Here is a 57,671-nt window from a genome sequence, read left to right as displayed (position 1 = left end):
TGATGTTCCGAGCTGTGTAAATGATGTTCGCTCATGACATTGATCCCATAAGATAAACAATGGTGAATACGCCAATCCATACTACGTCAAGAAAGTGCCAGAACATGGATAGGCAGAATAAGCGGCGGCGGTTGGCGGTGGTAAGTCCGTGCTTCTTGAGTTGTACCAGCAGTGTGACCAACCAAATTATACCGAAGCTAACGTGCAGTCCGTGGGTGCCGACCAAGGTAAAGAATGATGATAAAAATGCGCTGCGCTGTGGGCCTGCGCCTTGGTGAATTAAGTGGTAGAACTCATATAGTTCTAAGCCTAGAAAGGCCGAGCCGAGCACGCCGGTAATGGCTAGCCAAATCATGGTTCCTTTTAGCTTTTTTTGTTGCATTTGCAACATTGCAAAGCCGTAGGTGATCGACGAGAAAAGTAAAAAGCTAGTGTTGATGGCGACTAGAGGAAGGTCGAATAAATCTGCCCCAGTTGGTCCGCCAGCAAAGTTTTGGCTTAACACACCGTAGGTGGCAAAAAGCGCCGCGAATACAAGGCAGTCGCTCATCAAGTACAGCCAGAAACCTAGCAGGGTGCCATTGGCGACGTGGTGTTCGCCGCGTTCTAAAAATTCAAATTTACTAGATTCGCCGGCGGCGGGTATTACTGCAGAATGTGACATCTCAGGCTAGTACCTCTGTGCGTTGGGCTTCAGTGCGAGCGACTTCTTCGACGGGAATATAGTAGTCGCGCTTGTAGTTAAAGGTATGAATGATGATGGCAATAATTAAGCCGGTAAAAGAAAGGCCGGCTAGTAGCCACATATGCCAAATCATCGCGAAGCCGAATACGGTGCTGATACCGGCAACAATAATTCCCGCCGCTGTATTTTTGGGCATATGGATGGCGAGGAAGTCGCTTGTTGGACGCACAAATCCATTTGCCTTCATGTGCCACCACGCGTCGTTGTCATACACCTTTGGTGTAAATGCGAAGTTGTATTTTGGTGGTGGTGAAGAGGTTGACCACTCCAGCGTGCGGCCATCCCAAGGGTCGCCGGTTTCGTCGCGCAGTGAGTCGCGCTTTTTGTAGCTGACGTAAAGCTGGATTAAGAAACAGGCGATACCCAAGCCAATTAATACCGCGCCGCCCAAGGCAATTTGGAACCAGATCTGCAATGACGGATCATCAAAATGACTCATACGTCGAGTCACGCCCATAAATCCGAGCATGTACAGCGGCATAAAGGCGAGATAGAAGCCGATGAACCAGCACCAGAATGATGCCTTACCCCAAAATGGATCTAGTTTGTAGCCGGTGACTTTGGGATACCAGTAAGTAATAGCGGCGAAGGTGCCAAATACCACACCACCAATGATGACATTGTGGAAATGAGCAATAAGGAACAAGCTGTTATGCAGTACAAAGTCAGCCGGTGGTACAGCTAATAACACTCCAGTCATGCCGCCAATAACGAAGGTAATCATAAAGCCAACCGTCCACAACATGGGGACATCAAATTTGATGCGACCACGGTACATAGTGAACAGCCAGTTAAATATTTTTGCACCCGTCGGTATCGAGATGATCATGGTGGTGATACCAAAGAAGCTGTTCACCGTTGCACCAGAACCCATCGTAAAGAAATGATGCAGCCATACCAAATACGACAATATGGTAATGACGAGTGTGGCGTAGACCATCGACGAGTAGCCAAAAAGACGCTTGCCACTGTAGGTAGACACTATTTCTGAGAACACGCCAAAAATAGGCAGAATTAGAATATAGACTTCTGGATGACCCCAAATCCAAATTAGGTTTACGTACATCATGGCGTTACCGCCAAGATCATTGGTGAAAAAATTCATACCTAAGTAGCGGTCGAGGGAAAGCAAGGTCATCACCGCGGTAAGCACAGGGAAGGCGGCGACAATCAAAATATTAGTACATAGCGCCGTCCATACAAATACCGGCATTTTCATCATATTCATGCCGGGTGCACGCATTTTTACAATGGTCACTACGAAGTTAATACCAGAAAGTAGCGTCCCTACCCCTGCTATTTGCAGGGACCAAATATAATAATCTACCCCGACCCCCGGACTTTGTAATATCCCCGTTAATGGCGGGTAAGCTAGCCAGCCAGATTTGGCAAATTCGCCTATAAATAGCGATGCCATAACGAGTGCTGCACCTGCTGCCGTCATCCAAAAACTTAAATTATTTAAGAAGGGGAAAGCGACGTCGCGGGCGCCAATTTGCAGCGGCACAATATAGTTCATTAGACCAACGACAAAGGGCATGGCCACAAAGAAAATCATGATGACGCCGTGGGCAGTAAATATTTGGTCGTAATGATGGGGAGGTAAATATCCGGTCGCATCGCCAAAGGCCATGGCTTGATGAATACGCATCATGATGGCATCGGCAAAGCCCCGCAAAAGCATGACTATACCCAAAATCATATACATCACGCCGATGCGCTTGTGGTCAATGCTGGTGATCCATTCCCGCCACAAATAGCCCCACACTTTGTAATAGGTGAGTGCGCCAACAATTGCGCCACCACCTAATAGCACCATGACAAAAGTCGCCAAAATAATTGGGTCGTGAAGTGGGATGGATTCCCAACTGAGTCGGCCGAATATTAGCTTGCTTAGTTCGAACTGTTCAGACATACGAATTACCCGCGCCCGCAAGGCTTAGTCAGTGAAAGGGAAGAGCGCGAGGCGCTTGCTATAGATACATCAAATGATTTAGTGGGCATGGTGGCTCTCACTTGGCGCATTCGACTTTTCTGCGGCCTTATCATCACGATGGTGGTGGGACATTAAATCCTTCATGCAAATGCTACCTGGGTCGACGCAGCGATTGAGAATGGCGTCGTAAAGTCCTGGCTCTACTTTGCTGTAGTAGTGAACAGGGTTGTATTCGCTAGGAACTTCTAGCTCTTTGTAGGCTTTGCGGCTGAGGTCATCGCCGTCGCTTTTCACCTTGGCCACCCATTGCTCAAAATTACTTTCAGACATACCAAGAAATTTAAAACGCATACCGTTAAAACCGGCGCCAGAATAGTTTGCAGAAAAGCCGTCGTAACTGCCGGCTTCGTTGATGACTGCATGTAGCTGGGTTTCCATACCGCCCATAGCGTAGATTTGTCCCGCTAGGGCTGGAATATAAAACGAGTTCATCATTGTGGTGGCGGTGATCTTGAATTTAATGGGGCGATCTACCGGGGCCGCAAGCTGATTAACTACCGCAATACCTTGCTCGGGATAGAAGAACAGCCACTTCCAATCCATTGCTACGACTTCAACGATTAGTGGTTCTACGCCCTCGGGAACAGGCTGGCCTTCACTGATACGATCCAGTGGGCGATAAGGGTCTAGCTGGTGAGTGCTAACCCAAGTTAAGGCGCCTAGGGCAATAATAATGGCGAGCGGTGCAGCCCAAATGACCAGTTCTAAGCTAGTGGAATGATCCCAGTCCGGTGCATAGGTCGCGTTCTTATTGCTGGAACGATAGCGCCATGCAAATAGCAGGGTGAGAACAATGACCGGTATAACCACAATCAACATCAATACCGTCGCCCATATAATCAAGCTCGCCTGCTGCGCGGCGATATCACCTGAAGGAGACATGACCACCGTGTCGCAGCCCGCTAATAGTGCGAAACCAAGGGCCGCAATAGATGTTTTGTGCAGAGTTCTGAGAATCGACATCGCCACTCGCAAGTCCAGATGTTAGGAGAGGGTGCAAACTCTAAGCTAATTGCTTGGGGGAAAGAATTGGACAATTTGTCCTATGGCTGGCTCGCCGCAATAAGAGTAGTCTTTCGATATTCACAAATTTTGGAAGTAAGCCGCGCCATGGCCAGTACCACAAATAGCTCCTCCACACATGATATGCAAACGCCAGCGGGGCACTCCTCCGTTGCTCCTAGCGAAATAGCCATAGGGGTCGTTATTGGGCGCGCCTCTGAACACTTTGACTTCTTCGTGTTTGGCATTGCCTGCGTACTGGTATTCCCCGGCGTGTTCTTTCCCTTCGCCAGTAGCTTAGAAGGCATGTTATACGGATTTGCCATTTTCTCTATGGCATTTATTGCCAGACCTTTCGGCACCGCCTTGTTTATGAATATTCAGCGCCGCTGGGGCCGCAGCGTAAAACTTACCACTTCCTTGTTTTTACTAGGTACAGCCACGGCCGGTATCGCCTTCTTGCCGGGTTACGGCACCTTGGGTGGGGCCTCCATTTTCTTGTTGGCCATGTTCCGTATTTTACAAGGCTTTGCTCTTGGCGGTTCTTGGGATGGCTTGCCGTCGCTATTAGTATTAAACGCTCCGCGAGCCAAGCGCAGCTGGTATGCGATGATGGGGCAGCTCGGCGCGCCAATCGGTTTTTTAATTGCTAATTTATTATTCTTCTATTTGATTCACAGCGTAAGTAGCGAAGATTTTCAAGCATGGGCCTGGCGCTATCCTTTCTTTGTTGCCTTTGCAATTAACGTAGTAGCTCTGTTTGCTCGCCTGCGCTTGGTACTCACAGAAGAGTACACAATGGCCTTAGAAGAAAGCGAGTTAGAGCCAATCAGCACCCGCGAAATGCTAGATAAGCAAGGCCCAAACATATTCCTTGGCGCCTTTGCTGCTTTGGCAAGCTACGCACTTTTTCATATTGTGACTATCTTTCCGCTGTCGTGGATATTGCTTGGTGAATCGCAGCTCATTGGCAATGTATTAATTGTTCAAGTGTTTGGTGCGTGCATCGGGATTGTCGCAACCATTCTGTCTGGAGTGATTGCTGACCGTATAGGCAAACGCACCACCGTATCTTTAATGGCGGTACTGATCGCAATATTTGCATTATTTGCGCCGCTACTAATGAGCGGAACACCCGTGATGCAAGACGCTTTTATTCTTATCGGATTCGCCTTGCTAGGTATCTCCTATGGGCAGGCCTCAGGAACGGTAACCGCAAACTTTGAGCGCCGTTTCCGCTACGCCGGTGCAGCTTTAACGTCGGACTTTGCGTGGTTGTTTGGGGCGGCCTTTGCGCCCCTTATTGCGCTGGGCCTATCAGTACATTTAGGCTTGGTGGCGGTGAGCTTATATTTGATTTCTGGTGCGGTGTGTACACTACTAGCCTTGCGCATTAACAAACATTTGGAGGCTGTAGATTAATTCGTTCTATTTTGGGTTTGCATAAATACAAAGGACGTAGCCACCCTAAGGTCGGATTTTCTAGAAACGACATTTCTTAGCGGGCTGCGAACGCAGGGCTTATAGAATCTTCTGTGATGTCCTGCGTAAAAAATCTAGCTCTTTCTTTAGGCTTTCAATTTTTTCATCAATACTAATTTTGCGTGCTGAGTCGCTAAGTATGCGACGCTTCAATTCTGTGAATTCTTGCGCACTTAAGGTGGTTTCGGTATATAAACTGCCTCGCTTGGCATCACCGACAAAATTTGCCTTTTTATCATGCATTGTTTGTTTCTCTCGAATCCAATACTCAATACCTAAGACTTGCGGTGCTGTGCTAACGCGTCATCTCGGCCCGTACGTGTATAGGAATTAATTAAATCGAGATCAAAAGCATGAAGCTAGCGTCAGTGTGTTAATTCGCACTGAATTTTGATTTAAGACAAATTTGCATTGGCGGCATGTAGCTGCAGCCGCTCCGTATATAGGTGTACGGGGCGGCTGCTAAAGTTAAACAGAGTTTAAGAGAGCATGAGCAGGTTGAGATGTTGGCTGTTGTTTCAGGGTAGTAAGTACATCAATGTAAATATAACTATCCACAGCAGATCAACCATATGCCAGTAAATCGCGGCGGTTTCAAAATAGAATACTTTGCCGGGAGTCATTGGCTTATTTTTTAAAATATAGGCGTAACAGGCCAGTAATCCGGTGCCGACCACTACGTGGGTGAAATGCAGCCCCGTGAGTGTGTAGTACAAGGTATAAAAATCATTAGTCAGAAAATGGATGCCGGCCTCGGCCTTTTGCGCAAACTCCCAAGCTTTAAGTGCCGTGAATGCGAGGCCGCAAGCGAGGGCGCCAAGGACAAAATTTGCCGCTTGTTTGTGCCGTCCCTGACGAACACAGCTCAGGGCTAATACCATCAGCCAAGAGCTAAATAGCATAATGAGTGAGTTGCTTGCACCTATGGGAATGCTAAGTGTCTCTTGCGATTGCCTAAACAGGGCAAGGTCGGCATTGCGCAAATAACCATAGTAGGCAAAGCCAATCATAAAATTGGTCATATCGCCCAGAATCATTACCCAAATGATGGCGTCGCCGGTAATTCGTTTTGGTTTGCTCATGCTGCTGATGCCGGTATTCAATTGAACACTCCTACATTTGCGCTAGTCACCAATAAAAATACAGCTAGTAACCAAAGATTGCAGCTGACCTTTAACTCGTTGTTGGCGTGCCGCACCTCCATAAAATACTGCATGATTAAACTGACTTTGAAAAAGGCGAGTGTCAGTAAAATGATAACGGCGGCGGAACTGTCGGATTCAAGCGAGCTGCGTTGGCTGCCGAGTACCCAGTTGCTAATGGATACCACCATCAGAATTAGCCATACCGCTGTTTCCCGCGTTTTTAAGAGGGCGCTCATGTGGGTCTCGTTTAATTGTTGTGTTCAAATTTATAGATTGTTAATGAGAAAAAATAATAGCAGTTCAAGATAACAAGAAAATCGTCGGAATCGACGAGATAGGTTTGCGCCTTGACTGCAGGTATTGCGGGATACGGAGGAGAGGGTATTTAGTCTAGCTCGCTTAAATCAACTAGACTAAGGTCGGATGCGCGACTTGTGTCGCGACTTCTATAAATGGTGGGCCCACCAGGACTTGAACCTGGGACCTGCCGATTATGAGTCGGATGCTCTAACCAACTGAGCTATGGGCCCTAATTTCTGCTGCCGTCGAAAAACGTGCGCGCATTATAGTGCGCGGTGGCTGGGTTGGCCAGTGCTTGACGATATTCGCTGCACAGAAATAGGCATTGAGCGCATTAGATGCTCGAAATCTGATAATCTCATTTAGAATTTTTCAGGGGGGACGGTGCTTGAGTAATCGCGATCGTATATTCAGGGCGTATTTGGATGATCAGCGCCAGTCTTTGCAGGCGCCCTTGGCGTCGGTGCAGGCGTTTACCGAGTCTTTGTTGGAGCAGGATGCTATTTCGCAGTCGTCTGAATTAAAGGCCGATGTGAAAAAAATTGCGAAGGCCGCGGTGACGATGACGGAAATGTTGGCGTCTATATCTGGTTTTGCGCAAGATTCTCAAACCGAGCTTTCTCGTTTACGTCACGATTTACGCAATGCCATTGGTCTTGTCGATGGTTACGGCGATATGTTGCTTGAGGATTGTGATGACGAGGTGGCTGGCGACTATATTAGGCAGATTCGCCACCAGTCGCGTTTGTTTCAGGGGCGTTTAGAGCAATTTAACCTGGGTGATGACGGCAAGGTCGCATCAGACCCAATTGCGGCAATTTTCAAGAGTTTTAAGCGCGGTATTATCCGCGATGATCGCGAGCATATGGCCGCCAGCATTTTGGTGGTTGACGACAATGACAGTAGCCGTGATTTATTGGCCCATCAGTTGCAACGTCAAAATTATATGGTAATTGAGGCCGCCAGCGGCGCACGGTGTTTGGAGATTATGCGCAGCGCCGAGCCAGATTTGGTATTGCTGGATTTGGTGATGCCGGATATGAACGGCTATGAGGTATTACAGGTTATTCGCGCTGACGAGGCTCTACGCCGTATTCCGGTAGTGGTGGTCAGTGGAATGCAGGACGAGGAGGGCGCGGTGCGGTGCATTGACGCGGGCGCCAGCGATTACCTGCTTAAGCCCGTAAACGGCACATTGCTGCGAGCAAGGATTGGCGCCTCGTTAGAAGCGAAACGCTGGCGAGACCGCGAGCGGGAGTATCTTGCTGAGCTGGAAAAAAGTCAGCGCTTTATACGTAAGATTTTCGGGCGCTACCTGTCTGACGAGATCGTCCAGCGTTTGCTCGATGACAATGACGGCTTGCAATTGGGGGGCGAGCTGCGCCAAGTCACCATCTTAATGGCGGATATTCGTGGATTTTCTGCACTGAGCCAGCAGCTTGCCCCTGAGCAATGCGTGCAGTTATTAAATAACTATTTTGCGGCCATGACGGAGGTAATTCAGCGTTTTAGAGGAACGGTGGATGAGTTTGTTGGCGACGGAATACTCGTCATTTTTGGCGCGCCGTTAAGTGATAGCGACGATTGTGACCGCGCATTAGCTTGTGCTGTGGCAATGCAGTTGGCGGTTGAAACGGTAAATGAGCGCAACCGTGCCGATAATTTACCGGAAATTACGATTGGTATCGGCTTAAATACCGGCGATGTGGTGGCGGGCAATATTGGCTCTGAGCTGCGTTCTAAGTACGGTGTTGTTGGTCACAATGTGAATCTGACGGGACGAATCGAGTCCTGTACGGTGGGTGGGCAGATATTGGCGGCGCCAGCGACCATTGCCGCGTCAACGGTTCAGGTCTTGGCTGGACGCCGAATCAGCGTGTCACTGAAGGGCATGGGCGATGCAGTGATGTTGACTGAGGTGCTTGGCGTGGGGATACCCTATGACCTACTGCTGGAATCAGCGCCTGAAGAATGGCAGTCCTATAAGGAAAATATCAGCTTGACGCTTAGTGTTATGGCGGGAAAGAAAAATGGGGCAAAGCAGTTTAAGGTTGAGGTATGTGCCCGTGCCGGTGAGAGCCTGCGTGTTGTTAGCGCCGAGGTCTTGCCGGTGTTGGCCGATGTCAGTATTGAGGGATTTGAGGTGGCTTGTTACGCCAAAATTACCGAGCAGCTCTCGGGCAGGGAGTATGTTTTAACGCTGACCTCCGCAAATACGCAGCTGCGAAGCCTGCTGCAAATGAATAGTTCACGGGGGCGCTAATGCAAACAATATTGCTGGTCGAAGACAATGAGATGAACCGCGATATGCTTAGTCGCCGTTTAAAGCGCAAGGGTTACGAGGTGGTGCTAGCAGTGGACGGCCAACAGGGCATAGATATGTGTTTACAGAACCCGCCCGCATTAATGCTGTTAGATATGAGCTTACCGGTTAAAGATGGATGGCAGGTCGCAAGAGAAATGAAGGCGACCCCCGCTTTGCAGCATATTCCGATTATTGCCCTGACCGCCCATGCAATGGCTGATGACCGCCAGCGCGCCTTGTTGGCGGGCTGCGATGATTACGATACCAAGCCCGTTGATCTGCCAAGATTGCTCGGAAAAATTGCGCATTTGCTAGGTGCTGCTGAATGAGTTTTACCCGCCGCCTGACCTTATCTTTTGTCGCAATTTTGGTGTTGTCACTGGGAAGTGTGTTAATTCAAATATGGGGTAATGACACCCGTAGGCGCAATGTGTGGTTGCTTCAGCACGTGATACGAACGCAATCTGAGCTTAATGATTTTAGTCAGCGTATGTATAGCGCGCATCGCAAAATATTGGTGGTAGATGCACTGGCGGAGTCGGGTGCTCAAAACGGTGTGACAGCAGAAGAGCGCAGTGAATTGTTGGGTGGCATAGAAGCCCTTGCAGCATTAGAAGAAGAGTTGAGTGGCGATTTACAGGAGTACTTAGAAGAGGGCGGCTATGAGCCTTTGGAAGCCTCGCTTTTGCTTGAATATTGGCAGCAATTTCTACTTGGCAATGGCAGCCCTACAGGGGAGGAATTGCAGCGTGAATATGACGCGCTGAGTTCGCGTATTAGCGCGAATGAATGGTATTTATTGGCGCGCTCTGACGAAATCAATATGGGCTTGCGAGAGGTGGTGAGCAGAACCAATAAGGTCGCCTTAGGGGTGTTTTTATTGGCGCTTATTACGACGTTTGTGTTGGGTTACTACATGACCCGCTATACCCGCCGAGCAATTCGCCAACTACAGAAGGGCACTTCTGAGTGGGGTGGCGGGAATTTTGATTACAGCATAGGTGATATGGGGCATGACGAGTTTGGCCAATTGGCGAACTCCTTCAATGATATGGCCGCCAGTCTTCGTCAGGCGATGGGTCGGGTGCGGGAGGCGAGCCGTCGCGCAGATGCCGCTAATCAGGCCAAGAGTGGTTTTTTGGCAAATATGAGCCATGAGTTGCGCACGCCGATGAATGCCATTATCGGCTATTCCGAAATGCTGCTAGAAGAAATAGCCGAGGAAGAGCAGCTCTCAGTGAATGACTTGCAGCCCGACCTCGAAAAAATTCAATTGGCAGGCAAGCACCTGCTCACCTTGATTAATGATGTCTTGGATATCTCGAAAATAGAGTCCGGCCGCATGGCGGTTTATTGGGAAGATGTTGCCCTAGAGACAGTGCTGCGGGATGTGGAAATTACCGTGGCACCGCTGATGGAAAAAAATGGCAATACCTTGCGCTGTGAATTCAATTTGCAGAATGCACGTATTCGCACCGATGTCACCCGCCTACGGCAAATATTGCTCAATCTGCTCAGTAATGCCGCCAAATTTACCCGCGCTGGCGACGTGCATTTAACGGTGTCTGAGTTGGCCGAGGGGGGGCGAAATTATTTACTCGCAGAGGTGAAAGATACCGGTATTGGCATGAGCGAAGAACAGCTTGGACGGGTATTTGATGCTTTTGTGCAAGCTGATTTATCAACCACCAAACAATACGGCGGCTCTGGCTTGGGCTTAACGATTTCGCGAAAGTTTGCGGAATTATTGGGGGGTACTATTACCGCCAGTAGCGAGTTGGGGCTGGGTTCACGTTTTGAACTAAGACTGCCGATAGATGTGAGTGACAGCAAATTCGCTAATTTAGAGAAAAACGCCAGTGGCGACATTTTGGTGATCGATGACGATTTGGCGGCGCTAGATTTGAGCCACAGGGCGTTGAGTCGCGAAGGCTACCGCGTGCGCACGGCCTCATCCGGCGCAGAGGGTTTGGCAATGGCCAAGGAGCATCGCCCAGATCTGGTGGTGTTGGATGTCATGATGCCAGGCCTAGATGGTTGGCAGGTTTTACATAGTTTGCGTGGCGACGCGGTGTTGGGCAGTGTGCCGGTGTTAATGCTGTCGATGTTAAATGAGCATGATCTGGGCTTGTTACTAGGCGCAAGTGGCTATTTGGTTAAACCCGTAGAGAGTGCTGAATTAACAGCGGTGGTGAGGGACTTACTGCCGGCGACGGCGGTTGGAAATATGCTGTTGATTGAAGAGGGAGATATTCTCGCTCAGGTTATTGAGCAGTTGCCAGGGGCGGAACATTGGAAAATTTATCACACCGGCGATTTGGCGAGGGTGGCTGAATTGCTCACTGAACTTCCGTGGCAGTTGATTGTGATGGGGCCGCATAATGACAGCAGTCAAATAAGTCGTTTAGTTGCACATTTACGGACCGAACATTGGCGCACAGTACCGGTGTTAATGGCGCAGACCGAAGAGGAAATTCAAAGTCTGCGCGAACAGCTTGGGGCGTATTTGAATCGCGGTGCGTGAGCCGCAAGTAAATTTAATGCAGTGTGAGGCGTCGTAATTTTTCGATTGCGCGTTGCAGGGCAATGGTTTCGTTTATGAGCTTTTGCTCTCTCGCTTCTGTTTTTTCACGCAGATCAATTTCTTGGTTCAGCTTTAGCCTTTGGTCAAAACACATATTTAAGCTTAGCAGTAGCATATTTATGCTCGGTCTGTTTTGAGGCCAGCGCATGATGTGCTGGTATAGCCGGTCCATTGTTGCGGTAGCCAGCGGCAGACTAAAAAGTGGGCTGTCGTCGTATAAATAAACCAGTGTCAGACCCGCTAAAGCCTGTTGAATAGCGGCTTGATCTGAGCTAGCGCTAAGTATTGATTGGAAGTCAGCTTCAGCGGCCACAAATTGCCGTGACTCAAGTTGTTGCAGAGCTTGGCTAAGACTGGTGGTTTGGATGCTGGTATTGAATGTTGGCGGTGCGGGGCTGTCAGTGTTTGGCGGAGCAGATTGGCAGCCGCCAAGAAGGGCTGCTAATACAAGTGAAATGCTAGCGGTGCGTAGCAGTTGTGGAGCTTTAGCTAGCATCGTAATAATTCCATTGTCTAAGTGAGCTCCGAGCTTGCCTGCCAGTGTGTACTGGCGGGCAAGCTCGGTTTGTGGTGCTGTCGTTATTCGTCTAGGAAGCTGCGCAGATGATCTGAGCGGGTAGGATGGCGCAATTTGCGCAATGCCTTGGCTTCGATTTGACGAATACGTTCGCGGGTTACGTCGAACTGCTTGCCAACCTCTTCTAGCGTGTGGTCGGTGTTCATATCGATACCGAAACGCATACGCAGTACTTTCGCTTCGCGGGCAGTCAGTCCAGCCAACACGTCTTTGGTTGCTTCGCGCAGGCCTTCGCCGGTAGCAGACTCAATGGGTGACGAGATGGTGCTGTCTTCAATAAAGTCGCCCAAATGCGAATCTTCGTCGTCACCGATGGGGGTTTCCATCGAAATCGGCTCTTTGGCGATTTTCAGCACTTTGCGAACTTTGTCTTCTGGCATTTCCATGCGCTCGCCGAGTTCTTCTGGCGTGGGTTCGCGACCCATTTCCTGAAGCATTTGACGAGAGATACGATTCAGTTTGTTAATCGTTTCAATCATGTGTACCGGAATACGAATCGTGCGGGCTTGGTCCGCAATAGAGCGGGTAATGGCCTGACGTATCCACCATGTCGCATAAGTAGAGAACTTGTAACCGCGACGGTATTCAAACTTATCTACTGCTTTCATCAAACCGATATTGCCTTCCTGAATCAGATCGAGGAACTGCAAACCACGGTTGGTATATTTTTTCGCAATCGAGATAACCAGACGCAGGTTGGCCTCGACCATTTCTTTCTTGGCGCGACGGGCGCGGGCTTCACCGATAGACACGCGACGGTTGATTTCCTTTATGTCAGAAATCGTGAGGTCTTGGCGCTCTTCTATATAGGCAATTTTGTTTTGAATACGACGGATAATATCGCTGTAGTCGGCGAGCTTGGGGTGTTTCTTTAATAGCTCGTCAGCCCACTTCAAGTTCGCTTCATTGCCTTGGAAGCTGCGAATAAACTCTTTGCGATCGATCCCGACGTTTTTCACGCACACGGTCATGATCTCGCGCTCCATTGCGCGGATCGAGCTCAGCGTCGTGCGAACTTCTTCAATCAATGGGTCGAACATGCTCGGGGTAAGTTTGAAGTATTTGAACAACTCACCTAGGGCATTTAATTCTTTTGCGGTTTGTTTGCTATAGCGGCCGTGTTCGGCAATCGACTTTTCTACTTTGTCTGATTGCTTTTTCAGGGCGGCGAAGCGGATTTTTGCTTCTTCTGGATCTGGGCCAGAAACGGCTTCTTCATCGTCGTCGCTGGCTTCGGCAGCGGCGGCGGCCTGCGCCTGAGGTGACGGCACATTGTCGGCGGGATCTAAATAGCCGCTCATGATGTCGCCAAGGCGGCGCTCTTCAGTGGCAACTTTGTCGTACTCGGCTAATACGCCAGTAACAACACCGGGGTAGTAGGCCAGTGCGGCCATAACTTCGCGAATACCTTCTTCGATTCGCTTGGCAATGACAATCTCGCCTTCACGGGTCAGTAGCTCGACCGTGCCCATTTCGCGCATATACATACGCACTGGGTCGGTGGTGCGGCCAGTTTCCGTCTCTACTGCTGCAAGTGCTGCTGCAGCTTCGGCGGCGGCGATATCGTCTGGCGAATCGCTGCCAGCCATGATCAGGGTATCTTCATCAGGTGCGTGTTCAAACACCTGAATACCCATGTCATTGATCATTTGGATGATTTCTTCGACCTGATCCGGATCAGAAATGTCTTCCGGTAAGTGGTCGTTGACCTCAGAGTACGTTAGATAACCCTGCTCCTTGCCTTTGGCAATGAGTTGTTTGAGGCGCGATTGATGCTTTGAGTCACTCATTCTTTCAAATTACTCGTTAGGTGCAGGTTAAAAAATAGCCGCGAATTATACTCTATTTACCCCCCGTACGACCAGTAAATTCCGGACTTGTTCAGGGGCGCTTAGCTAATTCGTCTGTGGCCGGTGTGTCTGCGTGCTGCGATAAATTGTTGATACCACTGTTGTGGTGGCGGATCGCTGGTTTTACAAGCGATGCTTTTGCTTTAAAAGCTGCTGAATCGCTAATAATTGCTGTTTATCCGTCTCACTTAGTTCAGCGTAGTTCGCGCTGGCGGTTTTGTCGACTTCATTACCTTCCCTTAATTTATCTACGTGTTCGCGCAGGATTTGGGTCGATTTTTGCGCTTCTAAATACGCTAAGGTGTCGGCGAAGGCGGTTTCGGCCTTCTCGTCGCTTAATTCCGTGCCGAGCAGCTCAATGGTTTTGAGCGCTTCGGTCATCACCTCATATTCTGGCTGCCCATACCAGTGGCCGAGCAGCATGGCGGTACTGGATTCTGGGCGTTTTTTAAGTAGGGTGATGGTGTTGCTGAGAAGTGCGGCCGCTGGCGACGCCTCTACATCACCGACATTAGCGGTGCTGGTGGCGGCTGCGCGGGGGTTGTATAGCAACATCGCCAAGGCAAAAAGCAGCGGGTCGCGACGGGTTCCGGGTAGTTTTGCCGTCAGTTTCTGGGCGGTGTTGCGACGTTGCTCTGGCGCTGCTGGCTTTACTGCTTGATCTTCCACTGGAGCGGCTTCAGTGTCGTTTAGCAGTTGGTCGATAGATTGGCGGCTAAGTCCAGTACGTTCGGCTAGGGAGTCCAGCATAAGCTGGCGAAACACGCCGTCGGGTAAGAGCTTTAGTCGGGGCAGGGCTAATTTACTGAGTCGCGCTTTACCCTCCAGGGTGTCTGGATCGGTTTGTTCATGCAGAGATTCAAAAAAATAGCGCTCTAGTGGCGCAGCGCCAGCCAAAAGTTTTTGAAAGCCGGCGGCGCCGTCGCGGTTAACCACGCTATCTGGGTCATCGCCTTCGGGTAAAAATAAAAATCGGATTCGGCGGCCATCTTCCATTACCGGCAAGGCATTTTCTAATGCGCGCTCGGCGGCTTTGCGGCCGGCGGCGTCGCCGTCGAAACAGAATATAAGTTCGCTGGCATAGCGGAATGCGGTGCGTAAATGCTCGGTATTGCTGGCGGTGCCGAGGGTGGCGATGCCTGTCATGATGCCGTGCTGGGCCAGTGCGACGACATCCATATAGCCTTCAACCACCAGTAGTTGTTCTAGGTGGCGGTTGTTTTGGCGAGCTTGATACAGGCCGTAGAGTTCTTTGCCTTTGTGAAATATATCGGTTTCTGGCGAGTTTAAATATTTGGGTTTGTCGTCACCTAATACTCGACCACCAAAAGCGATCACGCGTCCGCGGTTGTCGCGGATGGGGAACATAATTCGGTCGCGAAAACGGTCGTAGAGTTTGCCGTCTTCTTTTTCGATAAGCATGCCAGCGTCGATCAGCTGTTGTTTGTGCTCGTCGGTGTCGCCAAAGGTTTTTAGCAAATTGTCCCAGCCGGGGGGCGCAAAACCGATATTGAAATCCCGAGCGATACGTCCGCTGAGGCCGCGCCGTTTTAAATAGTCGATGGCGCGCTGGGATTGTGGATCTACGCGGAGCTGCTTTTGGTAATAGGTCGAGACCTGCTCCATAAGATCGTAAATAGTTTTGCGGCGTTCTTGCTTTACCTGTTGCTGCGGGCTGAGTTCTTCGCGGGGAACCTCTAGTCCGGCGATGTGGGCAAGATTGTCTACTGCGCTTGGAAAATCTTGGCGCTCGTAGTCCATGATAAAGCCGACGGCATTGCCGCCTGCGCCGCATCCGAAGCAGTAGTAGAACTGTTTGTCTGGGTTAACGCTGAAAGAGGGCGTTTTTTCTTCGTGAAAGGGGCAGCGCGCACTGTAATTCTTGCCGGTTTTTTTGAGGGGAACGCGGCGATTTATAACATCAACAATATCGACTCGGGAGAGCAGCTCGTCGATAAAATATTGGGGGATACGTCCTTTTGCGGCCACGTTAGTGTTTCCGGAGCAGAAGTTGAGTGAGCGTATCAGCTGATGTTAGTCCTAGCAATTGCCTTGGCAGTGCTAAGCCAGTAGTGCCTTAATTTTTTGACTCACGGCGCCCATGTCGGCACGGCCCTGAACCTTGGGCTTGAGTACGGCGACTACTTTGCCCATATCTTTTACCGCTTCAGCGCCGCTGCTGGCAATGGCTTCTTTAATGAGGCCTTCCAGTTCGTCGTCGCTCAAGGGGGTGGGCATATAAGATTGGATAACGCTCATTTCAAAGCGTTCTTGCTCGGCCAGCTCTTCACGGCCAGCATTTTCATACTGGCTGATCGAATCGCGGCGTTGCTTGCACATTTTGTCGAGTATGGCGAGCACGCGTGCATCGTCTAATTCGATGCGCTCGTCGACTTCTATGCGTTTTATCTCGGCGAGTATGAGTCGCACGGCATTCAATGTCGCTTTCTCTTTGGCTCGCATCGCGGTTTTCATCGCGTCTGTGAGTGTTTGTTTCAGCGTTTGATCTGCCATGGCTCGCAGAGATTCCTATATAAGGAGGGTGTAGCTAAAGCGCAAAGTGCTGCTAAGAACTCGCTAATTCGAGATCTTAGTAAAGGCGCTGCTGCTTTTTGTTGTCGCGTGATACTTTTTTAGCGTGACGCTTAACAGCGGCTGCTGCTTGGCGCTTACGAACAGAAGTTGGCTTTTCGTAGAATTCACGACGACGAACTTCCGCTAATACGCCTGCTTTCTCGCAAGAACGCTTAAAACGGCGTAGGGCGATATCAAATGGTTCGTTTTCTTTGAGTTTGACTGAAGGCATTCGTTAAACCTGTCCTAATCAATGTGCAAAATTTGCTGTTTGCACCGCAAAATTGAAAGCGGCACTCCAAGGGCGCTGAATTCTATACTCTGTTGTGGCAAAAAGCAAAGCCATTAAGGCGATAACTGGTGTGAATCCTGTTGAGCCAGTATCATGCGCGCTCAATTAGTGTGGGATGTCGGAAAGTGCGTGTTTTAGGACTGGAAACCTCCTGTGACGAAACAGGTGTGGCGATATACGATTCTGAGCAAGGTTTGCTTGCTGAAGCTTTATATAGCCAGATTGCGCTGCATGCAGAGTTTGGTGGTGTAGTGCCCGAATTGGCGTCGCGAGACCATGTGCGCAAACTGCTGCCCTTGGTGCGCGAAGTCTTAGACAAGGCTGGAATGCGTGGCGAGCAATTAGATGGCGTAGCCTTTACCAATGGCCCCGGTTTGGCGGGGGCCTTAATGGTGGGCGCTTGCGCCGGTCGGGCAATGGCCTACGGTTGGGGGATTCCCGCAGTGGCGGTGCACCATATGGAGGGGCATTTACTGGCGCCGATGCTGGAAGAGAATGCACCGAGCTTTCCCTTTGTCGCCCTGCTGGTGTCCGGGGGGCATACCCAGCTTGTGCGTGTTGATGGTATTGGTCAGTATCAAATTTTAGGTGAGTCACTGGATGACGCAGCCGGCGAGGCATTTGATAAAGCCGCAAAAATGCTCGATTTAGGCTATCCCGGTGGGCCGCAGGTCGCTAAGGCCGCAGAGCGAGGAACAGTCGGCAAATACACTTTTCCTAGGCCGATGGTGAATCGCCCGGGTTTGGATTTTAGTTTTAGCGGTTTGAAAACCTTTACCCTAAATACCGTGGCCGCAAGCCGTGAGGCGGGCACCTATAATGCTCAGGATCAGGCAGATATTGCCGCCGCCTTTCAAGAGGCGGTGGTCGATACGCTGGTCATTAAATGTACCCGAGCGCTTATACAAGAGAATTTAAGCACCTTGGTTATGGCGGGGGGAGTCAGTGCGAATAAGGTTTTGCGTGAACGCTTGGCGCAAAAATTAGCCAAAACCGGCGGCAAGGTGTTTTATCCGCGGCCAGAATTTTGCACAGATAATGGGGCGATGATCGCCTATGCGGGGCACTGTCGTTTGCTGGCAGGGCAGCACGAGGATCTTGGTGTTGCAATACGGCCCCGTTGGCCGATGACTGAATTAAGCTCAGTCTGATTTACTAATCGTCGGGCAAAGGGCCGTTTATGGATATTGTGTATATACGTGGTTTGCGGGTCGATACAGTCATCGGCATTTACGACTTTGAGCGTGCGCATCGCCAGAGCTTGGTGCTGGATTTGGAATTGGGCACCGATATTCGTCCTGCGGCGGCGGGGGATGATATTAGTCTCACCTTAAATTATAAGGCTGTTACCGAAACGGTTGAGCGCTTTGTAAAAGACAGCGATTTTGCCTTGGTTGAAACACTGGCGCAGCGCTGTGCAGAAATGATTATGAGCGAATTCAATGTGCCGTGGTTGCGGCTGAGTTTGAGCAAGCCGGGGGCGATGCGCCAGGCTAGCGACGTAGGTATTATTATTGAGCGTGGTCAGCGCTGATTATGGCCGAGGTTTTTTTGAGCTTAGGCAGTAATACCGCCCGCTATAAACACATGACTATTGCGCTCGATACCCTCACTCAATTATACGGTTCATTGAGTCTGTCGCGGGTGTATGAAAGCGAGTCGGTGGGGTTTCGCGGCACCTTGTTTTTAAATATGGCGGTGAGTTTTTCCACTGATCTTCCCTTGGCTGATTTAGCTGCCCAGTTGCGGGACATTGAATTAAGCAATGGCCGCTTGGCGGATGCGCCTAAATTTAGCCCCCGTACCCTCGATATTGATATTTTAAGTTATGGTGAGCTTACGGGCTGCCACGCCGGAATAGAATTGCCGCGGGATGAGGTCCTATACAATGCCTTTGTATTATTGCCGCTCAGTGAAATAGCACCGGATCATCGCCACCCCATCGCTGGTCGCAGCTATCGCGATTTATGGCAGGCTTATGAGTCGGATCAGAAGTTGTGGCCGGTGCCGTTTCGGTGGCAGGGCCGTGATATTTCTCAGTGCTAGCGATTATTCGCCGCACTCCATTTCTTTTAATCGTTTTAGACGCTCCGTGCGCATCGCCTGACCTAGGGCTGGGCCTTTAAATCCCTGTGCTATTAAATCGGCAGCTTGAACTTCTCGTAGTTCCGCAGCGGCGTTTTGCAAAAGCCCTAGGCGTTTTTCATTCGGTAAAAGCAATGTTGCGGCCGTGACGAAGGCGTCGAGTAATGGCGGGCGTCGTGTGTAATCAAACTGTTCGAGCAAACTTAGCCATTCCTCGGCCTTGCTTAGCGGCGGCAGGGGAATATTCGCTGCGCAGCGCTCAGCAAGCCATGCAGCGCTATTGCTGGCGCGCAATTCGTTACACAGGGTTTTGCATTGCTCTATATTTAAGTCGCTGCAGCTGATGGCAAAGCGGACGTCGGCATCGGCACCTGCTTTAGCGGCGTTGTTTAAACTGTCTAAAACAGTGTTATTCAGCGCCCTAGGCCAGAGTGGAAACAGCGCGTGTAAGGCGCGGCAGTCGAGTAAAACACTAAAAAAAACAGCGGGAGATTTTTCGTTTAAGGCCTTGGATAATTCCACCCAAATACGCTCGGCGGCGATGGTAGCCAGCTCGCCGTTGTCACTCATCTTGCGCATTAATTCTTGGGTTTCGTCGGCGACCTTAAAGCCTAGGTGGGCGTAGCGCGCGGCGAAACGCGCCACTCGCAAAATTCGCAGCGGGTCTTCGCTAAAGGCCGGTGACACATGACGAAGTAGGCGACTATTGAGATCTTGCATGCCGCCGTAGGGATCGATGATATCGCCCTTGGTATCCTCCGCCATCGCGTTGATAGTTAGGTCGCGACGACTTAGGTCTTCTTCTAAAGTGATGTCTGGGCTGAAGTCACAGATAAAACCGTGATAGCCGGCACCGGATTTTCGCTCAGTGCGCGCAAGGGCGTATTCTTCCTTGGTCTTGGGGTGTAAAAAAACCGGGAAATCTTTACCAACCTGCTGAAAACCCTGCTCGAGTAAATCCTTAGGGCGTGCACCCACCACCACCCAGTCCCGCTCATGAAAGGGATAGCCTAATAATTTGTCGCGCACGGCGCCGCCGACGAGGTAGGTTTTCATGGTGCAGGGTTCGGTGTTGGGAAATTTCAGGGAGTATAGCAAAAAGAGCGAGTCGGGCGTCGGGTGTCGGAAGTCTGGCGAAAAGTCAAAAGCGGTTAGGAGCGAGTTTTAGATGAGTGCAGCGAATGCTTTTACGTCCTACATCAGGCTTTTAGCGAAATCCTGCGTCGGATGCCGAAGAGCGAGTCGGGTGTCGGGTGTCGGAAGTCTGACGAAACGTCAAAAGCAGTTAGGTGCGAGTTTTTTTACGTCCGACCCCCGACGTCTGACGTCCGACTAGCAATAGCACCTATGCAACTCCCCACTATCCATATCCAGCATCGTCATATGCCGTCCCCAAACGCAGCCGCTGTCTAGCGCAATAATATCGCTGCGATCTGTTTTACATTCCAGCGCGGCCCAGTGGCCGAAGATGAGGGTTTCTTCGCGGCTGCCTTCGGTTTGCCATTCGAACCAGGGCCGATACGGTGCGGGGATGTCTGCGGCGAAGCCTTTGAAGCTTAGTTGCAGTTGACCGTCGGCGTCGCAGATTCGCATACGGGTTAGATGATTGGTAATGGCGCGCAGGCGATCATAGCCGCTAAGGCTGTCGTCCCATGTTCGTGGTTCATCACCGTACATATTGCGGAAGAAGTCATTGGCGTCGGGGCTTTGTAATACGGTTTCTACTTCGCGGCTAAGCGCCAGCGCTTGCTCGCTTGTCCACGCGCTGGGGATACCTGCGTGGCTCATTAGGTAGCGGCCATCCTCAGACTTTAATATTAAAGCCTGTTGGCGCAGCCAGTGCATGAGTTCGTCGCAGTCTGGCGCGTTTAGAAGTGCCTCAAGGCTGGGGTGGCGCCCGCGGTCGGTGGTGCCGAGGGCTAAGGCTATGCAGTGCAGATCGTGGTTGCCCAGGGTAATTCGCAGGCTGTCTTTGATGTTGTATAGGTAGCGCAGAGTGTCGAGGGAGTCGGGGCCGCGGTTAACGAGGTCACCCACCAGCCAGAGTTGGTCGTGTTCGGGCTTGAAGTTGACGAGTTCTAGCAGGCATTGCAGGGGTTTTAAGCAGCCCTGCAAATCACCTACGGCGTAACGACTCACGGGATCCTCTCAGTGCAATGCCGAGGGGCGAGCGAGGGAGAAAATACCAATCGGTGCAATAAATGGCCGGCCAGAGGCGCTAATCATTTCGTAGCTGCCTTCCATCGTGCCAACAGCGGTGTCGATGACGGCGCCGGAGGTGTAGCTAAAAGACTCGCCGGGGCCAATTAGGGGCTGTTTGCCAATAACGCCTTCGCCTTGTACTTCTTGTACTTGGTTGTCGCCGTCGGTAATGATCCAGTGGCGATTGAGTAAGCGCACGGCTTCGTCGCCGGTATTGCGAATGGTGATGGTGTAGGCAAAGGCAAAGCGTTGTTGTGCGGGCTCTGATTGGTCGGGTAGAAATTGGCTTTCTACTTGAATTTCTACTGGTGCTGATTCTGGCATGATGTGCTCCGCAAATTACTCGCTGTTGCTGTCGACCGCGTTGGCGATGGCGACATATTCCGCTAAGCCCAGCTGCTCGGGTCGAAGGCCTGAGTCGATTCCCAAGCTTTCTATCGCCTCGCTATCGATAATCCCTTTTAGGGTGTTGCGCAAGGTTTTTCGGCGCTGGTTGAATGCGCTGCGCAGGACCGTTTGCAAAGTGTCGACGTTGTTCGCTGGGCACGGTGGTGTTTCGTAGGGTGTAAGTCTAACGATGGCGGATTGTACCTTGGGACGAGGGGTAAAAGCTTCCGGTGGAACGTCAAATAACGATTCTACTTCGCAATAGTACTGGGCCATGATGCCAAGGCGCCCGTAAGTTTTGCTGCCGGGCTGCGCAGCCAGCCGGTCGACTACTTCTTTTTGCAGCATAAAATGCATGTCAGTAATGCAGTTATGGGCGGTCAGAAGGTGAAAAATGAGCGGCGTTGAGATGTTGTAGGGAAGGTTGCCGACTACGCGCAACTTTTCGCCTGCAGCTAGGGCGGTGATGTCAAATTTAAGAGCGTCGCCTTGATGGATGCGAAAATTCGCTTCGCCACCGAATTTGGTTTCCAGAATGGGAATGAGGTCGCGGTCTAGCTCTATAACGTCGAGTTGACAGCCCGAGGCAAGAATGGATTCGGTAATGGCGCCTTGGCCCGGGCCGATTTCCAGCACCCGCTGATGTCCTAAGGGTGCAACCGAGCGCACGATGCGGCGAATAATACCTTGGTCATTTAAGAAGTTTTGGCCAAACCGTTTTCGTGCTTGATGAAGCGGTGGAGACTGCATTAATGATGATTCCTGCTGCTGTTCTCCGCCATCGAAATGGCGGTGGTGAGCGCGGCGTAGAAGCTGCCGCTGTCGGCGCGACCGCTGCCGGCTAAATCTAATGCGGTGCCGTGGTCGACGGAGGTGCGAACAATCGGCAAACCGAGGGTGATGTTGACGGCTCTGCCAAAGCCCTGATACTTGAGTACCGGAAGGCCTTGGTCGTGATACATGGCTAATACCGCATCACACTTATCTAAGTGCCGTGGCGTAAATGCTGTGTCTGCGGGTAGTGGGCCTTCGAGCTGCCAACCGCGCTGGCGCAGCTGCTCAAGGCAGGGAATAATTGTATCGATTTCTTCTCTGCCCATATGACCGCCTTCGCCGGCGTGGGGGTTTAGGCCCAAGACCAGAATACGCGGATTTTGACAGCCAAACTGCCGCAGCAATGAGGCGTGCAGAATTTCGGTCACGCGCTGCAGATTGTCGCCAGTAATGGCGGCTGGCACGGCACTTAGGGGGAGATGGGTGGTGACTAGGGCGACGCGTAGTTGCTCGCTGGCCAGCATCATGACGACTTTGTCGACTTCGCAACGCTCGGCCAGAAATTCGGTGTGGCCGCTAAACGGAATACCTGCATCGTTAATAATAGATTTCTGCACCGGCCCAGTGACCAAGCCTTGGCAGTCGCCACTTTTGCAGGCATCAGTCGCGCGGCTCAGGGTCTCTAAAACATATTTCGCATTATTGACGTTGAGGCTGCCCGCCTCGACAGGGCTGTGGCAGGAAATGCTCGCCACTTTTAAATGGCCGCTGCGATGCGCCTGTGCAGGCGCAGCAAAGTCGACTTCGCTGAGTTCCAGCGGTAGGCCAATATCGGCGGCGCGCTGCAACAACAAGCTGGGGTCTGCGAAGGCAATCAGTTCTGCGTCAAAGTCGTGCTGGGCGAGCTTCACCAGAAGTTCTGGTCCAACCCCGGCTGGTTCGCCGGGGGTGATGGCAATACGTAGGGGCATTAAATTTTAATGTCGACAAAGGCTTCGCTGCGGATTTTGCGTAGCCAGATATCAAGTTCGTCGGCGTATTTGCGCTCATGAAGTGCATTGCGAGCTATTTGCTTGCGCATATCTTCGGTGACGTCTTTAGTGCGACGGTCGATAACTTTAATCACATGCCAGCCGAATTGACTTGCAACGGGAACATGAATTTCACCGGGGGTGGTTTCGTCCATCGCCTTTTGGAATTCCGGTACTAGCTGGCCTGGGCTAGTCCAGCCGAGGTCGCCGCCTTCCTGTGCGGAGCCGATATCTTCAGAATACTCTTTGGCTAACTCGCGGAAATCCTCGCCATTTAGCGCGCGTTGGCGCAGCTGTTTGGCTAGGGCGATGGTCTGCGCTTCGTCGCGGATTGCTGAAGGCTTTAGCAGGATGTGGCTAGCGCGGGTTTGTTTAACAAGTTGTTTTACGCCGCGGCTTTCCAGCAGTTTGATGATATGGAAACCACTGGCACTTTGCAGCGGTTCAGACACATCGCCATCAGTCATTTTTGAAGCGACACCTTTAAAGAGTGCTGGTAATTCAGTGCCTTTGCGCCAGCCTAGGTCGCTAATGCTAATGTCGTCATTGGCGTTGTCGATGTCTTTGCCGGCCCGCAGTTGCGCGCTCAGTGACTTGGCTTTGTTCTCAGCTTGCGCGCGTTCGGCGACGGTTGCCTCTGAGGGAACGGGAATAAGCACGTGGGCGAAATGGAACTCAGGTGAGGTAACTTCTTTACCTTCTGATGATTGCAGGTAGTTTTGAATTTCCTGCTCGGTCACTTGAATTCGCTGGTTCACATTACCCATTTGCACGCGCTGCAAAATCATTTCGCGGGCGATCTGTTCGCGTATGGCAAGGTAGGAGGCGCCGCTGGCGACCAGTGTTTGTTGGAATTCAGACAGCGTCATATTGTTGTTAGCCGCAATCCGAGCCACCGCACCATTGAGCTCTTCATCGTCGATGCGCACACCGTAGCGATTCGCCATTTGCATTTGAATGTTTTCAAGCACGAGCAGGTCGAGTATCTCTTTACGCAACTCGTCATCCGGCGGTGCCTGCTTTCCGGTGCGGGCAATATTGGCTTTTATGGTATCAAAGCGCTCGTCAAGTTCGCTGGCGAGAATAATGTCGTCATCGACGATGGCCACCACTTTGTCTAGCCATTTAGTTTCAGCTTGGGTGAGCGGCGCGAGTGCTATCAGGAGCACAGCGGAGAAAACTTTAAATAAACGCATATTATTCATCAGATAAGTAGCCAAAAATACTGTCCTTTAAAACACTGGTAACTGCGGTGCCGAGGCCCCCCAGTCCTTTTAACTGAAATTCTATCAACACTGCGGAATTGTTTTGAGTTCCGGTATTGCCGATGCCACTGATGTTAGACCCATTGTCGTCGTCGGGTTCCAGCGCCCGCTGATAAACAATACGGGTGAGCCAGCAGCAGTTTTGATACTCCGCACCAATAAGGTTTTCAACGGGGCGGTCGTCTTCAAAATCATATTGGGTCTTGGCGAATAATTTCCACTGGTCGTTGATCGGTAGGCTCAGTGAGATATCGCCCTGCTTAACATCGTTTTCTAAACCGCCGAGATTATTACCTTCGCGGCGGAAGGTGTAGCCGGCATTTAACAGTGTGCCGTTATCGCTGCGCTGATGGTAGCTCAGATTGGTCTGATTAAGCACCCCTTGGCGGGCATCATACAGAATATCGGCACTTACCCAGCTATTGTCGTTGGGTAAAATGCGAATTTGTCCCGCTAAGTCTGAATTGCTGCTTTTGCGCTCTGGGTCGCCGGGCAGTTGTACGCGACCTTCGTCAAAGTAGTGCAGTTGGCCAATGCTGGTGGTTAATATTTCGCGACCGGCGTCGTTATTAATAAAGCGACTGCTGATGCCCACGGCGACTTGGTTGGCGTCGTCTAGCCGGTCGTGGCCGGTAAAGCGGGTGTCGCGGAAGAGTTGCTGATAGGTAAAAGTAAGTGCAGAGCTATCAAAATCGGGATGGTCGCTTTGATTTTCATATTCGGAGTAGCGATAGAAAAGCCGTGGCTCCAGGGTTTGGGTCCAATCTTGGTCGGCTACCGCTAAGTCGCGTTCAAAATAAAGGCCGCTGTCTATGCTGATTTGGCCGCTATTGGCATTGGGGCTGCCATCGACGCCGGCAAGATTGGCGTCTTCCAGCTCGTAACTTACGTGACGGGTTTTAAAGGCGGGTTCAATAAAGCCCCAGCGCCAGCGCATTGGCAGGCTCGCACCGGCGGTGCCGAATAGGCGGCGGCCGGTAATTTTGCTGCCGCCATCGCGGAGTTTGTCGCGGTGATCAAATTGGGTGTATTCAAACTCCATGCTGGGTTCTAGCTGGAAGTTTTTAGCAGGGGATTGATAATTTAGCCGCAGTTGGGGCAGCTTTTGATAGGGGTCTTCAACGGCGGCGATGGTTTGGTAGCGCTGCACTTCTATCCGGCCGGTCCAGTCGTCGGAGCTGTAATTGACGGCGGCTTGTTGATTGAGGTGGGTGCTGCGTTTTACTGCTAAATTTGCCAAACCTAGGTCGCTGAAATAATCGTCGTCACTGACTTTGGTGAAGTCAATTTCGGTGCCCCAGTGCTCATTCATATAGCCTTCTTCGCTCACCCCCAGCAGCCAGCGATCGGTTTCGCTTTTATTGTCGTTGGCTAGGTAGCTGGTGTTGACTGCCCACTCGCTGTACTTGTTTAAATAGCGCAGCTTGGTTTCCAGAGCCTCGCCGCGCTGCTCAATAAAGCGTGGGGTAATAATGGCGTCGTAGTTTGGCGCGAGGTTTAGATAGTAGGGAATCGAAATGTCTAAGCTGCTGTCGGCCACGCCAAATGATGGGAATAAAAACCCCGTGGCTCGGCGGTCATCAACCGGAAAATTCAAATAAGGGCTATAAAATACGGGAAAGTCATAGACTCTAATGCTCGTTCCCCGCGCGACACCGCGACCACTTTCGTAGTCGAGCTCGATACTGTCGGCGTGTAGCGACCAGGTCTCATTGTCTGGCGTACATTGGGTGTAGCTGGCGGTTTCTAGCTCAAAGCGAGTGTAGCCTGGGCGAGATATGCGTCCAGCGGTGCCGCGGGCGCCGGTGTCAAAGCTGAGAATTTCGGCCTGTTCTAATTCGCCAAACCCTTTGTTGGTGTCGATCTGCGCGTATTGGCCTCGCAGTAAAACCCCTGGCTGGCGTAAAACCACATTGTCGCGGAGCATGACGGTACTATTGCTGCGGTTGTATTGGGCATAGCCGGCATCTAGGCTGAGATCGCCCTTGCGAAGCTGCACATCGCCGGTCATGGTTGCTTTGCTGCCGACCGATTCGATGGTGTCGGCCGAGACATTTAATGGTGCGCGCACAGGGGCTTGGTTTGCGCCCTCCCAGTCCCGTAGCGGTTCGATAAATCGACCTTGGCAGCCTGGGGTTAATCCGCACTTTGATGCTTCGCTTAAATGTGAGTTGGGAACCCAGTGCCAATGCTGGTAATACGCTGGTAAATCCGAGGTGTCAGTATTAAGTGCCGATGCGTCGGTGCTGCCGCAATCTGCGGTGGTATCTACCTGCGCAATTGCCGAACCCGATAGGGCGGCGAGCAGTGATAAAAGAGATAGACGAAACACTGGCATCGGTTAGTGATTTTATTCTGATGATGGAGCCCGGATTGGCGAAGGTGGATAATAAAGCATTCTCTGCTAGGATGCCCGCCTGAGTGCATAAAAGGCTGAAAATCTCGTCTGCAGAGGTCTCATCAAGGTCGTTAACGGAACAAAATATGGATCAAATTTTAAGCGAACTGCACAGCTGGTGCCTTCAGCAGTTGTCTTTGTCTTCAGCAGATGCGGCGAATGCGTTAGAGGTTGTGTCGGGGGATGCCAGTTTTAGGCGCTATTACCGCTTGCCCTTAACGGCAGGTGGCAGCGTGATTGCCGTCCACGCGCCGCCAGAGAAAGAAGATAATTTGGCCTTCGCAACGGTTCAGGAATTACTGCATCGTCACGGTGCGCGGGTGCCAAAATTGCTGGCTTGGGATGAGCCCCGAGGTTTTTTATTGCAGGAGGATTTTGGCGACCAATTGCTGTGTCCGATGCTCGTGAACAGCGCTGCGGCAGACCATTATTATCGGCAAGCGTTTCGCACTCTGCTGGCCATGCAGGCCATTCCGGCAGAAGAGCACAGTTTGCCCCACTACGATAGCGGGCGCTTGCACACGGAAATGGCGCTGTTCCCCGAGTGGTTTGTGCAGGGTTTATTGGATTACACCCTCAGCGCCGATGAGCGAACCATGTTAAATGAGGCCTTTGAGCAGCTGAGCCAGCGCGCTTTGCAGCAAACTCAGGTAGTGGTGCATCGAGACTTCCATAGTCGCAACCTCATGGTATTGGCAGATGAGCGCCTTGGCATGATCGATTTCCAAGACGCGGTGCTCGGCCCTATCAGTTATGACCTTGTTTCACTGGTGCGAGATTGTTACATCAGTTGGGCGCCGGAGCAGGTAGACGACTGGATTGGCATTTACCGGCAAATGGCGATACGCGCCGGTGTTTTGACAAATGTAAGTGAAGCGGATTTTTTGCAGGACGTCGATTGGATGGGCGTGCAGCGGCACATAAAAGTGCTGGGAATATTTGCTCGCCTGCATCTGCGCGATGGCAAATCTGGCTATTTAGGTGATTTACCGCTGGTGATTGCTTACACCCTTAGCGTGGCTAGCCAGTATCCCGAGTTTGAAGATTTTTGTGCTTGGTTTGTCGAGAAGCTCATGCCCCGTATCGTCAAACAGCCTTGGTATAAGGACGTTGAGCTGTGAGGGCAATGATTCTTGCCGCTGGCTTGGGTACGCGGATGCGACCTTTGACCGACCACACGCCAAAGCCCCTGCTACGCGCAGGCGGCAAAGCCTTGATTGACTACCATATCGAAAAACTGGCGGCGGCCGGTATTTGCAATATTGTGGTCAACTGCTCGTGGCTGGCAGATCAGCTAGAAGAATACTTGGGTGACGGCAGTCGTTACGGTGTCCGCATCTTTGTTTCTCGGGAAGAGGAGCCCTTGGAAACCGGCGGCGGCATTGTGCAAGCCCTGCCCTTGCTGTGTGAGGATGGCGGTGATGATCCTTTTCTGGTCGTGAATGGCGATATTTGGACAGATTTCGATTTTGCGAGCCTGCGGGATATTCATCCGGTAGCCGGGCATTTGGTGATGATAAAAAACCCACCGCATAATCCGCAGGGTGATTTTGCATTGGGTGAGAATAATAGACTTGCGGAAAAATCAGGCGCCGGCGAGGACGCTTACACCTTCTCCGGGATTAGCGTTTGGCGGCCATCGGTATTTAGTGGCTTTGTCTGCGGTAAGCGCGCCTTAAAGCCCATCATGGATGCCGCCATCGCAAACAAGGCCTTAAGCGGACAGTTATACGAGGGGCATTGGTGGGACATTGGTACCCCCGAGCGTCTAGCGGCATTGGATGCATTTTTGGCGCTATAAGGCGATGGCTGAATCTCTTGGCAGATTGCCGTAAAATGCGCCGACGGCGTTTGTGGCCTGTGAACACCTACAATCAATTTATTAAGCGGAAACCAAGATGGCAGATTACTGGATAGCCCCTTCAATATTATCAGCAAATTTTGCCTGTTTGGGCGCGGAAGTTGACGCCGTGCTAGAGGCCGGTGCCGACATCGTCCACTTCGATGTAATGGATAATCACTACGTGCCAAACCTGACTATTGGTCCTATGGTGTGCAAGGCGCTGCGTAAACATGGTGTAAAAGCGCCGATTGACGTGCATTTAATGGTCGAGCCGGTGGATCGTATGATTGGCGATTTTGCCGAGGCAGGCGCGAGTATTATTACCTTTCATCCAGATGCCTCTACCCACGTTGACCGCTCTTTACAGATGATTCGCGATGCGGGTTGCAAAGCCGGCTTGGTTTTAAATCCCGCAGTCGGCCCAGAGGTTTTGAAGTATGTGATGGATAAACTCGACATGATTTTATTAATGTCGGTAAACCCTGGCTTTGGTGGCCAGAGTTTTATTCCGTCAACCATAGATAAAATAAAAGAAGTGCGGGCACTTATTGATGCCTCAGGTCGCGATATTCGCCTTGAAGTAGATGGTGGGATTTCTGCAAAAAATATTGCGGAAATTGCCGCAGCGGGGGCAGATACGTTTGTTGCCGGTTCTGCAATCTTTAACGGCGGCGACTATGCTGAGGTTATTGAAAAAATGCGAAGTGAATTGGCTGGCGTATGAAAAAACTGCAGGACTTGCTTGAAGGTCGAGAACTAAAAGCTATTTTATTCGATCTAGATGGCACTCTAATTGACAGTGTGCCGGATTTGGCTGCCGCGCTAGATGCAAGTTTAGAGCAGCTAAATTACACGCCGGCAGGTCTTGCGCGTACGCGATCTTGGGTTGGCAATGGCGCGCGAAAATTAGTACAGCGCGCATTGGCCCACGCCTTAGAAATTCCAGAAAAATCTGTTAGCTCCGCCTTAATAGATCAATTACTCACAGTGTTTTTTGGCTATTACGGTGAGCAAAGCTGTGAGCAAACGGTTCTGTACCCCGGCGTTAATAGCGCGCTGCTTAGTTGGCACGGACAGGGTGTTCGCATGGCTTGCGTGACAAATAAACCTGCTCGCTTTAGTCAGCCTATTTTGAAACACTTTGGTATGGATGTGTTCATGCCGGTGTTGATAGGGGGCGATACACTCAGCGTACGCAAACCAGACCCCGCGCCTTTGCTTTTAGCCTGCGAGCAACTAGGTGTTGATGTTGCTAATACGGTGATGGTGGGTGATTCTGTTAATGATGTAAGGGCCGCGCGGGCAGCGGGTATGCCGGTAGCCTGCGTGAGTTATGGCTACAATCACGGCGCGCCGGTGGCGGATGAAAATCCTGACTTATTAGTTGACCACTTTTCAGACTTGCTCGCTAACTAGTACTGCGTAAAATTTATTAAAGAACGTTCGCCCATTCTTAAATATCTTCTCGACTTAGGTCTTCTCTTTAGTTGCGATGCTATGCGCGTTAATACGTATATGGCATTCGATTATAGCAATAGTAAACGGCCGCCCTGCATTTTATAGTGGTATTTCTTAGTGGTGTCTCCGTAATTTACTATCAGACAAGGGCGTTGGAATGCAGGGCGAGTCTCGGGTGTTAGCCATAGGCGAGAAAGGCAGCATCGCACGACAAATACTCTTTCCCTTATTGCTGCTCATTGTCGTCAGCAATATTGTCGTTGTATCAATTATTATGCGTCAGTTAGATACGCAGCTATTGTCGGCGGCACAGCACAAGCTAAATCAAATATCTCAATTGCAGGCTGTAAAATTCACATCAAACATTAATGAGCTTATTAATGATGTGTTGATTGTCTCGCGCACGGCACCGGTAAGGGCAATAGCGAATGAAAGCGTTGGCAAGAACGCCAGTGTGAGCGGCGGTATATCTGTCGAGGCATGGAAGCACCAGCTAAGTATAATTTTTACTGAAATCCTCGGTTTCAAAGGTCGCTACGACCAGATTCGTTTAATACTCGCAGATGGAACAGAGTGGTTGCGGATAGATCGTCATGGTGATCAAAACGCAGTGCGCGTTGTCGATGATGAAAAACTACAAGACAAGTCCGCAACAAACTATTTTCAGGAGACCTTGAAGTTAAAATCTGGCGAAGTGTATTTGTCGGATATTGAATTGAATCGTGAGTTTGGAAAGGTCGCTCTGCCTGAAAGACCCGTAATTCGAGCGTCTACGCCGGTGTATGCTGATGATGGCACTATTTTTGGTATCTTAGTTTTTAATGAAAATTTACAGGATGATTTTGAGGGCCTGCGGAGCTTGGCAGGTGACGACACCAATGTGTTGCTGAGTAATAGCGTCGGAGAATATATCTTACATCCCGAGGCAAATAAGCGATTCCAGTTTGAATATAATCGCAGTTCAAGCATATTTGCTGATTATCCAGCGGCTAAAGAATTGTTGGCAGCTACGGGTGATAGCTTTGAGACTGGTATCGCGGGTAAGGGGGGTGAGCAGCAAGTATATTCTTTGCGGACTATTGTTTATGGTTCCGGCGGTCCTAGTAGCCGCTTAATTGTTGCCACAAGTTATGATTTATCTGCAGCGCTGCAAGTAAAATCCCATTTATTAAAGCAGATCTATTTTTTACTAATTCTGATAACAGTAATAGCGGTGTTGCTGTCTATTATTGTTGCTAGACGAATAGCTAAGCCAATTGTGCGGATGAGAAACGCCTTGACGGATCAGGGCCTCAATACGCAAAGCACAGAATTGCCGCTTACTTCCAGTGGCGAGGTTGGAGATCTTGCTCGCGTATTTGAGCAATTTATAACTGAGCTTTCGCGTCGCCAAAAAATACTGCATGCCGAAGTTCAGGAGCGAAAAAGCGCGCAAGCAGAGCTTGAAGAAAATAATAAGAAGCTAGTTTCCTTGAATCGAGAGATGGAGCAGTTCGCATATATTGCCTCCCACGATTTGCAGGAACCACTGCGTACAGTAGCTAGCTTTGTTGATTTGCTAGTAGAGCATAATGCTGAACAGCAGGATGAACAGGTGAAAGTGTTTCATGGCTTTATACTTGATTCGGTTCAGCGTATGCGTGATTTGGTGACGGCCTTGCTAGACTACAGTCGCTTGGGGGCTGATTCTGAGCGAGAAGAAGTTGATTGCCAGCAGTTATTAAATGACGTGTGCGAGGACTTGGGTGCAAGGATTGAAGATACCCAGGCTGAAATACACTATTCTGATTTGCCGTGTATTGCTGGCAAGCGCACCGAACTTAGAATGCTGTTTCAGAATATGATTAGCAATGGCATAAAATTCTCAAGGCAAGATGTTAGACCGTGTATACACATAAGTGCCGAGCGTGGAGAGGATGAATGGGTATTCCGCGTGCGGGATAATGGCATAGGTATTAGTTCAGCGCATTTTGATAAAATTTTTAATATTTTTCAGCGTCTGCATAATCGAGAAGACTTCGAAGGCGCTGGCATAGGTTTGGCGCACTGTAAAAAAATCGTTCAGATGCACAGTGGTAAAATTTGGTTGGAGTCGAGTCTCGGAGAGGGTTCCACGTTCTATTTTAGTTTGAGGGATATCGATAATGGATAAGTTGAAGAGTGTGGTGTTGATTGACGACTGCAAGGCAACGAATTACATCCACCGTTTAATCATAGAAAAATATGGCTTTGCGGAAGCGATAACGGAATTTATGAATGGCAAAGAGGCAATAGACTACCTCTCGACGGAGGTGGATGGCGAGTTTCCAACGCCAGAGCTAATTTTTCTCGATTTAAATATGCCGGTTATGAACGGTTGGGAGTTTCTAGAAAGCTACAAACACCTTCCCAGTAATCAGCAGGCCGGCGTTGTGGTAGTGATGTTAACAACCTCTTTAAACCCCGATGACGAAGCGCAGGCGGACAATATCGACGGGGTAAAGGCTTTTTCGAGCAAGCCACTAACAATTGAAAAATTAGACGGCGTGTTAGCAGAATTTTATCCTCGCAGTGTACGTGAGCTACCTTAATTATCGCTATTCTTGTTAATTTGAATTCTAATATGCCTACGAAATCGAATTAAATTAGTGATACTTAGTTATGAGTAGTATTTTTTGTCCGGCATTGTTCATAGCCGCACCATCTTCTGGTCAGGGAAAAACCACCATCACTGCGGCAATCTCCCGCTACCATCGCTTACAGGGACGTAAGGTTCGTATTTTTAAGATGGGGCCAGACTATCTCGACCCACAAATTTTAGAGCAGGCTTCGGGGCACCCCGTGGTGCAGTTAGATTTATGGATGGCGGGGGAGGAATACTGTCGTCATCAATTCTATAAGGCGGCTGAAACGGCTGATTTAATTTTAGTCGAAGGCGCAATGGGCATGTTTGACGGCGAGCCTTCAAGTGCAGATTTGGCCGCGACTTTTGGTATTCCAGTGGCATTGCTGATGGACGTTAAGGGCATGGCTCAGACCGCCGCAGCTCTAGCAACGGGGTTGGCAAATTATCGCGACGATGTGCGTGTGGTCGGCTTGATTGCGAATAACTGTGCCTCTGAACGGCACCGCCAATTAATAGCTGATGCCCTGCCTAGCGAGTTACCTTTGTTGGCAACAATCAGTCGAGATCCTGAAATCAGTTTGCCAGAGCGTCACTTGGGCTTGGTGCAGGCAAGTGAAGTGAGTGTTGAACTAGAGGCCTGCTTTAATAAAGCGGCGGAGATGATTGCCCAGGGGGAGCTTGCAAGTCTGCCTGAGCCCGTCGAATTCAAACAATGTAATCTGCCGGCAGTACCACGCACTCTAGAGGGTAAGCGTATTGCCATAGCGCGGGACGAAGCCTTTAGTTTTATCTACGCGGCTAATGTGCAATTGCTAGAGGATATGGGGGCGGAATTGCTGTATTTCTCTCCTATTCGCGACGAACAGTTGCCCACTGCTGATGCCCTGTGGCTACCCGGTGGCTATCCTGAATTGCACGCCAAGGCATTGGCAGAAAACCATCATTTAAAAGTGCAGATCCGCGATTTTTATTGCGCTGATAAGCCAATATTGGCTGAATGCGGTGGCTTTATGTACTGCCTAGAATCCTTGCGTGATCTAGAGGGGCAGCAATTTTCGATGCTAGGCTTATTAGACGGTGATGCGGCTATGCGTGAGCGCGGAGGTTGTCAGGGTATGCAATTCGCAGTTCTGCCGGAAGGGGAGTTGCGTGCTCATTCCCATCACCGTTCAGCAGCGGAGAATACGCCCGCGCCAATAAGTTATGGGCGTCGTCAGCGGCACCCCGCACCGGGAGAGGCAATTTTCCGAGCGAAAGGATTAACGGCATCGTATTTACATTTGTTTTTCCCGTCTAATCCCAGCGCGCTAACGGCGCTGTTTGCTGCCAAAGAAGCGTGATTTTTACTTTCTATTGAGTTAGAGTTGCGGCGCATTTTTAGGTTCTCTTGTTATTGAGATTAATAGGGAATTCGCTAGCAAGGCGGTAATACACCGCTTTTGCTTGAATCGAAGCTGTCCCCGCAACTGTATGCGTTTAGCATTAGCCGTAGCCACTGAGTTTTATTCCTTTTGTTTGGAAGGAATGCTTGGGAAGGAGGTTGGTGCATTAATAGATGATTGTGGCCCTGCCATAGCGCTGTTTGAAGACCTGAGCCAGTAGACCTGCCTGATATGCGATTACCTGATGGTCGGGGTGTGCAATCAGGAGTGAACGTCTACAAAACGGCCGCCGGTCGTTGCAGTGAGCGATCCCTTTTACTTTTCCCGACGCCATCAAGATTTTTATAATCGAGAGGCGATTCTTTTGAAAAAATTATTCTACATTATGATGGCAGTCAGTTTGGCTGCGCCCCATTCTCTTGTATTTGCCGCAGGTGTGAGCGGTGAATTAGTTAGAGATGTTGAAGAGGTGTATGTGGCGGGTGACGCCGCGACCGCGCAAAGCTTGGCTAATTCTGAGGCCGCTTCGGTGGGTACTGTGTTGGCGGCTCAAATTGAGCATCGTCCGGCCCTGCGTCCAGCGGAGCTGTTAGAAACTATTCCGGGCATGGTGGTTACCCAGCACAGTGGTGATGGCAAGGCGAATCAATACTTTCTGCGTGGTTTTAATTTGGATCACGGCAGTGATTTTTCGAATTATGTTGATGGCGTGCCGGTGAATATGGTGAGTCATGGTCACGGCCAAGGTTACACCGATTTGAATTTTCTTATTCCGGAATTGGTTGATCGCATTGTTTATCGCAAAGGGCCATACAACGCGGAGTCGGGCGATTTTTCCTCTGCGGGTTCTGCACGCACTGCATATAAACGGCAAATCGATACCCAAAACATAAAACTGACGGTGGGTGAAAACGGCTATGGTAGGGTCTTGGTATACGGCGGTGACGATATGGCGGGGGGCCATTTAGTGTATGCCGTTGAATCCATGCAGAACGACGGCCCTTGGCAGGTAGAGGAGGGCTTTGATAAGAAAAATGCAGTCCTTAAATTTAGCCACGGTGAATTTGATCGTGGTTACAGCCTAACTGCCTTGGCATACGAGGCTGACTGGACGTCTACAGACCAAATTCCCCAGCGCTTGGTGCGCAGTGGCGCTATTGATCGTTACGGCTCGCTTGACGACAGCACCGGTGGTGATACCCATCGCTATAGTTTGTCAGCAGAATTGTGGTCACAACTGAGTGATAGCTTACGCCTAGATAGTCAATTCTATGTATTCGACTATGAGCTGCGCCTAACCTCTAACGCCAGCTATTTTTCTCGTGACGATATTGATGACCCGGATTTCCGCGGCGACCAATTTACCCAGTTTGATAATCGTATGGGCTATGGCGGTCACTTGGCATTTAGCCAGATATTAAGCAAACAGCACGAATTAAATTACGGCGCAGAATTGCGCATTGATAATATTAGTGATGTTGGTGTGGGCTTTAGTCAGCAAGCAAAAATATACGATTTATTTGCGCGGGCAGCTATCGATGAAACCGCCTTAGGTGTGTACGGCAGTGTTCATAGTCAGTGGTCTGACTGGTTTGCGACGATTGCCGGTTTACGCTACCAGACTATTGATGTGTCGGTGGAGGCAAAGCGCATTGGCGACGATGAAGGTGATGATAGGGAGGCCTTACTATCACCGAAATTATCGTTGCGATTTGGCCCCTTTGCAGAAACTGAATTTTTTATAAATTATGGTGAAGGTTTTCATAGCAATGACGCGCGGGGCGTGATCCGCGCAGCGGGTGATTCGGTGCCATTGCTGTCTGAATCTACCGGTTACGAGCTAGGACTGCGCAGTCTGTTAGCGCAAGATGTGCAGTTGTCGCTAGTGCTTTTCCGTTTGGATTTAGATTCTGAACTGGTGTTTGTTGGCGATGAGTCCATCACTGAGCCTCGGGATGCCACTCGCCGCGAGGGTATTGAAGTAAGTGTGTTCTATCAGCCGGTAGAGTGGTTTGTGTTAGATGTTGATTATGCAAGATCGAAAACACGTTTTAAAAATCAGCAGTTCGACGGCGCTACCGCACTAGGTAAAAACGTGCCAGACAGTGTTGAGAATGTATTTGCGATGGGCGCGAGTATTGAGCTCGACAACGGCATTTATGGCGGTGCGAGATTGCGATATTTCGGCCCGCGCAATTTAAATGAAGCGGGTGATGTTGAGTCTAGCGCCTCGCATATTCTGAATGCGAATATTGGCTACCGCTTTAATAATGGGGTGTCTTTGGGCTTAGAAGTGATAAATGTCTTGGATGATAGCGACGATGATATTACCTATTATTATGCCTCGCGCACTGCTGAGGAGCGTTTAGCGGGTATAGATCCCATTGACGATCTTCACTCGCATCCTATGGAACCAAGAACCTTTAGAGCTTCAATAGCTTATCAATTTTAATGCTGTAAAACGGCGCGTAAAATAGCAGCGTGATGGCTATCTGTGAAGGTGGCCGTCATGCTCTCGTCATCAACTGACACTATCCTCGCTACTCAATACTGAATTTTTGGCAAAGGGCCTCGGGCTAAATTGTCATAAATTTGTCTTCAAAAAGCCCTCTGTTTGTCACTTTAAAGTCCTAATCTTGCCACAAATGCATAAAGAGGATGCATGAGCGTGGAAACAAGGAATCGATACAAAACCATCTGGTTGTCCGACATACATCTCGGCTTTAAAGATTGCCGAGCCAACTACCTCCTTAATTTTTTGAACAGTGTTGAATGCGAGACGCTATATCTCGTAGGCGATGTGGTCGATCTGTGGGCGTTAAAGCGTACTTTTCACTGGCCGGCAAACCACTACGATGTGGTAAGGGCGTTGTTCGCCAAGGCCAGCGAAGGAACCCGCGTGGTTTATATTCCCGGCAACCATGACGAGCCGATGCGCGACTATGTTGGCCATATTCTTGGTCCAATCGAGATTAAGCGCGAAGCAATTCACAGCACCGTCGACGGCAAACGCTTATTAATGTTCCACGGCGATTGTTTAGACGAGCATATCCGCTTAAGTAAATGGGAGAACCTAATCGGTGATGCCGCTTACGACTTCCTATTATTTTTGAATCGCTGGGCTAATTTTTTCCGCCGTCGCTTTGGGCGTAATTATTGGTCGCTGGCTACGTATATCAAACAGCGTATTCCCAATGCCCGTCAGGTTATTAATGTATTTGAAGAAGCCGCGGTGAAAGAGGCAAGCCGACGCGGTTTGGACGGCGTCATCTGTGGCCATATTCACCAGCCGGCACTGAAAAAAATAAAGGGCTTGTTGTACTGCAATGATGGCGATTGGATCGAAAACTGCACTTTATTAGGCGAAACCCATGAGGGCAATCTTGAGTTGCTGCAGTGGACTGAGCATCAAACTTTATTGCAAAGCATGGCTGGCAATGGCGGCCCAGCTAAAGCGGATATTCTCCCGCTGCGTCGCGCCGGATAATAATCAGAGGTAAATGTCATGATTTCTGTAGATTCTGTGATTGATGAGCAATTTCCCAAAATTTCTAAGAATAGTCCCCGTTTAAAAAAGACCTTAACGGTATTGTTTAAATATTTGTTTCACGAGGCAGAGTTTAAACAGTTTGAACGCGATTACCCCTACGTTCAGGGTTTGGATTTTGTTGAAAAGGGCTTGGACTATTTTGATTTTGGCTACGCCATTAGCGCCTTGGATAAAGAGCGTATTCCGGTAAGTGGGCGCGTAGTGATTATTTCTAATCACCCCATCGGCAGCCTTGATGGTTTAGCTTTGCTTAAGTTGGTGTCAGAAGTCCGCAGTGATGTAAAAGTCATTGCCAATGAATTGCTCTACGCCATCAAACCGCTGCGTTCACTTTTATTGCCCGTCGATAATATGAGTGGCAAGCGCAATCGCAAAGAAAATTTGCAGGCAATTCATAATCACCTAAATGACGAAGGCGCAGTGATTATCTTCCCAGCTGGCGAGGTGTCGCGCTTTAGTCCCGCTGGTATTCGCGACGGTCGCTGGCGTAATGGTTTTATTAAATTTGCCAGTAAAGCCAAGGCGCCAATTTTGCCGGTGCATATCAATGCGCGAAACTCGGTGTTTTTCTATGCCCTGTCTATGCTGGCAAAGCCGCTGTCGACTTTATGGTTGATTCGGGAAATGTTTAAACAAAATAATCGTACCGTGCGGGTGACGATTGGGCCGGCTATCGAAGCTGATGTTTATGAGAAGTTGCCACTAACCGCACCCGCTAAAGTGCGTTTATTTAAAAAGCATATTTATAAATTGGGTCGCCGTAAGCGTGGTGGTGAACCGTGTTTTATGCCGGTTGCCCAAGCGGTAGCTCATCCAGAAGATCGTCAGGAATTACGCCGCGCAATTCGCAAATGTGATCACCTAGGCAGTACCCGCGATGGCATGGAAATTTATTGCTATCAGTACAGCGGTGATTGCACCGTCATGCGTGAAATTGGTCGTCTTCGCGAAGTGAGTTTTAGAGCGGTGGGTGAAGGTACCGGGCGCCGTCGCGACGTGGATGCTTTTGATGCCTATTACGACCATATCGTATTGTGGGACGAAACCCAGTTAGAACTGGTGGGTGCCTACCGATTGAAGCGGGTAAGTGATTTGGAAGACGCGCAAACGCTTTACAGCGAATCGCTATTTGAATATCAAATTCCCTATGCTGAAGAGTATTTTGAGTGTGGTGCAGAATTAGGCCGCAGCTTTGTGCAGCCGCGCTATTGGGGGCGAAACGGCCTAGATTATTTGTGGCAGGGTTTAGGTACGTATTTGCGTCGCTACCCCGAAGTACGCTATTTATTCGGCCCCGTTAGCTTGAGTGACAGTCTGCCGCGTGGCGCCAAGGATTTAATTATTCAGTTCTATCAGGCGCATTTTCCTGTGAGTCAGCCCTGGGCGAATGCCAATAGTCCGTATAAAAGTGAGTTGTCAGAAGCAGTATTTAGCGGCCAAGACTACCGCACTGAGTTTGCGATACTTAAAGAGAAGCTGGCAGATATGGGCTGCGCTGTACCCACCTTATACAAGCAGTACACTGAACTGTGCGACGAGGGTGGGGTAAGTTTTACCGCCTTTAATGTTGATCCTGATTTTGCTGACTGCATCGATGGTTTGGTGTTAGTTGATTTAGAAAAAATGAAGCCGGCGCGTCGTAAGCGCTATTTAGGTGAACAGCCTTCTGGTGTGCAAAATAGCGAGGCAGCGTAAACATGAATGTATCGGCGGTAGGGAGTCTTCCTTGCTCGCCACTCTTGGCGCAATCTGCTTTAAGCACACTAGAATAATAAAATTTATTCAAGCGGCAACGATCAGTTGCCGAAATACCCCAATCAACCAATCGGCATCATCGATGGGTAAATCATGGCCTGCGCTGTTGTGCAGTATTAGTGGGTAATGATATTTCTTCGCTAAATATTCGCTGCATTTATGTGAGACCATTCGATCTGCTCGGCTGCTTATGAAGTAGCCTTGCACTTTATTGAGTTTATCCATGTGCGGTGATTGAAAACGCGAGGCGGCGATTAATTGCCTTACCACATTCGTTTTTGTGGCAGGGCGGCGTTCACGTATATGGCACCACTGCGGCAATAGCTCGGCGTGTTGTGCTTTGTTATTGCTCACCATATTGAGTATGGCGCGCTCTTGGCTCTGTGTTGAGCGTGATAATAAAGCATGGAGTGTTGCGGGAATGGCGCTAGGTTTTAGCCTGTTTAGTAGGCCGCAATCGGCGCTACTGGTGCTGATTAAAATAGCTGCGGCAATGTCGCCATTTGAATTTGCCAGCCAATCAAGTGCGACCATCCCCCCTAAAGATAACGCTACGATGCCGAAGGGTTTGGAGATGGCTGCAGGTAGGCGTTGCTGAACATCTTGGCGGATCTCAGCGATAGATAGCGGCGATGGGCGCTGGTGTTCGCTACCAAAACCAGTAAGATCTATAGCATGGCAGCGCCAGCCCAGCTCGGTTTCGCAGCGCGCAATAAAATCGCCCCAATGGGCTTTTTCACGGCTGAGGCCGCGCAGAAATATCCAATCTTTGATTGCGTTAGTTTCCAGTGCAAGCTGACTCATAGCTGTCTATACCACAGGCTTTGGGCCATTTGTTGCATCTCTCTTTCCTGCTCGCCACGTGGTTGCCAGTGCTCAATATTTCTCGCTGCGGCCAATAAAAAGTCGATTAGTAAAAGATGGCCGCGCAAGACTCTCGCGTGGCGGTGGGGGACGGTGGGATTAAATAAGCCGGCAAAACTAAATAGCTGTTGTGGGTGCTTTTTTACCCAAAGCCATGAACCCATTTCTAGGGTGAGGGGTAGCAAGGTAACCCCATCGGCGCGACATTGGCGATGAAAGTAATCCCATATATCACCATGACTTAGATAATGCATGGCTTGGGGGCCAAATACATAGTTGTGATGGGGGAAGTTGCGTTCCCATAAAAGTTTTAGGGCGACGTAGCTGCCGATGTCGTCGATGGGTTGGCGGCGATAGGCGTAGGGAATCCATAAGTGATCTTGAAATCCAAAGCCGGAGTGGAAGTCCACGACGATGCTTGGGCGACCAACTTGGCAGTAGCGTTTAATAATATTTTGTAGTGCGACAAACTCCCCTTCAAAGTCGGCGCCGCGTTTTCCCCTATACCATGGGATGGTCTTGGATATGCGCTGGCCGCCGACTAAAAAAGGAACTTTGTCTTCGGCATCTATCGGTGCGTGTCGATTTAAATCAACCCCATTGGGATTGCAGCGCGAATCCTGCAGCATACCGCCGGGGTTTACTATCGGTGCGGCAACTATTGCAATGTCCTGCTCAAATTGCGCTCGCCAATGGGTGTCCCAGCGGCAGCGCTCTATCACGGTTTCTAGCCATGCCAACAAGACTTGCGTGCCGATGCGTTCAACGCCGTGAATACCGGCGGTAAGAATTAGGCAGTGCTTGGCGGTGTTGGGATTGCCAATTGTGAGTGAGACGACGGGTAGAGTAAATTCGCCTACTTCAACGAGTGCTTCGGTGCGCGTGGAGATTAAGTCGCCGGCTTGACGGCAAAGCTGCTCCATAGAAATGAGTTCAGACAGGCGCTGGCGAAGTCGCCCTCGGCAAGCATCCATTACCGTTGTGAAGTCAGGTAAATCGGGGCCGCAGAGAGCGGCCTCCATGTCGCCTTCTGGCTCGAGAATACGTGCTGGTTCTTGGTGACTCATGGCGGGAATTAACCTGTGGCTGCAATAGCCTCGATGGGTCTACCGGTCTGCTCCCAGAGTTCAGCTACCAATTTAGTACTGTCGTGCCACTCGCCACTTAATAGCCAGTCGCAGATCGCTGCGGCAACATCAGGGTAGTGGCAAGCTTGTTGAGGAGGAATATTTGCTAGCCACTTTTCGATATGGCTTGCAGAAAAATCATACATCACGGTGGCCGCGCCGAGCTGTTGCAGCGCGGCGGCATTGCCGAGTTGTTCAGACTGGCCTGCAACGGGCTTTGTCAGTGCGGGAATACCCATGTGTAGGCATTCGCTAATTAGCTCAAAGCCGGAGTTGCAAATAACACCTTTTGCTCGGCATAGATCGTGTTTAAAGTCGTGCAGGCTGGTAGGGCGTCGGCTGATATTGTCGCGCTCCTCACGCTCTAACTGAGGCGCATATTGAATAAACTTCTGCTGGGGAAATTTTGCCAATGCTGCGCTGACTTCTTGCTGATCTTCAAAGGGCAAATACACCACAATATGTGGGGGCGTGGTGCAGGGTTGACGAATCTCGTCGGGGTTAATAATGGGGGGCGCGATATTGGCGTTAAAACTGTCCCAATGTAAGCCGAGTCGATATTGGGTAGGCGCAAAAAATTTCATGATAAGTCGATTTCGCAAGTCTACCCCGCTTTGCGGCACATTGGGGTAACCAAAGGCGTATTGATGGCCTACGCCGATCACTGGCTTTTTCTGCAGTCGTCCCGCCCATGCGGTGACTGGCTCAAAGTCTGTGACTATGGCGTCGTAGCTGCTTAAATCGAGTTTGCGAACGTCGCGAATAAAGCGGAATGGCTTGGTTTGCATCAATGTTTTGACGGCGCTGATACTGCCTTTTTCAGTTGCAAAGGTCAGTCCGTCGCGCAGCTGGTAGTCGCCAAAAATGTCCATATCAAAATAGTGTTCTGGGTCGCGTCCAGAAAATAAAAATTGCACGTCTACATTTTTTTCTGCGAAGTGCTGGGCCATCATGCGGGCGCGAGAAATATGGCCATTGCCGGTTCCCTGTACGCCGTAAAGCAATTTCATAGTCGTTCTCTTGAAGTGAGTGTGTGCCGACCGCTTTCATTCTGAATTGGCCGGTAAGGAGTGGGGGACTGATTTATAAATGGCATGGACGTAGCGCCGTCGCCGCGATGCTTAAGGCGTTTAGACGGCCGTGACAATCGAGTGACCTAGATGTGCAATGCCAATGCCTAAACCGGCACCCGCAAGGGTGTCGGTGGGGAAATGCACGCCGAGAATGACCCTAGAAGCACCTACTGCGATTGCCCACAAAAATAGGGGTGCGCCGATAGCGCCAAAGAACAATACCGTCATGGTCGCCAGTAAAAATGCCGCTGCGGTGTGTCCCGAAGGAAAGCTGAATTCGTCCGAGGCGATGATGGCGGCGCTAAAGGCTGGAATAGCCGCCGGTGGACGTTTTCTGCGGCAGGTGTTTTTTAGCACCCAGTAGGCGGGAAGCCATGCGGCAAAACTAATAATAACCGCACTAAAATAGCTTAAGCCTTGGCTCGCACCCATGACGTAAACGCAAAGTGGGAGACCGAGTTGAGCGTAGCCGTCGCCGGTTTTTGATATACTGCGGGCTACACGAGACAATTGCTGCTGGTGGCGGGTGTTAACGCAAGCCAGAAACATTCGCACATCGAACTGATTTATCGACTGTATTAAGCGCATAGTTTTATCCTCACACCTGAAACCATACGCTGATGTGTTTTCAGTATTGTGACGACTATATTGCAGTTTAAAGACAGTGCGCGCTGATGTTCCTAGGCGTTTTCGATTAGTAGTATGCTACCGCGATGATGACGACTGGTGATGACTTCACGGGGGATTAGCTCGGCAAAAAAATCGTCTATGCAGGCTTCGGCAACGGCTAGAAAGGGTGGGCGGTGCGGATCGGCAATGATGATTTTTTTAACACCGGCTTCTACCGCTCGATGAATTAGATCGAAGACTTCTTCACTCATTTCATCCCAAAAGCAGATGTCGCTGGCGATGATGGTGTCGTTTTGGGCGAGTTCAGTGCCGCTCAGTTCCGTAAAGCGCGCAATCTGGGTCTTGATTGCAACATCATTGTGCTCAGCTAGCAGCGATAAATACGGGAAAACAGCAGAATCGGCATCCATTGCGCTTACGTCGGCGTTGAGGTATTTGGCGCAATATATGCTGGCTAATCCCCAGCCACAGCCTAAATCAAGCACTTTGCTGGCTGTGGGTAATGGGTTTTCCCGCAGGTAGTCTATGAGCAGGTAGGCGCTGCCCCAGAGTTTGTTGCCGTGTAAATGGGTGGCTTTGGTGGCGCGTTTTAGGCGGCGCATATCGGGGTGAGCTGCAAGCAAAGTGCGAACACCAAAATATTCTCGAACGTGGGTAGCGGATGCGCTTGGCATGGGTATTCCTACTAACATTTGGTCTGTTAATTTTTACGTGTGCTGGCAAGCTTAAAATAGCGATCTTAATTGTGAAACAGAGGCAATACCATAATTAGCACCGAGAATTGCATGGTGTGGGGCTGGCACTTTTATTGGTTTGATTGAAGCTAAGGATAGAGTTTGTGACGACATTTGATTACGACGTATTGGTATTAGGTAGTGGCCCAGCGGGCGAAAGTGCGGCGCTAAATGCGATGAAGCATGGACATCGCGTAGCGGTGATTGAGGCGCAGGATACCGTCGGCGGGGCGTGTACCCACCAAGGTACTATTCCATCGAAGGCACTGCGGCATATGGTGCGCCAGGCCATTCGGTACAACACCACGCCGGCGTTCCGCGATATTGGCGACCCGCGCACACTGACTTATCCGCGCTTGTTAAGCCACGCCAATGAGGTTATTGCGCGGCAGGTAGATATGCGCAGCCGGTTTTATTACCGCAACCAAATTCGCCTATTTTTTGGTCGTGGTCGCTTTGTCGATAAACACACCATCGAAGTGATTTCTGAGGAAGGGCAGGTGGAGTTGTTGACCGCTGCCAGCGTTGTTATTGCAACGGGCTCACGGCCCTATCAGCCGGAAAATATCGATTTCTCGCATCCGCGGGTCTACGACAGCGACAGCATTCTTAAAATGACCAACACCCCAGGCAAAATCATTATTTATGGGGCGGGGGTAATTGGTTGCGAATACGCGTCAATTTTCTCCGGCATTGGGATCAAAATTGAGCTGATAAACAGCCGCGACCGTCTGCTGGAATTCTTGGATGACGAAATTTCCGACGCGCTCAGTTACCAATTGCGCAATACCGGCGTCATGATCCGGCATCGCGAAGTGTATAAATCGGTAGTGACCAGCGATAAGGGCGTAGAGGTACTGCTGGAGTCCGGCAAACGCCTGCATGCAGATGCACTGCTTTGGTGTAATGGCCGCAGCGGTAATACCCAAAACCTGGGGCTAGAAAATATTGATTTAGAGACCGATCATCGCGGTCAATTGGTGGTAGACGAGCACTACCAAACCCGTGTACCGGGCATTTACGCCGCGGGGGATGTTATCGGTTGGCCTAGCCTGGCGAGTGCTGCCTACGACCAAGGTCGCTCGGCGGCGGCGTCGGCAAGAGGAAAAGAGCACTGCCGCTTTGTCGATGACGTCCCCACCGGTATTTATACCCTGCCTGAAATCAGCTCTGTTGGTCAGACCGAGCGCGAGCTGACCGAGGCAAAGATTCCCTACGAGGTAGGTCGCGCCTTTTTTAAGGATACCGCCCGTGGCCAAATCAGTGGCGAAACAGTGGGTATGCTCAAGCTCCTCTTTCACCCCGATACCCTAGAGATTTTGGGGATTCACTGCTTTGGGGCCGAAGCGGCGGAGATTATTCACATCGGTCAGGCCATTATGAAGCAGCAAAATGGCGGTAATACCCTGCGTTACTTTGTGACCACCACCTTTAATTACCCGACGATGGCAGAGGCTTATCGCACTGCGGCGCTGAATGGTTTGAATCGTCTATAGTCGTCACCGCTAATCGTTGCCGGTTAGTGAGTGATTACCTTGCTTTAGAGGGCGGGCACAATTTTTTAAATTATTTGCGGTATACGTATAAATATTTGTTGACAGAAAATCGAGTTCATCATAAATAGTGCCCTGAACAACCACGGTTAGCCGAGGGGTTCATTCTGTATCTACGAAGTACTGGAGTGGGCAAGTAATGGCAAATGACCTAGCCGATGATGATATCGACGACATCATAGATGACGATTCCTCAGATGACTTTGAGGAGCGCCGTTTAATGGGTGGTGGCGATAGCAGTATTCGTCGCAAAATCGAAGAGCGCTTAGAGCGCAAACGCCTTATGGATGAATTGGATTTACTGGACGATTTCGACCTGTAAAGACGCTAATTCTCTGACATTTGGTGTAATTTCCGTCTAAACGCCACATTTTGTGGCGTTTTTCTTTTCCTTTCCTATCTCCTTTACTCCCCACAAGGGCTTGTATTGCTGAAAACCGGCGACGGTTATAACATGCAGAGAGAATTTGCATGTATTAGCTGCCGGCGTTAGGGTTATTATCCTTACTCCTTAGGGGTGGCGGCAAAAAATACCCGTGCGTCATAAATAAAACAGGATTTAGTAATGAATTGGAAAGCCTTGTCTGCGGTAGTGGTGATAGTCGGGATAGCCGGATTTGTCTGGTATGTCTTGGATCGTTCTGCGAACAGTGAATACAACGACACTGTTATCGAAACGGTTGAGGACTTAACACCTAAAAAGGTGGTGAAGGAAACTCTGGCGGTCGAGTCTGAGGAAGACTACAGCGAGAAAGCGGCCAAGGCACCGGCGCCACCGGTGGCCATAGATGGTAGCGACGGACAAATTCGCGACGCGGCGGCAACGCTTTCCGAGCCTTTGGCTGGCTGGTTGCAGCCCGCCGAGCAAATGCGTAAGTGGGTGTCGGTCATTGACCAATTAGCGACCTACCGTTTTCCGACTAAGCATCTGCCGGTGGTATATAACAAAGAGCCATTTTTGGCGGTTAAAACGGAAAATGGCTTTCAGAATGATCCTGGTAATTACAAGCGTTGGGATCATTTAATCAATACGGTTACGGCAATTGACCCTAAGAATTTGGCGATTTACTACAAGAAATGGTCACCTTTTTTAGAGGGGACTTATAATGAGTTGGGTAATCCTCAGTCCTTTGATAATCAGCTTCGTACCATGATTGAGCATTTTTTGATCGTCGAGCCCATTCCCGCAGACGCGGCGCTAAAACAGCCCAAAGTGCTGTATGAATATGTTGATCCGGCCTTGGAAAATGCCGATCCTCTCAGTAAATGGATGTGGCGTCTTGGCCCAGACAATATGGCCAAATTACAAAATTGGCTGCGCGAGTTAGAAAGTTACCTGTAATTCCCCTTCTAAATATCGCCATCCGTTTGGATGGCGATATTCTAAAATGCCTTAGTTACACTCCTGTTTTCAGAACTGCCTTATAGGGGCGATATGCGCTATGCGGGTATCGCCTTTGATAATAATTCTATGAACACAGGTGACAAGTCATGCCAGTAAGCCCTCTTGATTTACACAATAGCAATATTCTTATTACCGGCCCGACAGGGCAGGTAGCGGCGCCCATTGTTGACGCCTTGAGTAAAATTGCCAATGTGACCGCCCTAGCGCGCTTTAGCAAAGACAGTGACAAAACGGCATTAGAGCAGCGCGGTGTAAAGGTGATCCGAGCAGACCTTGCCGATAAAGGCAGTTTGGCAGCCTGCCCAGACGATTTTGATTATGTGTTGAATCTAGCGGTGGTTAAGTCCGGAAATTTTGATTATGACCTTGCCGCAAATGCTGAGGGGGTGGGAAATTTGATGGCGCGATGCCGCAGCGCCAAGGCCTTTGTGCATTTTTCTTCTACGGCGGTATACGAATACGCTGGGCCAGTGCCACGGAAAGAAACTGATCCGCTGGGAGATAATCACCGCGCGATGTTCCCCACCTATAGCATTGCAAAAATTGCGGCGGAATCGGTGTGCCGGTTTGCGGCTAAGCAATTTGATATTCCAACCACGATTGCACGCTTGAGTGTGCCCTATGGCAATAATGGCGGTTGGCCGTTTTTTCATCTGCTAATGATGAAAGAGAATATGGAAATTGATATTCACCCCGAGGGGCCGAATAGCTATAACTTGCTTCACGCCGATGATTATATAGAGAAGATTCCCTACCTATTGGCAGCGGCGAGCAAGGAGGTTACAACCATTAATTTTGGCGGCTCGCAGGCGGTGAGCATTGAAGAGTGGTGTGCCTATTTGACCGAATTAACGGGGTTTGAGCCTAAATTTAGCGAGAAAACCACGGCCTTTGGCAGTTTGGCGATAGACACCACGCGGATGCACGAATTAATCGGTGAAACCCGCGTGGATTGGCGCGAAGGGCTTCGTGGGATGATTGAAAACCTCGCGCCGAACTTGCTTCGCTAATCGGGTAGAAAAGAGAGCAGCCGCTTGTTTATAGCGGCTGGATTTGCCCTATCAGATGTGGCTTAACACCAGTCTTATCTCTCAACTCGAATTCTAGGCTAGCGCCTTTGGCTTCGTAGTCTAAACGGACACTCGCGGGCAAAAATATCGGCGTTTTAAACTCAACCTGGCAGCGGTAGGCGTCCGCTTGAATCTCCTTGTTCAGTGCTGCTAAGCACGCAGCCTTGCTCCACATACCGTGAATGACCATACGCCTAAACCCAAGAATTTTGGCGCTGATGTCGTGCAAATGAATGGGGTTGAAATCGCCCGAGGCACGGGCATAGCTGCGCGCGTCGCTGCGGCTAATCGTAATCGTGCGAGATTGTGCGTAGCTGCGAGGCTCTGCACGGGCGGCTTTGGGTGCGCCGGGAATGCCTGTTTTGGCGCGGGACAAATAGCGGCTGTCATCTTCCCAAATTAATTCGTCACCGCTATAGGCTTCGCAGTGAAAGGTAAATTCATAGCCCTTGTCAGTAACGCTGTGCTCGGCAATATTGCAGCGTAGGCGCAGTACCTCTGTTGCCGCGATGGGGCGATGCTGAACAATGGTATTACTTAAGTGTACGCAGCCCATAGGCGCCAAGGGAAAGGCTTTGTCTAACATCATTTTCATATGCAGACGAAACATCTGTACATGTAAAAAGCTCATCGACAGTGTGCTGGTGTTTTCATCAAAACCACAGGCCCGATTGTAGCGACGCAGTTGCTTGCTATTGCAGCGAATATTGGCAACTTCTAATACATAGTTTGGAAACGAGGGGGAGTTGCTGGGCTTTTTTCGGGTAATCGCAGCCTTTAACAGCATAGGTGGGGTACTTGGCAGCGCGTTTAGCCTTAACTCATTGCTTGCGGTCATTCGACTCTATCTCCATACTGAGCTTGGCACAGTGGTTTGTAATACACGTCAACAAACCCTAGAGTATAATGAAAAACGCGGCATCAGGAATTTGCCGGCTTCAGTGTCGTTTACGGCAGTTCGGTCAATGCATGCCAGTGTTGATATTTTTGTATAACAGATACCAACTTGAATGACAGCATCAAATCCTAAACATTTTTCTGACCTCAGCGACTCCAGCTTCTTAATTCAGCTGGTTTATCCGGCTATGCAAAGCATGGGTTTGGATGTCGATCGCATTGTGAGCGAATGCCGCATATCGCCGACCTTGCTACAGGATCGCAGCGCGCGTTTTCCCCATACCGCACAGCTACAGTTCTGGCGTGTGCTTGAAGAGGTCAGTGGCGACCAGAATATAGGCCTACATCTAGCAGACGCGGTACAGGTCTATCGCGGTCAGGTATTGGAATACCTCTTTCTCAGCAGTCCAAATTTTGGCGAAGGCTTAAAACGCTCGCAAAATTATCAGCGCTTAGTTACCGACGCCATGCAATTTGAGCTGCAAATTGCAGAGCCGCAGTCACGGTTGATATTGGAGTTTGCCGGCGATGATGATCCGAGCTTCCGTCATCGCAATGAATGTTTTGCACGGTTCCTAATTCGCTACTTTCAGGCGGTGACCGACGGGGCATTCGTGCCTGATGCGGTGAATTTGACCCACGCTGCAGTTGGCGATGTTAGTGAATATGAAAAGGCATTTGGATGTCCGGTAAATTTTAGTAGCTCGGAGTCATCCTTAGTCTTTGCTTCGTCTATTCTTGCTACGCCGTCTACCCATGCCGAGCCGGATTTGCTCAAGCTCCATGAAAAGCTGGCAAGCAAACAGTTAGAGCGTTTGTCGCGGCAAGATGTGGTTGGAGACGTAAGGCAGATAATTGCCGAGATGTTAGAGCTAGGCCAGCCGAGCTTAGAGAATGTGGCTGAGCGATTAAATATGAACGAGCGCATTTTGCGCGCCCGTTTGACCGAGGCGGGTACCAGTTTTAATCAGGTGTTAGCGGATTATCGCTGTGTGCTTGCAAAGCGCTTGCTGGCCCGCACCGACGAAAGTATTGCCGATGTGGTCTATCTTACTGGCTTCTCTGAACCCAGCACTTTTTATCGCGCGTTTAAGCGCTGGACAGAGCTCACGCCAATAGAATACCGACAAATGAAAAAGGCAGCGCAGCTTAGCGATAAAGACTAGCGGCGCCGATTACTACTCTTCTCGAATTCTTAAAAAGCTAGCAAACCGAGGCGTGCCGCTTCCAGTCAGGCCATAGTATTTGTAGGTGATAGTCGTACCTATGGCCGGCGGTGACTGACGCTGGGCGTCTGAAAATCCGCTGCCGATTTTAAATTTAATTCCGTCACCGGTTTCTACTAGCAATGAACCTAACATACCTTTGTATTTGCCCTTGCCACCTATATGGCCAATAACAGTGGCTTCAGCGTCTTGATAGAGTTTTAACTTAAGTAGATCATCGCTTCGCTGGGAGCGATAGGGAGCGCTGCCTAAATGCAATATAAGCCCTTCGGCACCTTCAGCCACCAGTGCGACTAAATGCGCCATCAACGTTTTTTCATCGCCAAATTTTTGCTGTGCGACCAAAACTAAATAGGGTGACTGGTTTTGGCTGATAATGTTTTTAAGTTTATTTAAGCGCTGATCGAAGCTACCTTCCGCCCTTGGAAGGTCAAAAACCATAAACCGTATTTCACGCCACTCGGATTCATCTGGCGTGTCTTTACGAACCGCACCAGAAAGTTCGTCGAAGCGTTGTCGACCAAGCCATAACTCGCCGTCTAAGGGTGTGGCTGGAAATTGGGCGGTAAACCAAGGCGGGGCGTGGTAGACATTGCCCTGCCTAGACAGAAGCGTTTTGCCATCCCAGTAGGCTCTCACACCATCAAATTTTTCACTTACCCAGTAGTCCTTTAGCTCGATGTTGCTGTGATAGGTGTTGGCGAGCATTAGCTTAGGCTGTGTTTCTGCCTGTGCGCTAGATGATAAAAATACTAATAGCAGCGCGAGCTGTAGTGTTGAGAAGTTTATGTAGACCGAATAAACGGATTGAAGCGCAGCCATTGTGAATCCTCCCTGATTCAAAATATGCTTTGAGTATAATAGTCTTGGAATAGATGCAATAAAACAGTGTTCTTAGTAATGCTTGGCGCGTTTAGCGACGTACCGGCAACCGAATTCTGCTCAGACAGAAAATCCTGCATCTTTGTGAAAGGGACTTTTCCACCCGCCCTGCCAACACTTATATCTGCCCACCCACACCTTTGAATTTTTCAACAAAAGCGGCAATTTTCTGAAACACCGTTTGCTTCTGGGTTCGGTACTGCGGATTCAATGGGCTAAGTTTGGGCAGCGCTTCATTAAGAGCAGTTCCATTTTCAGAGGCGTACTCACGTTTGAGTGATGAGGCAATATAGCGTTTGGCAGCATCGATATTGAGCTTTTCAGAGGCAATAATGGCATCGGCTTCGCGCTTCTGCTCCGCCTGGGCGAATTTGAAAAAGGCGTCGATAATGCTGGCTTTGTCATTGATCTCATCCAAGTTTGTCTGGTTAATAAAATCAACCACCAAGCTTTCTTTCGCTCTATTGCCAAGGCTACCGCGGATCATACGGCGGACTTCTTCAATCAAGCCTTCTTTGCTCTTGTTCTTCTTATTGTGATCAAAAATCAGTTCAAGAATGTAATCGAGGTTTATTTCTTGGGATTTAAGCAAATCAATTTCAAAGACCACGTCGTCCCAGTTTGCCGTTGACTTATCTTTGTCCTGACCTTCTTTATCGCGTCGCAACCACTCGCGGGTATCGTTGTAGGTAGAGCGATAATCTTGAATAGCACGTTCGCTCGGCATATCGATGGTTTGCATTGCCTCGATGTCAGCATCGTCCAGATAGTACTTTGCCTTGAACTCTTCAACAGCTTGTTCATCACTGGTATCTAAGCTTTGCAGCGCTTTTAATCCAGCAAACTCATCGTAGTTTTGTAAAATATTTTCTGCTTTTAAGTATTCACCAAACAGCTTGGCAAATTCTTTTTTATCTTGTTCTTTTTCAATATTTTCTGGGTTTGGAAAGCGTTCTTGCAACTCTTTTACGATATCAACAAAACCTCGACGCGCTTGGCCAGTAGCAATATCGTTAAAGCCTTCCATGTATTCTTTGTAGCTCTTCTCCAGCACCACGTTTTTGGTGTTTTTGTCACCAAACAAGGTGATAGCATCAATGGTTGCCTGCTCTAAGTCCCGGAAGGTAACAATATTGCCAAAGGTCTTCGTCGCATCATAAATGCGATTGGTGCGAGAAAATGCCTGCATCAAGCCGTGATAGCGCAAATTCTTATCAACAAACAAGGTGTTAAGCGTAGGCGCATCAAAGCCCGTTAAAAACATACCGACCACTATGAGCAGATCTATTTCTTGATTCTTCACGCGCTGGGCAAGGTCACGGTAGTAGTTCTGAAAACCATTACTGTCCACGCCATAGTTAGATTTAAACATAGCGTTGTAGTCAATGATCGCGGCGCTCAAAAACTCTTTCGCACTGCTGTTTAGGCTACTTACTTCAAAACTCTCATCTAAAATATCACCAATGGCGTCCTGCTCTTCATTGGCAGCAAATGAGAAGATAGTCGCAATGCGCAGAGGTTTACTTGTGGCTCCATTCTCAGCTTCGGCCTGCAATGTTTTGAAGGTTTCATAGTATGCTTTCGCTGCATCAACACTACTTACCGCAAACATGGCGTTAAACCCTTTGGCGCCAGAATAGGCTCGATGTGTTTTCTGGTTAAAATGGCTCAGAATATACTGCGATATTTCACGAATGCGCATCGGGTGTAAGAACGCTTTCTTGTTCTCCGCGGCACTGAGCTTCTTATCATCCTGCTCAGTCTCAATGCTCTTAAATTGAGGGCGAACGTCGTTATAGTCCACTTTGAACTTGAGTACTTTTTCATCACGAATGGCATCAGTGATCACATAAGTGTGCAACTGCTGGCCAAACACGCTGCCCGTGGTTTCAGCACCCAAGGCGTTTTCAGGGAAAATTGGCGTACCGGTAAAGCCAAACTGGTAGTACTTTTTGAATTTCTTCTTCAGGTTTTTCTGCGCCTCACCGAACTGGCTTCGATGACACTCATCGAAAATAAATACCACTTGCTTGTGGTATATAGCTAAATCGCTTTCGCTTTTGATTAAGTTGTTGAGTTTTTGGATAGTGGTAACGACAATCTTGTTATCGTCTTTATTCAGGTTGCTTTTAAGCCCTGCGGTACTGTCCGAACCGTTCACACTATCAGGCGAGAACCGCTGGTACTCTTTCATGGTCTGATAGTCGAGGTCTTTTCTGTCAACCACAAAAAAGACTTTATCTATACAGTCTAAATCGGTGGCCAAACGTGCCGCTTTAAAGCTAGTGAGTGTTTTTCCTGAACCTGTGGTGTGCCAAATGTACCCACCGCTCTCGGTGTTGCTCCAGTTCTTAGCGTTAAACGCGCTCTTTATCTTCCATAAAATGCGCTCAGTGGCCGCAATCTGGTAGGGGCGCATTACAAGCAAGGTATTGCTGACATCAAATACCGAGTAACGCAAAATTACTTCAAGCAAGGTCTCTTTCTGGAAAAAAGTGGCGGTAAAGTCTTTTAAATCCTTGATCAGCGTATTGTCTGACTTCGCCCAGTTCATCGTAAAGTCGAAGCTGTTTTTGTCTCGTTTAGTGGTATTGGCAAAATAGCGCGTGTCGGTGCCATTAGAGATCACAAACAGCTGTAAGAACTTGTACAACGAGTGATCGCTATTAAAGCTTTCTTTGCTGTAGCGATGTATTTGGTTAAACGCCTCACGGATCGCCACACCACGCTTTTTCAGTTCGATTTGCACCAAAGGCAAACCATTGACCAAAATCGTCACATCGTAACGGTTGGCATGGCTTCCCGTTTGCTCAAACTGCTTTATGACCTGCACTTTGTTACGCGCAATGGTTTTCTTGTCGAACAGGTAGATGTTTTCTATATGGCCATCATCAAAGACAAAATCGAAGATATAGTCACTGTGCACCTTGCGGGTTTTGTCGAGAATATTGTCGCTGGGTGTGTTCAGGTATTGCTCGCAAAAGCGAGCCCATTCGGCATCAGTAAACTCGACCTTATTAAGGGCTTGTAGCTGCTTGCGCACATTCGCCATCATGGCATCGGGTGTCGTTAGTGCAGGTAAATACTCATAGCCCTGGTTGCTTAAATCTTCAATAAGCTCACGTTCTAAATCCCCTTCGCTTTGAAAGCTTTCAGCGACTTTCCACTCTTTGCTGTATTTGTCTAAAACAATAAAGTTTTTTGATTCGGCAATTGCTTTGTAATCGCTCACGAAAGAACCTCCCAATGTCCGGTTTTCTTGGCACCGACCCGTTTCAAAAATAAATGCTCTTTCAGTTTTTTAATGCGGCGCTCAATGGTACTGAGTGCCTTTCCTGTCTGTTCGGCTAGCATGGCATTTGTGATATAGCGGTCTGCTTTTATCAATTCTAGAATGGCGTGATCCAGAGGCGACAGTTTTAAACCTGCATTTATACCTGCACTTATACCCGCATTTTCAAACTGGCGGGAAGTACTGTCCTCAATGGCATCCAGTATCATCTGCAACATATATCGGATAAACGGCGAACAATCCGTTTGGGCGGTACTGTTGCGGATAGCAAGGTAGTACGCCTCCTGATGCTGGTGTACCAAACTTTCCACCGGGATATTAATAAAGATGGGCTGCCATTTAGATAGAATCAGCGTTTGCCATAGTCGCCCCATGCGACCATTACCATCGGCAAACGGGTGAATAAACTCAAATTCATAATGAAATACACAGCTGGCAATCAATGGATGGTCTTTGGTTTGTTTGAGCCATTGAATTAAATCAGCCATTAAACCGGATACCTGATGGGCAGGCGGCGTAACGTGATGCACCACACCGCCTTTATGGATACCCACGCCTTTACTGCGAAACTCACCCGCATTGGCAAAAATATCTGACAGCATTAAGCCATGAGCAGTAAGTAAATCGTCAATGGCGCTAGGGGTAAATGTAGGAAGTGCATCGTAAGCCGCAATGGCACCTTTTACCTCGGCCAGTTCGCGCATGCTACCTAGCACAGGCTTACCTTCAACAATGGCGGTCACTTGCTCCTCGGTTAACGTATTACCTTCAATCGCCAGTGTGCCTGTAATGGTTTTAATGCGGTTTTGCTTGCGCAGTTGGGATGATGCATTCAACTGGCTGGCATTTAATTCACCCACCTGTTGGCTGATTTCTGCCACTAAATTGAGGATTTCGCTGGTAAGGGTGAAAGGCGGCTTATATCTCATCATTCCCCTCCCTCGGAGGGGTGCCCGAAGGGCGGGATAATTCCCCTCCTCTGGAGGGGTGCCCGAAGGGCGGGATAATTCCCCTCCTCTGGAGGGGTGCCCGAAGGGCGGGATAATTCCCCTCCTCTGGAGGGGTGCCCGAAGGGCGGGGTGGTTCCTTAAAAACACAACAACCCCATCCATATTTTGCAAAACATCTTTTGCTAGAACACGAATTACCGTCAGTCCTAAATCATTCAAGTAAGCATCTCGTTTAGCATCTTGCGCTTGTTTACCGTCGTGAGAACTGCCGTCAACTTCAATCACAACGGATTTTTCTGCACAGTAAAAATCAACAATATAATTGCCAATAATTTTTTGACGATCAAAGTCTAATCCATTAAGTTTATTTGACTTTAATTCCAACCAAAGCAACGCTTCGTGCAATATACCGGCTTTGCGCAGAGCCTTAGCTTTATCTTTTAAGGCTGGATTGTAAGGCAGCGATTTGTAGGCATTGGTTTTTCTCATCAAGAACCACCCCGCCCTTCGGGCACCCCTCCAGAGGAGGGGAATTGGGGGAAGCTCAACAACAGCTCACGATAATACTCGTATTGCTTTTGGCGTAGCTCGATTTCGCGTGGGAGACCTTCTTGCAGGGAAGTTGTTAAGGTGTCGAATTTATCCAATATCGCTACAATTCGCGCCTGCTCGACCAATGATTTCTCAGGCTCATTTGCGTAAGGAACAGGTAACCTAAAGTTCTTAATGATTGTCGAATTTAGATCTCCTCTTGCACCTTGTCCTAAAGCTTTTATGTTTTCATAATTGAAACTAACCCAATGAAAGACGTATCGGTATAGGGCTTTTTTATCGTCGATTTCCAAACATCCACAGTGCTGATTTGTTGTTAGTGGAATCTTATTAATTGCTGATCTTCCAGCAGTTGCTCCAGAGATAGCAATTATTACACAGTTTTCTGGAATCCATTTGGCTGATGAATTTTTCAACGCAGCTGGCGTTATAAATACCTCAGTTTCAGATACGTCAGAAAACTTCACTTCCTGAGTTCTCAACCAAGGAATATTGCCGCCTTCGTAGAATTCAGGCTTTCCAGCAGTAGGTGTACCACCTGAGTACCATTTTTTTGTGACATAACCTAGGGTCATCCATTCAAAATCACCTTCTTCAAAACTCAACAACTGGTCACGGTAGTAGTTGTATTGTTTTTTGCGCATGTTAAGCTCGGCGGTCAGCTCGGTGGTCATGGAGGTAAATGCGTCCAGAATACGCACTATTTCAGCTTGTATTGCCAGTGATTTTTCTGGGTTATCTGGGCATGGAATGGGGACTGCAATTTTTTCAACCTGATGACTCATTAGCTTCGGATTACCCATACCTGAGTAAACGTACTTTTTAGCTTCAGTTGTCAACCAATAATACAAGTACTTACCCGTGGTGCATTTAGGAAATGACCACTTTCAGGTTGTTTAATTTATTCCCTTCACGTTGGTTGAACCATTGAATTAATGTGAGGGACGCTATCTTTGTCACAATTCTGCGCGAAATACCCTTGAACGATTTTGCATAATTCCGCCGTATCATGAACTGGTCACAAAGTTGTGAAAACAATGTTTCGATCCGCTTTCTGGCTTTACGATATTTAGCCGGAAAGTCTCTAAACTCTTTCTGGTTCTTTCGCATCGGTGTTTGCAAATTGATACAACTTGATGAAAATAAATCTGTTTGCCAAACTCTGCTCAAATACCCTTTATCGCCAATCAAAACACAATTGTTTAACTGGCCTTCAATATCGTTTAGGTAATGGATGTCATGAACCGAAGCCTTTGATATATCGTACATTTTTAACACGCCACTCGGTGAGCAAACCGCGTGTAACTTATAGCCAAAGTAGCGCATATTTTGTGCTGCACAAAAACCAAAATCTGGCGAGCTAGATTCAAATTCTTGGCAAATTTTACTGCGATTAGATCGACTCATTTTACACACTTCCAATGGCATGCTATCGACAATATTTATATCGTTATCAACATCTAATCGCGTGACAATAGCGCTTCTGATTTCTTCTAATTTAAAACTCAACCTTCGCGCTCTTCTGTTATAAACGGAGCGCTCAATTTTCCCATTGATGCACGCAGGCAGCTGTTTGAACAAAAAGTGTTCTGAATCAATGCCCAGTGTTTCAGCTGCAAGACTGAGCGCGAGTAGCTCCTTATCGCTTAGCTTAGGTGTTCTGATTTGATTCAAAAAATTATCGGCTGGCTCAATTTCGTGCAAAAGAGACAGAATTTTGCTATAAACGCTGTGTAAGTTACTCATCTCGTTACCATTTTTCTCGTAAACTAATGATAACCTCTTTATGAGGGTGAGTAACTTACCTCCTTCCTAAATGCACTACGGGT

52 protein-coding genes, 1 tRNA gene, 1 pseudogene and 1 riboswitch (1 of these 55 running past the window's edge) are annotated in these 57,671 nt (G+C 49.4%); of the genes and pseudogenes, 22 read left to right on the top strand and 32 right to left on the bottom strand.

All coding sequences use genetic code 11. From position 1 onward, the window contains the following. The 4 genes from cyoD to cyoA all read right to left on the bottom strand — a co-directional run. Positions 1-35: the beginning of a cytochrome o ubiquinol oxidase subunit IV gene (gene cyoD, locus C0068_RS01940; protein ID WP_103682810.1), read on the bottom strand. The gene continues 331 nt to the left of window position 1, outside the view; the window shows 35 of its 366 coding nt (coding positions 1-35); its start codon is at positions 33-35; the stop codon falls past the left edge of the window. Then, the gene (gene cyoC / locus C0068_RS01935; protein WP_103682809.1) at positions 32-664 is read right to left on the bottom strand and encodes a cytochrome o ubiquinol oxidase subunit III; all 633 of its coding nucleotides are present in this window, start codon (positions 662-664) and stop codon (positions 32-34) included. Before cyoC ends, cyoD begins: the two co-directional genes overlap by 4 nt. A gap of 1 nt (position 665) precedes the next feature. Beyond that, the gene (gene cyoB / locus C0068_RS01930) at positions 666-2,660 is read right to left on the bottom strand and encodes a cytochrome o ubiquinol oxidase subunit I (RefSeq protein WP_103682808.1); all 1,995 of its coding nucleotides are present in this window, start codon (positions 2,658-2,660) and stop codon (positions 666-668) included. 78 nt (positions 2,661-2,738) lie between these two features. Then, complete coding sequence (cyoA, locus tag C0068_RS01925) at positions 2,739-3,704, bottom strand: ubiquinol oxidase subunit II (protein ID WP_103682807.1); 966 nt, start codon at positions 3,702-3,704, stop codon at positions 2,739-2,741. A 147-nt stretch (positions 3,705-3,851) separates the two neighbouring features. On the opposite strand from cyoA, the gene C0068_RS01920 reads away from it, so the two are divergent. Further along, positions 3,852-5,165 (top strand): MFS transporter, encoded by a 1,314-nt coding sequence (locus tag C0068_RS01920; protein ID WP_103682821.1) that lies wholly within the window; start codon positions 3,852-3,854, stop codon positions 5,163-5,165. Between the two features lie 99 nt (positions 5,166-5,264). Here the strand turns inward: C0068_RS01920 and C0068_RS01915 are convergent, their stop codons facing one another. The 4 genes from C0068_RS01915 to C0068_RS01900 form a co-directional block, all read right to left on the bottom strand. Then, on the bottom strand, positions 5,265-5,468 hold the full coding sequence (locus C0068_RS01915) for a hypothetical protein (RefSeq protein WP_103682806.1): 204 nt from the start codon (positions 5,466-5,468) through the stop codon (positions 5,265-5,267). Positions 5,469-5,743: 275 nt separating this feature from the next. Continuing rightward, positions 5,744-6,307: a cytochrome c oxidase subunit 3 gene (locus C0068_RS01910; RefSeq protein WP_146047823.1), complete on the bottom strand. Its 564-nt coding sequence runs from the start codon at positions 6,305-6,307 to the stop codon at positions 5,744-5,746. A gap of 17 nt (positions 6,308-6,324) precedes the next feature. Beyond that, positions 6,325-6,606 carry a cytochrome C oxidase subunit IV family protein gene (locus tag C0068_RS01905; RefSeq protein WP_103682804.1) on the bottom strand — a complete coding sequence of 94 codons (282 nt, stop codon included), beginning with the start codon at positions 6,604-6,606 and terminating at the stop codon, positions 6,325-6,327. Positions 6,607-6,823: 217 nt separating this feature from the next. Next, positions 6,824-6,900, bottom strand: a tRNA-Ile gene (locus C0068_RS01900). Between the two features lie 158 nt (positions 6,901-7,058). On the opposite strand from C0068_RS01900, the gene C0068_RS01895 reads away from it, so the two are divergent. Genes C0068_RS01895 through C0068_RS01885 form a run of 3 tightly spaced genes read left to right on the top strand, consistent with a single transcriptional unit; the run spans position 7,059 to position 11,499 of the window. Continuing rightward, complete coding sequence (locus C0068_RS01895) at positions 7,059-8,933, top strand: response regulator (protein WP_146047822.1); 1,875 nt, start codon at positions 7,059-7,061, stop codon at positions 8,931-8,933. Further along, a complete protein-coding gene (locus C0068_RS01890) occupies positions 8,933-9,304 on the top strand; it encodes a response regulator (RefSeq protein ID WP_103682802.1) in 372 nt (123 codons plus the stop codon). Before C0068_RS01895 ends, C0068_RS01890 begins: the two co-directional genes overlap by 1 nt. Beyond that, positions 9,301-11,499, top strand: a complete 2,199-nt coding sequence (locus tag C0068_RS01885; protein WP_103682801.1) for an ATP-binding protein — start codon at positions 9,301-9,303, stop codon at positions 11,497-11,499. Before C0068_RS01890 ends, C0068_RS01885 begins: the two co-directional genes overlap by 4 nt. 13 nt (positions 11,500-11,512) lie before the next feature. Here the strand turns inward: C0068_RS01885 and C0068_RS01880 are convergent, their stop codons facing one another. From C0068_RS01880 to rpsU, 5 genes are all read right to left on the bottom strand, one after another. After that, the gene (locus C0068_RS01880; RefSeq protein ID WP_103682800.1) at positions 11,513-12,055 is read right to left on the bottom strand and encodes a hypothetical protein; all 543 of its coding nucleotides are present in this window, start codon (positions 12,053-12,055) and stop codon (positions 11,513-11,515) included. An 83-nt stretch (positions 12,056-12,138) separates the two neighbouring features. Then, the gene (gene rpoD, locus C0068_RS01875; RefSeq protein ID WP_103682799.1) at positions 12,139-13,926 is read right to left on the bottom strand and encodes an RNA polymerase sigma factor RpoD; all 1,788 of its coding nucleotides are present in this window, start codon (positions 13,924-13,926) and stop codon (positions 12,139-12,141) included. Between the two features lie 183 nt (positions 13,927-14,109). Then, positions 14,110-15,975, bottom strand: a complete 1,866-nt coding sequence (gene dnaG, locus C0068_RS01870) for a DNA primase (protein WP_103682798.1) — start codon at positions 15,973-15,975, stop codon at positions 14,110-14,112. 72 nt (positions 15,976-16,047) lie between these two features. Next, positions 16,048-16,500: a GatB/YqeY domain-containing protein gene (locus C0068_RS01865; RefSeq protein ID WP_103682797.1), complete on the bottom strand. Its 453-nt coding sequence runs from the start codon at positions 16,498-16,500 to the stop codon at positions 16,048-16,050. A gap of 76 nt (positions 16,501-16,576) precedes the next feature. Next, positions 16,577-16,792 carry a 30S ribosomal protein S21 gene (gene rpsU / locus C0068_RS01860; protein ID WP_103682796.1) on the bottom strand — a complete coding sequence of 72 codons (216 nt, stop codon included), beginning with the start codon at positions 16,790-16,792 and terminating at the stop codon, positions 16,577-16,579. A 185-nt stretch (positions 16,793-16,977) separates the two neighbouring features. Between rpsU and tsaD the strand changes: the two genes are divergently transcribed. The 3 genes from tsaD to folK are packed head-to-tail and all read left to right on the top strand — an operon-like array spanning position 16,978 to position 18,898. Beyond that, positions 16,978-18,003 carry a tRNA (adenosine(37)-N6)-threonylcarbamoyltransferase complex transferase subunit TsaD gene (tsaD, locus tag C0068_RS01855; protein ID WP_103682795.1) on the top strand — a complete coding sequence of 342 codons (1,026 nt, stop codon included), beginning with the start codon at positions 16,978-16,980 and terminating at the stop codon, positions 18,001-18,003. A 29-nt stretch (positions 18,004-18,032) separates the two neighbouring features. After that, positions 18,033-18,386 (top strand): dihydroneopterin aldolase, encoded by a 354-nt coding sequence (gene folB / locus C0068_RS01850; RefSeq protein WP_103682794.1) that lies wholly within the window; start codon positions 18,033-18,035, stop codon positions 18,384-18,386. Positions 18,387-18,388: 2 nt separating this feature from the next. Continuing rightward, the gene (gene folK / locus C0068_RS01845) at positions 18,389-18,898 is read left to right on the top strand and encodes a 2-amino-4-hydroxy-6-hydroxymethyldihydropteridine diphosphokinase (protein ID WP_103682793.1); all 510 of its coding nucleotides are present in this window, start codon (positions 18,389-18,391) and stop codon (positions 18,896-18,898) included. 3 nt (positions 18,899-18,901) lie between these two features. Here folK and C0068_RS19765 read toward each other — a convergent pair whose 3' ends face one another. The 7 genes from C0068_RS19765 to C0068_RS01810 form a co-directional block, all read right to left on the bottom strand. Then, positions 18,902-19,993: a tRNA nucleotidyltransferase/poly(A) polymerase-related protein gene (locus tag C0068_RS19765; protein ID WP_103682792.1), complete on the bottom strand. Its 1,092-nt coding sequence runs from the start codon at positions 19,991-19,993 to the stop codon at positions 18,902-18,904. A gap of 276 nt (positions 19,994-20,269) precedes the next feature. Next, on the bottom strand, positions 20,270-21,076 hold the full coding sequence (locus C0068_RS01835) for a symmetrical bis(5'-nucleosyl)-tetraphosphatase (RefSeq protein ID WP_103682791.1): 807 nt from the start codon (positions 21,074-21,076) through the stop codon (positions 20,270-20,272). Between the two features lie 9 nt (positions 21,077-21,085). Further along, positions 21,086-21,463, bottom strand: coding sequence for a Co2+/Mg2+ efflux protein ApaG (gene apaG, locus C0068_RS01830; RefSeq protein ID WP_103682790.1), 378 nt, complete (start codon positions 21,461-21,463; stop codon positions 21,086-21,088). Positions 21,464-21,478: 15 nt separating this feature from the next. Beyond that, complete coding sequence (gene rsmA / locus C0068_RS01825; protein ID WP_103682789.1) at positions 21,479-22,276, bottom strand: 16S rRNA (adenine(1518)-N(6)/adenine(1519)-N(6))-dimethyltransferase RsmA; 798 nt, start codon at positions 22,274-22,276, stop codon at positions 21,479-21,481. Further along, positions 22,276-23,271 (bottom strand): 4-hydroxythreonine-4-phosphate dehydrogenase PdxA, encoded by a 996-nt coding sequence (gene pdxA / locus C0068_RS01820; protein ID WP_103682788.1) that lies wholly within the window; start codon positions 23,269-23,271, stop codon positions 22,276-22,278. Before pdxA ends, rsmA begins: the two co-directional genes overlap by 1 nt. Continuing rightward, a complete protein-coding gene (locus C0068_RS01815; protein ID WP_103682787.1) occupies positions 23,271-24,551 on the bottom strand; it encodes a peptidylprolyl isomerase in 1,281 nt (426 codons plus the stop codon). Before C0068_RS01815 ends, pdxA begins: the two co-directional genes overlap by 1 nt. After that, complete coding sequence (locus C0068_RS01810; protein WP_103682786.1) at positions 24,529-26,934, bottom strand: LPS-assembly protein LptD; 2,406 nt, start codon at positions 26,932-26,934, stop codon at positions 24,529-24,531. Before C0068_RS01810 ends, C0068_RS01815 begins: the two co-directional genes overlap by 23 nt. A 146-nt stretch (positions 26,935-27,080) precedes the next feature. Between C0068_RS01810 and C0068_RS01805 the strand changes: the two genes are divergently transcribed. The 10 genes from C0068_RS01805 (at position 27,081) to olsF (ending at position 39,527) form a co-directional block, all read left to right on the top strand. Further along, the gene (locus C0068_RS01805; protein WP_103682785.1) at positions 27,081-28,115 is read left to right on the top strand and encodes an aminoglycoside phosphotransferase family protein; all 1,035 of its coding nucleotides are present in this window, start codon (positions 27,081-27,083) and stop codon (positions 28,113-28,115) included. 5 nt (positions 28,116-28,120) lie between these two features. After that, on the top strand, positions 28,121-28,795 hold the full coding sequence (gene murU / locus C0068_RS01800; protein WP_199176087.1) for an N-acetylmuramate alpha-1-phosphate uridylyltransferase MurU: 675 nt from the start codon (positions 28,121-28,123) through the stop codon (positions 28,793-28,795). Positions 28,796-28,892: 97 nt separating this feature from the next. After that, entirely contained in the window at positions 28,893-29,561 is a 669-nt protein-coding gene (rpe, locus tag C0068_RS01795; protein ID WP_103682783.1) for a ribulose-phosphate 3-epimerase, read from the top strand. Continuing rightward, a complete protein-coding gene (locus C0068_RS01790; protein ID WP_103682782.1) occupies positions 29,558-30,253 on the top strand; it encodes a phosphoglycolate phosphatase in 696 nt (231 codons plus the stop codon). The genes rpe and C0068_RS01790 overlap by 4 nt, the downstream gene beginning before the upstream one ends. Before the next feature lie 199 nt (positions 30,254-30,452). After that, positions 30,453-32,447, top strand: a complete 1,995-nt coding sequence (locus tag C0068_RS01785) for a sensor histidine kinase (protein ID WP_103682781.1) — start codon at positions 30,453-30,455, stop codon at positions 32,445-32,447. Next, entirely contained in the window at positions 32,440-32,865 is a 426-nt protein-coding gene (locus C0068_RS01780) for a response regulator (RefSeq protein WP_103682780.1), read from the top strand. The genes C0068_RS01785 and C0068_RS01780 overlap by 8 nt, the downstream gene beginning before the upstream one ends. Before the next feature lie 70 nt (positions 32,866-32,935). Continuing rightward, on the top strand, positions 32,936-34,240 hold the full coding sequence (locus tag C0068_RS01775; protein WP_103682779.1) for a cobyrinic acid a,c-diamide synthase CobB: 1,305 nt from the start codon (positions 32,936-32,938) through the stop codon (positions 34,238-34,240). Positions 34,241-34,262: 22 nt separating this feature from the next. Continuing rightward, positions 34,263-34,525, top strand: a riboswitch (cobalamin riboswitch). A 121-nt stretch (positions 34,526-34,646) separates the two neighbouring features. Continuing rightward, positions 34,647-36,734 carry a TonB-dependent receptor gene (locus tag C0068_RS01770; protein ID WP_146047821.1) on the top strand — a complete coding sequence of 696 codons (2,088 nt, stop codon included), beginning with the start codon at positions 34,647-34,649 and terminating at the stop codon, positions 36,732-36,734. A gap of 216 nt (positions 36,735-36,950) precedes the next feature. After that, complete coding sequence (locus tag C0068_RS01765) at positions 36,951-37,769, top strand: UDP-2,3-diacylglucosamine diphosphatase (RefSeq protein ID WP_199176084.1); 819 nt, start codon at positions 36,951-36,953, stop codon at positions 37,767-37,769. Positions 37,770-37,787: 18 nt separating this feature from the next. Beyond that, entirely contained in the window at positions 37,788-39,527 is a 1,740-nt protein-coding gene (olsF, locus tag C0068_RS01760; RefSeq protein WP_103682776.1) for a bifunctional ornithine lipid synthase OlsF, read from the top strand. An 87-nt stretch (positions 39,528-39,614) separates the two neighbouring features. Here olsF and C0068_RS01755 read toward each other — a convergent pair whose 3' ends face one another. The 5 genes from C0068_RS01755 to C0068_RS01735 form a co-directional block, all read right to left on the bottom strand. Continuing rightward, the gene (locus C0068_RS01755; RefSeq protein WP_103682775.1) at positions 39,615-40,391 is read right to left on the bottom strand and encodes an alpha/beta fold hydrolase; all 777 of its coding nucleotides are present in this window, start codon (positions 40,389-40,391) and stop codon (positions 39,615-39,617) included. Next, positions 40,388-41,518 (bottom strand): DUF2817 domain-containing protein, encoded by a 1,131-nt coding sequence (locus C0068_RS01750; RefSeq protein ID WP_103682774.1) that lies wholly within the window; start codon positions 41,516-41,518, stop codon positions 40,388-40,390. Before C0068_RS01750 ends, C0068_RS01755 begins: the two co-directional genes overlap by 4 nt. Positions 41,519-41,526: 8 nt before the next feature. Continuing rightward, complete coding sequence (locus tag C0068_RS01745) at positions 41,527-42,588, bottom strand: MJ1255/VC2487 family glycosyltransferase (protein ID WP_103682773.1); 1,062 nt, start codon at positions 42,586-42,588, stop codon at positions 41,527-41,529. Positions 42,589-42,708: 120 nt separating this feature from the next. Next, positions 42,709-43,239 (bottom strand): phosphatase PAP2 family protein, encoded by a 531-nt coding sequence (locus C0068_RS01740; RefSeq protein ID WP_199176083.1) that lies wholly within the window; start codon positions 43,237-43,239, stop codon positions 42,709-42,711. A gap of 92 nt (positions 43,240-43,331) precedes the next feature. Continuing rightward, a complete protein-coding gene (locus C0068_RS01735) occupies positions 43,332-43,955 on the bottom strand; it encodes a class I SAM-dependent methyltransferase (protein WP_103682772.1) in 624 nt (207 codons plus the stop codon). 164 nt (positions 43,956-44,119) lie between these two features. Here C0068_RS01735 and sthA point away from each other — a divergent pair, with 164 nt between their 5' ends. From sthA to C0068_RS01715, 4 genes are all read left to right on the top strand, one after another. After that, positions 44,120-45,511, top strand: coding sequence for a Si-specific NAD(P)(+) transhydrogenase (sthA, locus tag C0068_RS01730; protein WP_103682771.1), 1,392 nt, complete (start codon positions 44,120-44,122; stop codon positions 45,509-45,511). 196 nt (positions 45,512-45,707) lie between these two features. Continuing rightward, a complete protein-coding gene (locus C0068_RS01725; RefSeq protein WP_103682770.1) occupies positions 45,708-45,890 on the top strand; it encodes a hypothetical protein in 183 nt (60 codons plus the stop codon). Between the two features lie 243 nt (positions 45,891-46,133). Then, a complete protein-coding gene (locus C0068_RS01720) occupies positions 46,134-46,910 on the top strand; it encodes a DUF3014 domain-containing protein (RefSeq protein WP_103682769.1) in 777 nt (258 codons plus the stop codon). A 149-nt stretch (positions 46,911-47,059) separates the two neighbouring features. Continuing rightward, positions 47,060-47,983, top strand: coding sequence for an NAD-dependent epimerase/dehydratase family protein (locus C0068_RS01715; protein WP_103682768.1), 924 nt, complete (start codon positions 47,060-47,062; stop codon positions 47,981-47,983). Positions 47,984-48,011: 28 nt separating this feature from the next. On the opposite strand, the gene C0068_RS01710 is transcribed toward C0068_RS01715, so the two are convergent. Further along, positions 48,012-48,881, bottom strand: coding sequence for a MaoC family dehydratase (locus C0068_RS01710; RefSeq protein WP_103682767.1), 870 nt, complete (start codon positions 48,879-48,881; stop codon positions 48,012-48,014). A gap of 172 nt (positions 48,882-49,053) precedes the next feature. Between C0068_RS01710 and C0068_RS01705 the strand changes: the two genes are divergently transcribed. After that, positions 49,054-50,106, top strand: a complete 1,053-nt coding sequence (locus tag C0068_RS01705) for an AraC family transcriptional regulator (protein WP_103682766.1) — start codon at positions 49,054-49,056, stop codon at positions 50,104-50,106. A 12-nt stretch (positions 50,107-50,118) separates the two neighbouring features. On the opposite strand, the gene C0068_RS01700 is transcribed toward C0068_RS01705, so the two are convergent. The 6 genes and pseudogenes from C0068_RS01700 to C0068_RS01675 form a co-directional block, all read right to left on the bottom strand. Next, positions 50,119-50,988, bottom strand: coding sequence for a DNA ligase (locus C0068_RS01700; protein ID WP_103682765.1), 870 nt, complete (start codon positions 50,986-50,988; stop codon positions 50,119-50,121). 178 nt (positions 50,989-51,166) lie between these two features. Continuing rightward, positions 51,167-54,280, bottom strand: a complete 3,114-nt coding sequence (locus tag C0068_RS01695; RefSeq protein ID WP_103682764.1) for an HsdR family type I site-specific deoxyribonuclease — start codon at positions 54,278-54,280, stop codon at positions 51,167-51,169. Continuing rightward, entirely contained in the window at positions 54,277-55,779 is a 1,503-nt protein-coding gene (locus tag C0068_RS01690; protein WP_199176082.1) for a DUF559 domain-containing protein, read from the bottom strand. Before C0068_RS01690 ends, C0068_RS01695 begins: the two co-directional genes overlap by 4 nt. After that, entirely contained in the window at positions 55,779-56,486 is a 708-nt protein-coding gene (locus C0068_RS01680; RefSeq protein ID WP_350339218.1) for a restriction endonuclease subunit S, read from the bottom strand. Before C0068_RS01680 ends, C0068_RS01690 begins: the two co-directional genes overlap by 1 nt. Before the next feature lie 12 nt (positions 56,487-56,498). Then, a pseudogene (locus C0068_RS19760) lies at positions 56,499-56,699 on the bottom strand (restriction endonuclease subunit S); the annotation flags it as partial. A 13-nt stretch (positions 56,700-56,712) separates the two neighbouring features. Beyond that, positions 56,713-57,588 carry an IS982 family transposase gene (locus C0068_RS01675; RefSeq protein ID WP_103682565.1) on the bottom strand — a complete coding sequence of 292 codons (876 nt, stop codon included), beginning with the start codon at positions 57,586-57,588 and terminating at the stop codon, positions 56,713-56,715. Between the last annotated feature and the right edge of the window lie 83 nt (positions 57,589-57,671).

The sequence above is a fragment of the Zhongshania marina genome (genome assembly GCF_002915595.1).
In the GTDB taxonomy this organism is placed as follows: Bacteria; Pseudomonadota; Gammaproteobacteria; order Pseudomonadales; family Spongiibacteraceae; genus Spongiibacter; species Spongiibacter marinus_B.
This window is presented reverse-complemented; position numbering and strand designations above follow the sequence as displayed.

What these genes read in the sequence shown, in the direction of transcription:
- cyoC (WP_103682809.1), bottom strand. Translation starts at nt 664, where the DNA reads ATGTCACATTCTGCAGTAATACCCGCCGCCGGCGAATCTAGTAAATTT.
- cyoB (WP_103682808.1), bottom strand. Translation starts at nt 2,660, where the DNA reads ATGTCTGAACAGTTCGAACTAAGCAAGCTAATATTCGGCCGACTCAGT.
- cyoA (WP_103682807.1), bottom strand. Translation starts at nt 3,704, where the DNA reads ATGTCGATTCTCAGAACTCTGCACAAAACATCTATTGCGGCCCTTGGT.
- C0068_RS01920 (WP_103682821.1), top strand. Translation starts at nt 3,852, where the DNA reads ATGGCCAGTACCACAAATAGCTCCTCCACACATGATATGCAAACGCCA.
- C0068_RS01915 (WP_103682806.1), bottom strand. Translation starts at nt 5,468, where the DNA reads ATGCATGATAAAAAGGCAAATTTTGTCGGTGATGCCAAGCGAGGCAGT.
- C0068_RS01910 (WP_146047823.1), bottom strand. Translation starts at nt 6,307, where the DNA reads ATGAGCAAACCAAAACGAATTACCGGCGACGCCATCATTTGGGTAATG.
- C0068_RS01905 (WP_103682804.1), bottom strand. Translation starts at nt 6,606, where the DNA reads ATGAGCGCCCTCTTAAAAACGCGGGAAACAGCGGTATGGCTAATTCTG.
- C0068_RS01890 (WP_103682802.1), top strand. Translation starts at nt 8,933, where the DNA reads ATGCAAACAATATTGCTGGTCGAAGACAATGAGATGAACCGCGATATG.
- C0068_RS01885 (WP_103682801.1), top strand. Translation starts at nt 9,301, where the DNA reads ATGAGTTTTACCCGCCGCCTGACCTTATCTTTTGTCGCAATTTTGGTG.
- C0068_RS01880 (WP_103682800.1), bottom strand. Translation starts at nt 12,055, where the DNA reads ATGCTAGCTAAAGCTCCACAACTGCTACGCACCGCTAGCATTTCACTT.
- rpoD (WP_103682799.1), bottom strand. Translation starts at nt 13,926, where the DNA reads ATGAGTGACTCAAAGCATCAATCGCGCCTCAAACAACTCATTGCCAAA.
- C0068_RS01865 (WP_103682797.1), bottom strand. Translation starts at nt 16,500, where the DNA reads ATGGCAGATCAAACGCTGAAACAAACACTCACAGACGCGATGAAAACC.
- rpsU (WP_103682796.1), bottom strand. Translation starts at nt 16,792, where the DNA reads ATGCCTTCAGTCAAACTCAAAGAAAACGAACCATTTGATATCGCCCTA.
- folB (WP_103682794.1), top strand. Translation starts at nt 18,033, where the DNA reads ATGGATATTGTGTATATACGTGGTTTGCGGGTCGATACAGTCATCGGC.
- folK (WP_103682793.1), top strand. Translation starts at nt 18,389, where the DNA reads ATGGCCGAGGTTTTTTTGAGCTTAGGCAGTAATACCGCCCGCTATAAA.
- C0068_RS19765 (WP_103682792.1), bottom strand. Translation starts at nt 19,993, where the DNA reads ATGAAAACCTACCTCGTCGGCGGCGCCGTGCGCGACAAATTATTAGGC.
- apaG (WP_103682790.1), bottom strand. Translation starts at nt 21,463, where the DNA reads ATGCCAGAATCAGCACCAGTAGAAATTCAAGTAGAAAGCCAATTTCTA.
- rsmA (WP_103682789.1), bottom strand. Translation starts at nt 22,276, where the DNA reads ATGCAGTCTCCACCGCTTCATCAAGCACGAAAACGGTTTGGCCAAAAC.
- pdxA (WP_103682788.1), bottom strand. Translation starts at nt 23,271, where the DNA reads ATGCCCCTACGTATTGCCATCACCCCCGGCGAACCAGCCGGGGTTGGA.
- C0068_RS01810 (WP_103682786.1), bottom strand. Translation starts at nt 26,934, where the DNA reads ATGCCAGTGTTTCGTCTATCTCTTTTATCACTGCTCGCCGCCCTATCG.
- C0068_RS01805 (WP_103682785.1), top strand. Translation starts at nt 27,081, where the DNA reads ATGGATCAAATTTTAAGCGAACTGCACAGCTGGTGCCTTCAGCAGTTG.
- murU (WP_199176087.1), top strand. Translation starts at nt 28,121, where the DNA reads ATGATTCTTGCCGCTGGCTTGGGTACGCGGATGCGACCTTTGACCGAC.
- rpe (WP_103682783.1), top strand. Translation starts at nt 28,893, where the DNA reads ATGGCAGATTACTGGATAGCCCCTTCAATATTATCAGCAAATTTTGCC.
- C0068_RS01790 (WP_103682782.1), top strand. Translation starts at nt 29,558, where the DNA reads ATGAAAAAACTGCAGGACTTGCTTGAAGGTCGAGAACTAAAAGCTATT.
- C0068_RS01785 (WP_103682781.1), top strand. Translation starts at nt 30,453, where the DNA reads ATGCAGGGCGAGTCTCGGGTGTTAGCCATAGGCGAGAAAGGCAGCATC.
- C0068_RS01780 (WP_103682780.1), top strand. Translation starts at nt 32,440, where the DNA reads ATGGATAAGTTGAAGAGTGTGGTGTTGATTGACGACTGCAAGGCAACG.
- C0068_RS01775 (WP_103682779.1), top strand. Translation starts at nt 32,936, where the DNA reads ATGAGTAGTATTTTTTGTCCGGCATTGTTCATAGCCGCACCATCTTCT.
- olsF (WP_103682776.1), top strand. Translation starts at nt 37,788, where the DNA reads ATGATTTCTGTAGATTCTGTGATTGATGAGCAATTTCCCAAAATTTCT.
- C0068_RS01755 (WP_103682775.1), bottom strand. Translation starts at nt 40,391, where the DNA reads ATGAGTCAGCTTGCACTGGAAACTAACGCAATCAAAGATTGGATATTT.
- C0068_RS01750 (WP_103682774.1), bottom strand. Translation starts at nt 41,518, where the DNA reads ATGAGTCACCAAGAACCAGCACGTATTCTCGAGCCAGAAGGCGACATG.
- C0068_RS01745 (WP_103682773.1), bottom strand. Translation starts at nt 42,588, where the DNA reads ATGAAATTGCTTTACGGCGTACAGGGAACCGGCAATGGCCATATTTCT.
- C0068_RS01740 (WP_199176083.1), bottom strand. Translation starts at nt 43,239, where the DNA reads ATGCGCTTAATACAGTCGATAAATCAGTTCGATGTGCGAATGTTTCTG.
- C0068_RS01735 (WP_103682772.1), bottom strand. Translation starts at nt 43,955, where the DNA reads ATGCCAAGCGCATCCGCTACCCACGTTCGAGAATATTTTGGTGTTCGC.
- C0068_RS01725 (WP_103682770.1), top strand. Translation starts at nt 45,708, where the DNA reads ATGGCAAATGACCTAGCCGATGATGATATCGACGACATCATAGATGAC.
- C0068_RS01720 (WP_103682769.1), top strand. Translation starts at nt 46,134, where the DNA reads ATGAATTGGAAAGCCTTGTCTGCGGTAGTGGTGATAGTCGGGATAGCC.
- C0068_RS01715 (WP_103682768.1), top strand. Translation starts at nt 47,060, where the DNA reads ATGCCAGTAAGCCCTCTTGATTTACACAATAGCAATATTCTTATTACC.
- C0068_RS01710 (WP_103682767.1), bottom strand. Translation starts at nt 48,881, where the DNA reads ATGACCGCAAGCAATGAGTTAAGGCTAAACGCGCTGCCAAGTACCCCA.
- C0068_RS01705 (WP_103682766.1), top strand. Translation starts at nt 49,054, where the DNA reads ATGACAGCATCAAATCCTAAACATTTTTCTGACCTCAGCGACTCCAGC.
- C0068_RS01700 (WP_103682765.1), bottom strand. Translation starts at nt 50,988, where the DNA reads ATGGCTGCGCTTCAATCCGTTTATTCGGTCTACATAAACTTCTCAACA.
- C0068_RS01690 (WP_199176082.1), bottom strand. Translation starts at nt 55,779, where the DNA reads ATGAGAAAAACCAATGCCTACAAATCGCTGCCTTACAATCCAGCCTTA.
- C0068_RS01680 (WP_350339218.1), bottom strand. Translation starts at nt 56,486, where the DNA reads ATGCGCAAAAAACAATACAACTACTACCGTGACCAGTTGTTGAGTTTT.
- C0068_RS01675 (WP_103682565.1), bottom strand. Translation starts at nt 57,588, where the DNA reads ATGAGTAACTTACACAGCGTTTATAGCAAAATTCTGTCTCTTTTGCAC.